General features: G+C 64.0%; 54 protein-coding genes and 3 pseudogenes (2 of these 57 running past the window's edge). 39 read left to right on the top strand and 18 right to left on the bottom strand.

What is annotated here, in order from left to right; translation table 11 throughout:
* From proB to E5E96_RS02570, 3 genes and pseudogenes are all read left to right on the top strand, one after another.
* Positions 1-450, top strand: the 3' portion of a protein-coding gene (proB, locus tag E5E96_RS02580; protein WP_011707186.1) for a glutamate 5-kinase. Its footprint begins 654 nt before the window's first position; the window shows 450 of its 1,104 coding nt (coding positions 655-1,104); the start codon falls outside the window, past its left edge; it ends in the stop codon at positions 448-450.
* Between the two features lie 90 nt (positions 451-540).
* Positions 541-1,797, top strand: a pseudogene (locus E5E96_RS02575) (glutamate-5-semialdehyde dehydrogenase); the annotation flags it as partial.
* A gap of 153 nt (positions 1,798-1,950) precedes the next feature.
* Positions 1,951-2,586 carry a murein L,D-transpeptidase catalytic domain family protein gene (locus E5E96_RS02570; RefSeq protein WP_168756006.1) on the top strand — a complete coding sequence of 212 codons (636 nt, stop codon included), beginning with the start codon at positions 1,951-1,953 and terminating at the stop codon, positions 2,584-2,586.
* Between the two features lie 70 nt (positions 2,587-2,656).
* Here the strand turns inward: E5E96_RS02570 and E5E96_RS02565 are convergent, their stop codons facing one another.
* A complete protein-coding gene (locus tag E5E96_RS02565) occupies positions 2,657-3,088 on the bottom strand; it encodes a universal stress protein (protein ID WP_011707183.1) in 432 nt (143 codons plus the stop codon).
* A gap of 186 nt (positions 3,089-3,274) precedes the next feature.
* Here E5E96_RS02565 and E5E96_RS02560 point away from each other — a divergent pair, with 186 nt between their 5' ends.
* On the top strand, positions 3,275-4,015 hold the full coding sequence (locus E5E96_RS02560; RefSeq protein ID WP_011707182.1) for a hypothetical protein: 741 nt from the start codon (positions 3,275-3,277) through the stop codon (positions 4,013-4,015).
* 45 nt (positions 4,016-4,060) lie between these two features.
* Here the strand turns inward: E5E96_RS02560 and E5E96_RS22810 are convergent.
* The 3 genes and pseudogenes from E5E96_RS22810 to E5E96_RS02550 all read right to left on the bottom strand — a co-directional run.
* Positions 4,061-4,147: pseudogene (locus E5E96_RS22810) on the bottom strand (RNA methyltransferase); the annotation flags it as partial.
* A 27-nt stretch (positions 4,148-4,174) separates the two neighbouring features.
* Positions 4,175-4,273 carry an RNA methyltransferase gene (locus tag E5E96_RS02555; protein WP_162902080.1) on the bottom strand — a complete coding sequence of 33 codons (99 nt, stop codon included), beginning with the start codon at positions 4,271-4,273 and terminating at the stop codon, positions 4,175-4,177.
* A 7-nt stretch (positions 4,274-4,280) separates the two neighbouring features.
* The gene (locus E5E96_RS02550) at positions 4,281-4,787 is read right to left on the bottom strand and encodes an RNA methyltransferase (RefSeq protein ID WP_171281496.1); all 507 of its coding nucleotides are present in this window, start codon (positions 4,785-4,787) and stop codon (positions 4,281-4,283) included.
* 197 nt (positions 4,788-4,984) lie between these two features.
* Here E5E96_RS02550 and E5E96_RS02545 point away from each other — a divergent pair, with 197 nt between their 5' ends.
* The gene (locus E5E96_RS02545) at positions 4,985-6,076 is read left to right on the top strand and encodes a PfkB family carbohydrate kinase (RefSeq protein WP_024943589.1); all 1,092 of its coding nucleotides are present in this window, start codon (positions 4,985-4,987) and stop codon (positions 6,074-6,076) included.
* Positions 6,070-6,978 (top strand): pseudouridine-5'-phosphate glycosidase, encoded by a 909-nt coding sequence (locus tag E5E96_RS02540; protein ID WP_171281495.1) that lies wholly within the window; start codon positions 6,070-6,072, stop codon positions 6,976-6,978. The genes E5E96_RS02545 and E5E96_RS02540 overlap by 7 nt, the downstream gene beginning before the upstream one ends.
* Before the next feature lie 75 nt (positions 6,979-7,053).
* Here the strand turns inward: E5E96_RS02540 and E5E96_RS02535 are convergent, their stop codons facing one another.
* A complete protein-coding gene (locus E5E96_RS02535; protein WP_171281494.1) occupies positions 7,054-7,779 on the bottom strand; it encodes a carbonic anhydrase in 726 nt (241 codons plus the stop codon).
* 449 nt (positions 7,780-8,228) lie between these two features.
* Between E5E96_RS02535 and E5E96_RS02530 the strand changes: the two genes are divergently transcribed.
* A complete protein-coding gene (locus E5E96_RS02530; RefSeq protein ID WP_011707168.1) occupies positions 8,229-9,206 on the top strand; it encodes a cytochrome-c peroxidase in 978 nt (325 codons plus the stop codon).
* A 242-nt stretch (positions 9,207-9,448) separates the two neighbouring features.
* Positions 9,449-10,204, top strand: coding sequence for a DNA/RNA non-specific endonuclease (locus tag E5E96_RS02525; protein ID WP_011707167.1), 756 nt, complete (start codon positions 9,449-9,451; stop codon positions 10,202-10,204).
* A gap of 45 nt (positions 10,205-10,249) precedes the next feature.
* Here E5E96_RS02525 and E5E96_RS02520 read toward each other — a convergent pair whose 3' ends face one another.
* The 3 genes from E5E96_RS02520 to E5E96_RS02510 are packed head-to-tail and all read right to left on the bottom strand — an operon-like array spanning position 10,250 to position 12,072.
* The gene (locus E5E96_RS02520; protein WP_017409353.1) at positions 10,250-10,465 is read right to left on the bottom strand and encodes a hypothetical protein; all 216 of its coding nucleotides are present in this window, start codon (positions 10,463-10,465) and stop codon (positions 10,250-10,252) included.
* 47 nt (positions 10,466-10,512) lie between these two features.
* On the bottom strand, positions 10,513-11,589 hold the full coding sequence (locus E5E96_RS02515; protein ID WP_171281493.1) for a methyltransferase: 1,077 nt from the start codon (positions 11,587-11,589) through the stop codon (positions 10,513-10,515).
* An 18-nt stretch (positions 11,590-11,607) separates the two neighbouring features.
* Positions 11,608-12,072: a hypothetical protein gene (locus E5E96_RS02510; protein WP_011707164.1), complete on the bottom strand. Its 465-nt coding sequence runs from the start codon at positions 12,070-12,072 to the stop codon at positions 11,608-11,610.
* 176 nt (positions 12,073-12,248) lie between these two features.
* Between E5E96_RS02510 and E5E96_RS02505 the strand changes: the two genes are divergently transcribed.
* From E5E96_RS02505 to E5E96_RS02420, 18 genes are all read left to right on the top strand, one after another.
* Positions 12,249-12,962 carry a beta-ketoacyl synthase chain length factor gene (locus E5E96_RS02505; RefSeq protein WP_171281492.1) on the top strand — a complete coding sequence of 238 codons (714 nt, stop codon included), beginning with the start codon at positions 12,249-12,251 and terminating at the stop codon, positions 12,960-12,962.
* The gene (locus E5E96_RS02500) at positions 12,947-13,705 is read left to right on the top strand and encodes a lysophospholipid acyltransferase family protein (RefSeq protein WP_171281491.1); all 759 of its coding nucleotides are present in this window, start codon (positions 12,947-12,949) and stop codon (positions 13,703-13,705) included. Before E5E96_RS02505 ends, E5E96_RS02500 begins: the two co-directional genes overlap by 16 nt.
* A gap of 17 nt (positions 13,706-13,722) precedes the next feature.
* Positions 13,723-13,989, top strand: a complete 267-nt coding sequence (locus E5E96_RS02495; protein ID WP_029299230.1) for a phosphopantetheine-binding protein — start codon at positions 13,723-13,725, stop codon at positions 13,987-13,989.
* Between the two features lie 3 nt (positions 13,990-13,992).
* Positions 13,993-14,241 carry an acyl carrier protein gene (locus E5E96_RS02490; protein ID WP_171281490.1) on the top strand — a complete coding sequence of 83 codons (249 nt, stop codon included), beginning with the start codon at positions 13,993-13,995 and terminating at the stop codon, positions 14,239-14,241.
* A gap of 19 nt (positions 14,242-14,260) precedes the next feature.
* Positions 14,261-14,848 (top strand): hypothetical protein, encoded by a 588-nt coding sequence (locus E5E96_RS02485; RefSeq protein WP_016351791.1) that lies wholly within the window; start codon positions 14,261-14,263, stop codon positions 14,846-14,848.
* Positions 14,845-16,215: an AMP-binding protein gene (locus tag E5E96_RS02480; RefSeq protein ID WP_171281489.1), complete on the top strand. Its 1,371-nt coding sequence runs from the start codon at positions 14,845-14,847 to the stop codon at positions 16,213-16,215. Before E5E96_RS02485 ends, E5E96_RS02480 begins: the two co-directional genes overlap by 4 nt.
* Positions 16,199-16,570 carry a hydroxymyristoyl-ACP dehydratase gene (locus E5E96_RS02475; protein WP_171281488.1) on the top strand — a complete coding sequence of 124 codons (372 nt, stop codon included), beginning with the start codon at positions 16,199-16,201 and terminating at the stop codon, positions 16,568-16,570. Before E5E96_RS02480 ends, E5E96_RS02475 begins: the two co-directional genes overlap by 17 nt.
* A complete protein-coding gene (locus tag E5E96_RS02470; protein WP_171281487.1) occupies positions 16,567-18,270 on the top strand; it encodes a glycosyltransferase in 1,704 nt (567 codons plus the stop codon). The genes E5E96_RS02475 and E5E96_RS02470 overlap by 4 nt, the downstream gene beginning before the upstream one ends.
* Entirely contained in the window at positions 18,257-19,819 is a 1,563-nt protein-coding gene (hutH, locus tag E5E96_RS02465; protein ID WP_171281486.1) for a histidine ammonia-lyase, read from the top strand. Before E5E96_RS02470 ends, hutH begins: the two co-directional genes overlap by 14 nt.
* 28 nt (positions 19,820-19,847) lie before the next feature.
* The gene (locus tag E5E96_RS02460; RefSeq protein ID WP_011707154.1) at positions 19,848-20,273 is read left to right on the top strand and encodes a thioesterase family protein; all 426 of its coding nucleotides are present in this window, start codon (positions 19,848-19,850) and stop codon (positions 20,271-20,273) included.
* Positions 20,270-20,884, top strand: a complete 615-nt coding sequence (locus E5E96_RS02455; protein ID WP_139393661.1) for an outer membrane lipoprotein carrier protein LolA — start codon at positions 20,270-20,272, stop codon at positions 20,882-20,884. Before E5E96_RS02460 ends, E5E96_RS02455 begins: the two co-directional genes overlap by 4 nt.
* A gap of 50 nt (positions 20,885-20,934) precedes the next feature.
* Complete coding sequence (locus E5E96_RS02450) at positions 20,935-23,295, top strand: MMPL family transporter (RefSeq protein WP_171281485.1); 2,361 nt, start codon at positions 20,935-20,937, stop codon at positions 23,293-23,295.
* A complete protein-coding gene (locus E5E96_RS02445; RefSeq protein ID WP_042065886.1) occupies positions 23,292-23,849 on the top strand; it encodes a DUF3261 domain-containing protein in 558 nt (185 codons plus the stop codon). Before E5E96_RS02450 ends, E5E96_RS02445 begins: the two co-directional genes overlap by 4 nt.
* Positions 23,846-25,030, top strand: a complete 1,185-nt coding sequence (locus tag E5E96_RS02440; RefSeq protein WP_171281484.1) for a beta-ketoacyl-ACP synthase — start codon at positions 23,846-23,848, stop codon at positions 25,028-25,030. Before E5E96_RS02445 ends, E5E96_RS02440 begins: the two co-directional genes overlap by 4 nt.
* Positions 25,023-25,484: a hotdog family protein gene (locus tag E5E96_RS02435; RefSeq protein WP_171281483.1), complete on the top strand. Its 462-nt coding sequence runs from the start codon at positions 25,023-25,025 to the stop codon at positions 25,482-25,484. Before E5E96_RS02440 ends, E5E96_RS02435 begins: the two co-directional genes overlap by 8 nt.
* 9 nt (positions 25,485-25,493) lie before the next feature.
* Positions 25,494-26,219 carry a 3-ketoacyl-ACP reductase FabG2 gene (locus tag E5E96_RS02430; protein WP_029299248.1) on the top strand — a complete coding sequence of 242 codons (726 nt, stop codon included), beginning with the start codon at positions 25,494-25,496 and terminating at the stop codon, positions 26,217-26,219.
* Positions 26,216-27,442 (top strand): beta-ketoacyl-ACP synthase, encoded by a 1,227-nt coding sequence (locus E5E96_RS02425; RefSeq protein WP_171281482.1) that lies wholly within the window; start codon positions 26,216-26,218, stop codon positions 27,440-27,442. The genes E5E96_RS02430 and E5E96_RS02425 overlap by 4 nt, the downstream gene beginning before the upstream one ends.
* Positions 27,443-27,606: 164 nt before the next feature.
* Entirely contained in the window at positions 27,607-27,945 is a 339-nt protein-coding gene (locus E5E96_RS02420; RefSeq protein ID WP_017409337.1) for a DUF2541 family protein, read from the top strand.
* A 31-nt stretch (positions 27,946-27,976) separates the two neighbouring features.
* On the opposite strand, the gene mog is transcribed toward E5E96_RS02420, so the two are convergent.
* On the bottom strand, positions 27,977-28,507 hold the full coding sequence (gene mog / locus E5E96_RS02415; RefSeq protein ID WP_016351777.1) for a molybdopterin adenylyltransferase: 531 nt from the start codon (positions 28,505-28,507) through the stop codon (positions 27,977-27,979).
* 398 nt (positions 28,508-28,905) lie between these two features.
* Here mog and E5E96_RS02410 point away from each other — a divergent pair, with 398 nt between their 5' ends.
* The 7 genes from E5E96_RS02410 to proX all read left to right on the top strand — a co-directional run bounded on the left by E5E96_RS02410 (position 28,906) and on the right by proX (position 35,102).
* Positions 28,906-29,247: a DUF3135 domain-containing protein gene (locus E5E96_RS02410; RefSeq protein WP_017409336.1), complete on the top strand. Its 342-nt coding sequence runs from the start codon at positions 28,906-28,908 to the stop codon at positions 29,245-29,247.
* A 235-nt stretch (positions 29,248-29,482) separates the two neighbouring features.
* Positions 29,483-30,280 (top strand): threonine/serine exporter family protein, encoded by a 798-nt coding sequence (locus tag E5E96_RS02405; protein ID WP_011707144.1) that lies wholly within the window; start codon positions 29,483-29,485, stop codon positions 30,278-30,280.
* Positions 30,277-30,744 (top strand): threonine/serine exporter family protein, encoded by a 468-nt coding sequence (locus tag E5E96_RS02400; RefSeq protein ID WP_011707143.1) that lies wholly within the window; start codon positions 30,277-30,279, stop codon positions 30,742-30,744. Before E5E96_RS02405 ends, E5E96_RS02400 begins: the two co-directional genes overlap by 4 nt.
* A gap of 24 nt (positions 30,745-30,768) precedes the next feature.
* A complete protein-coding gene (gene folA, locus E5E96_RS02395) occupies positions 30,769-31,260 on the top strand; it encodes a type 3 dihydrofolate reductase (RefSeq protein ID WP_171281481.1) in 492 nt (163 codons plus the stop codon).
* A gap of 499 nt (positions 31,261-31,759) precedes the next feature.
* On the top strand, positions 31,760-32,956 hold the full coding sequence (gene proV, locus E5E96_RS02390; RefSeq protein ID WP_171281480.1) for a glycine betaine/L-proline ABC transporter ATP-binding protein ProV: 1,197 nt from the start codon (positions 31,760-31,762) through the stop codon (positions 32,954-32,956).
* The gene (gene proW, locus E5E96_RS02385; RefSeq protein WP_171281140.1) at positions 32,953-34,104 is read left to right on the top strand and encodes a glycine betaine/L-proline ABC transporter permease ProW; all 1,152 of its coding nucleotides are present in this window, start codon (positions 32,953-32,955) and stop codon (positions 34,102-34,104) included. Before proV ends, proW begins: the two co-directional genes overlap by 4 nt.
* Entirely contained in the window at positions 34,101-35,102 is a 1,002-nt protein-coding gene (gene proX, locus E5E96_RS02380; RefSeq protein WP_171281479.1) for a glycine betaine/L-proline ABC transporter substrate-binding protein ProX, read from the top strand. The genes proW and proX overlap by 4 nt, the downstream gene beginning before the upstream one ends.
* A gap of 91 nt (positions 35,103-35,193) precedes the next feature.
* Here the strand turns inward: proX and E5E96_RS02375 are convergent, their stop codons facing one another.
* The 3 genes from E5E96_RS02375 to E5E96_RS02365 are packed head-to-tail and all read right to left on the bottom strand — an operon-like array spanning position 35,194 to position 39,492.
* Entirely contained in the window at positions 35,194-36,000 is an 807-nt protein-coding gene (locus E5E96_RS02375; protein WP_076360463.1) for a phosphoadenylyl-sulfate reductase, read from the bottom strand.
* Entirely contained in the window at positions 35,990-37,702 is a 1,713-nt protein-coding gene (cysI, locus tag E5E96_RS02370; protein ID WP_171281478.1) for an assimilatory sulfite reductase (NADPH) hemoprotein subunit, read from the bottom strand. Before cysI ends, E5E96_RS02375 begins: the two co-directional genes overlap by 11 nt.
* The gene (locus E5E96_RS02365; protein WP_171283196.1) at positions 37,702-39,492 is read right to left on the bottom strand and encodes an assimilatory sulfite reductase (NADPH) flavoprotein subunit; all 1,791 of its coding nucleotides are present in this window, start codon (positions 39,490-39,492) and stop codon (positions 37,702-37,704) included. The genes cysI and E5E96_RS02365 overlap by 1 nt, the downstream gene beginning before the upstream one ends.
* 198 nt (positions 39,493-39,690) lie before the next feature.
* Between E5E96_RS02365 and E5E96_RS02360 the strand changes: the two genes are divergently transcribed.
* A complete protein-coding gene (locus E5E96_RS02360) occupies positions 39,691-40,497 on the top strand; it encodes a PhzF family phenazine biosynthesis protein (protein WP_171281477.1) in 807 nt (268 codons plus the stop codon).
* A 130-nt stretch (positions 40,498-40,627) separates the two neighbouring features.
* Here E5E96_RS02360 and lysS read toward each other — a convergent pair whose 3' ends face one another.
* Complete coding sequence (lysS, locus tag E5E96_RS02355) at positions 40,628-42,163, bottom strand: lysine--tRNA ligase (protein ID WP_011707134.1); 1,536 nt, start codon at positions 42,161-42,163, stop codon at positions 40,628-40,630.
* A 24-nt stretch (positions 42,164-42,187) separates the two neighbouring features.
* Positions 42,188-43,286 (bottom strand): peptide chain release factor 2 gene (gene prfB, locus E5E96_RS02350; protein ID WP_011707133.1). Its coding sequence is split into 2 segments (ribosomal slippage): positions 42,188-43,210 and positions 43,212-43,286, totalling 1,098 coding nucleotides; the frame shifts between segments, so codons are not numbered across the junction.
* 253 nt (positions 43,287-43,539) lie between these two features.
* Between prfB and E5E96_RS02345 the strand changes: the two genes are divergently transcribed.
* Positions 43,540-45,411, top strand: coding sequence for a methyl-accepting chemotaxis protein (locus tag E5E96_RS02345; RefSeq protein WP_016351765.1), 1,872 nt, complete (start codon positions 43,540-43,542; stop codon positions 45,409-45,411).
* Positions 45,412-45,593: 182 nt separating this feature from the next.
* Here the strand turns inward: E5E96_RS02345 and gltS are convergent, their stop codons facing one another.
* Positions 45,594-46,793, bottom strand: a complete 1,200-nt coding sequence (gene gltS / locus E5E96_RS02340) for a sodium/glutamate symporter (protein ID WP_016351764.1) — start codon at positions 46,791-46,793, stop codon at positions 45,594-45,596.
* 514 nt (positions 46,794-47,307) lie between these two features.
* On the opposite strand from gltS, the gene ansA reads away from it, so the two are divergent.
* Complete coding sequence (gene ansA, locus E5E96_RS02335; protein WP_024944297.1) at positions 47,308-48,315, top strand: asparaginase; 1,008 nt, start codon at positions 47,308-47,310, stop codon at positions 48,313-48,315.
* 354 nt (positions 48,316-48,669) lie between these two features.
* On the opposite strand, the gene E5E96_RS02330 is transcribed toward ansA, so the two are convergent.
* Together E5E96_RS02330 and E5E96_RS02325 are read right to left on the bottom strand one after the other, a co-directional pair.
* Entirely contained in the window at positions 48,670-48,963 is a 294-nt protein-coding gene (locus E5E96_RS02330) for a YeaC family protein (RefSeq protein WP_011707127.1), read from the bottom strand.
* 40 nt (positions 48,964-49,003) lie between these two features.
* Complete coding sequence (locus tag E5E96_RS02325; protein ID WP_102988105.1) at positions 49,004-50,434, bottom strand: glyceraldehyde-3-phosphate dehydrogenase; 1,431 nt, start codon at positions 50,432-50,434, stop codon at positions 49,004-49,006.
* Between the two features lie 197 nt (positions 50,435-50,631).
* On the opposite strand from E5E96_RS02325, the gene E5E96_RS02320 reads away from it, so the two are divergent.
* Entirely contained in the window at positions 50,632-51,432 is an 801-nt protein-coding gene (locus E5E96_RS02320) for a DUF2989 domain-containing protein (RefSeq protein ID WP_171281476.1), read from the top strand.
* 6 nt (positions 51,433-51,438) lie between these two features.
* Entirely contained in the window at positions 51,439-51,996 is a 558-nt protein-coding gene (locus E5E96_RS02315; RefSeq protein WP_171281475.1) for an NUDIX domain-containing protein, read from the top strand.
* A 60-nt stretch (positions 51,997-52,056) separates the two neighbouring features.
* Here E5E96_RS02315 and sppA read toward each other — a convergent pair whose 3' ends face one another.
* Complete coding sequence (sppA, locus tag E5E96_RS02310) at positions 52,057-53,901, bottom strand: signal peptide peptidase SppA (protein ID WP_043162024.1); 1,845 nt, start codon at positions 53,899-53,901, stop codon at positions 52,057-52,059.
* A 310-nt stretch (positions 53,902-54,211) separates the two neighbouring features.
* Between sppA and E5E96_RS02305 the strand changes: the two are divergent.
* Positions 54,212-55,786, top strand: a pseudogene (locus tag E5E96_RS02305) (FAD-dependent oxidoreductase); it runs 440 nt beyond the window's last position.

Raw genomic sequence — 55,786 nt, 5'->3', positions numbered from 1 at the left:
GCCGCCGACGTGGCGCGCCGCGCCGGCGTCAACGTGGTGATCGCCACCGGCCAGATGCCGGAAGTGGTCGGTCGTCTCGCCAAGGGCGAGCGTATCGGCACCCTGTTCCCGGCGCTGGCGTCGCCGCTGGAAGGGCGCAAGAGCTGGATCCTGGCAGGGCCTCCTCCCCACGGCGAAGTGCAGGTGGATCAGGGCGCCGTGGCCGCCATGCAGGAGAAGGGCTCCAGCCTGCTGCCCAAGGGCATAGTGGCGGTGAAGGGCGATTTTGTGCGTGGCGACGTGGTGCGCATTCTTGACCCCAAGGGGGCCGAGCTGGCGCGCGGCATCTGCCGTTACAATCACCTAGAGCTGGACAAGCTGCGCGGCGTCCATTCGGACAACATCGAACAGGTGCTGGGTTACGGCTATGGGGCCGTGGCCATCCACCGCGACGACATGGTGCTGCTGTGAGTCGCCAGCCGCTGCAGCGTAGGGGCAGCGGCACATCAAGATAAGGGGGGACGCCACCATCGGGCGGCCCCGCAAGAACCAAAGGGAAGAGAGATGAGTCTGGAGAAAATGGGGCAAGCGGCCCGTGAAGCCGCCTATCAGCTGGCTACCGTCAGCACGGCGCAGAAGAACCGGGCGCTGGCCGCCATCGCCGACGAGCTGGAGGCGCGCAGCCACCAGATCCTGGCCGCCAACGAGAAAGACATCGCCGCCGGCCGTGCGGCGGGCTTGTCAGACGCCATGCTGGATCGGCTGCTGCTCAACCCGGCCCGGCTGGCCGGTATCGTGGCGGACGTGCGCAAGGTGATCTCTCTGGACGATCCGGTCGGGGCCGAAATCGACAGCCGGGTGCTGGAGAACGGCCTGCGCCTCTCCCGCCGCCGGGTGCCCATCGGGGTCATCGGGGTCATCTACGAGGCGCGTCCCAACGTCACCATCGACATCGCCAGCCTCTGCCTCAAGACCGGCAACGCCAGCATATTGCGTGGCGGGCGCGAAACCTTCCACTCCAACCTGGAGCTGGTGCGGGTGATCCAGAGTGCGCTGGCGGCCTCCGGCCTGCCGCGCGATGCGGTGCAATACATCGACAACCCGGATCGGGCGCTGGTGGGCGAGCTGCTGCGCCTCGACCGCTACGTGGACATGATCATCCCCCGCGGCGGCGCCGGGCTGCACAAGATGTGCAAGGAGAACAGCTCCATTCCGGTGATCATCGGCGGTTTTGGCATCAGCCACATCTTCGTGGACGAGAGCGCCGATCTGGCGCGCTCCCTGGCGGTTATCGACAACGCCAAGGTGCAGCGCCCCTCCGCCTGCAATGCCCTCGACAGCCTGCTGGTGCACGAGAAGGTTGCCGCGACCTTGCTGCCGCAGCTGGTGGGCCTGATGAACGAGCGCAAGGTGGCCCTGGTCGCTACCCCCGAGGCCCTGCCGCTGCTGGCGGGCGCCGACAGCTTGCGTGCCGCCGGCCCGGAAGACTTTGATACCGAGTGGCTCTCGCTGACCCTGGGGGTCAAGCTGGTGGCGGATGTGAACGAGGCGCTGGCCCATATGCGCGAGCACAACGCCGGCCACTCCGATGCCATCCTCACCAACGATCTGGCCAATGCCGAGCGTTTCGTCAATGGGGCCGGTTCGGCGGCGGTCTACGTCAACGCCTCCACCCGCTTCACCGACGGCGGCCAGTTCGGGCTGGGCGCCGAGGTGGCGGTCTCGACCCAGATGCTGCACGCCCGCGGCCCCATGGGGCTGACCGAACTCACCAGCTACAAGTGGGTGGGATTGGCGGACTACCTGAGTCGCGCCTGACGCCTTTGTGGTCCTGTGTGAAGATGCCGACTCAGGTCGGCATTTTTTTGCTTTTTTCTTGCCTGCTATCAGGGGCTTGCATATAACTATCCAGCGAGGTGTGGCGATATTTTGAGCGCTGCGCTAGCCACAAAAACGGGAGCAGATTCAAGGATGAAGCAAACAGATTGGATGAAGCGCTGGGGCGCGCTCTGGCTGGGGTTGCCGCTGCTGCTGGGGGCGATCTGCTTCAGCAGCAGCAGCCATGCCAGCTGGGATCAGGATCTCTACCGCCAGTTGGGGCTGGCCGGCAAGCTCGACAAACAGGTATTTCGCAAGGCCATCAACAGTTACCAGAGCGTGCGCCACAAGCGCAAACCCATTCTCACCATCATCGACTACAGCAAACCCTCGACCATGCGCCGGCTGTTCGTCATCGACGTGAAGCGCCACAAGCTGCTCTACCACACCTGGGTCAGCCATGGCCGCAACTCGGGCGAGCTGGCCGCCAACCAGTTTTCCAACCAGTTCAATTCCATGAAGAGCTCGCTCGGGGTCTATCGCACCGCCGAGACCTATCAGGGCAAGCACGGCTATTCGCTGCGCCTCGACGGTTTGAGCCCGGGCCAGAACAGCAATGCCCGCAAGCGGGCCATCGTGGTGCACGGCGCCGACTATGCCAGCCCGCGCCATCTGCGCAAATATGACAAGCTGGGCCGCAGCTGGGGCTGCCCCGCACTGCCCAAGGAGCAGTCCAGGGCCATCATCGACATCATCAAGGGGGGCAGCGTCATCTACGCCCACGGCTGAGGCCTGCCCGCGAGCCCCAATAGAAAAGGCCAGCAGATGCTGGCCTTTTGCAGTGAGTCTGGCGTTGCGGCTACTTGCGCACCACCAGCACGGGGCAGGGGGCATGGCGCACTACGGACTCGGCCACGCTGCCGACCAGCAGATGGCTGATGCCGGAGCGGCCGTGGCTGCCCATCACCACCAGATCGGCTTTCTCTTCCTTGGCCTGCACGACGATCTCGTCGGCGGCGCGACCGAAGCGCACCTCGAAGGTGGCCGGAATCGGCAGGCTGGCGATCAGCTCCTTCATCTGGCTCTTGGCCTGACGCTCCATCTCGTGGGTGATCTCGATGGCGGTCATGTGCAGGATCTTGTAGCTGTCGAAGCCGTGCAGTTGATCCACCACGTGGACCAGTTTGAGTTCAGCCTTGTGGCTCTGGGCCATGAATACGGCATAGTCGAGCACGGCCTGTGACATCTGGGAAAAATCGACCGGACAGAGCAGGGTTTTAATGGATGGCATATGAAGGCTCCCCTATGTTGGGTTACTAATGAATCTTATTGTCAATAATACCGATTCAGCGGGCAATAACCCTCGACTCGCTCGCAAAACCGGGAAAAAGAGGTGCGTTGCCGGCAGATCTTCATATCATGGGGAATGGCTTGGGCGCGGCTGCAAATGGCATCGCCTGCGGAGAAACGGTAAGACATGATTCGTTTGTTGCTTTCATTGACGTTGCTGATTTGCTGGCCGGGTCGGGCCGATCCCCTCTATGTCTATTGCGATGACTGGCCGGGCTTCTGCCAGCCGGATGGCAGGGGCGTCTATCTGGACATAGTGCGGGCCATCTATCAGCCCAACGGCTACCAGGTCATGCCGCGCATCGTGCCCTACAAGCGGGCCCTGGCGGTGATCGCCCAGAAAGGAGGTGATATGGCGATGGGGGTCTATCGGGATGAGGTGAGCGGCGTGCTGCAACCCCGCCATCCCGCCTCGGCCGATGATCTGACGGTGCTGATGCTCAAGAAGTGGCGGCCCCAGTGGCAAGGGGAGCACAGTCTGAGCGGGCAGGGGGTGGTGTGGCTGCGGGGCTGGGCCTTTGACAAGTACATACCTGTCTCCATGCGCTGGCACGAAATTGACAGCCACGACATGGCGCTGCAGTTGTTGGCCAAGGAGCGCTATCGCTACTACCTGACCGCCGGGGTGCTCTACTCGGCGGATTCCATTCCCGCCAACATGCAGCGTATCTTCCTGCGCTGGGTCCCGACCTATCCCATCTTTGCCGATACCGAGAAGGGACGCAGCCTGCAACAGCTCTGGGATCAAGGCATGGTCAATCTGGTGCGACACGGCACCCTGGCCGAGATCTACCGGCGCTACCAGCTCTACGACTATTACCGCGATTTCATCAAGCAGCAGGAGCAGAGGCTAACCCCTGGCAACTAAAGCGCCCTGCGTCGGGGGCTGGTTACCTGTTCAGGAACTTTTCTGTCAGCTTGCCGAGTTGCTGCGCAACTGCTTGGCCAGTCGGTCGTAGAGGATCACGTTGACCGAGGCCACCAGATTCATACAGCCCTTGGGTTGGCTATGTAGAGCCTCTGCTGCTTACTTGGCACGCAGCCGCTTGGCCAGCCGGTCGTAGAGGATCACGTTGACCGAGGCCGCCAGGTTCATGCAGCCCTTGGGTATGGTTACGTAGAACACCTGCTGCTTACTTGGCACGCAGCTGCTTGGCCAGCCGGTCATAGAGGATCACGTTGACCGAAGCGGCGAGATTCATGCAACCGTGAGTCGGGACATAGATCACCTCCTGCACCGCCTTGAAGCGGGCGGGATCCAGGGTACCGTCCTCCGGGCCGAAGATGTAGAAGGCGCGCGCCGGGTGCACATAGTCCGGCAGCGAGGTGGCCCCCTCGATCAGATCCACCAGCACCGGCGTGCAGCCGGCCGGCACCATCTCCATCAGATCGTCGACCCCGAGCAGGGGGATCTTCTCCACCATCTGCTTGGTATCGGTGGCGAAGCGGCGTGCCAGTTCGAAGCGGTTGCCGGTGTAGTAGACCTCGTCCGCCCCGTAGCAGCCGGCGGCCCGCATCACGGCCCCCACGTTCTCCGGTGACTTGGGGTTGACCAGCCCGATGCAGCAATAGCCTGCGTCGCCGTGCGCTTCCGGCTCGTCCCCCTGTGGTGGCAGGCATTCGTGGTCTGACTCTCTCATCTCGCTCTCCTCTGTGGCGGCGGCATTATAAGCCGTGCCCGCCGGCAAACGCAGAAAAAGTAGCAGATAGAGGTCGAGAGTCGCTTGCTTCCTATCGTCGAATTTTTGTGCGCAAGCCGACAATTTTTGCACGAGACGATGGCGGGTAAACGTTTTTCGGAAATAATGGACAAACGTTTGTAACTGGATGTTTGTCTATGACTGAACGTGAGCAAGAGATCCTCGCCCTGCTGCGCCAGGACCCCATGATTGCCCAGCAGGAGCTGGCGGACAGGCTCGGTATCAGCCGCTCGGCGCTGGCGAGCCACATCTCCAGCCTGATGCGCCAGGGCTATGTGCAGGGGCGCGGTTATGTGCTGCGCGAAGGACCCTACGCCGTGGTGATCGGCGGCGCCAACATGGATATCTGCGGCTGCAGCCACGACAACCTGCGCATCGGGGATTCCAATCCCGGCAAGGTGCGTACTTCGGCCGGCGGGGTGGGGCGCAACATCGCCGAGAACCTGGCGCGCCTCGGTACCGACACCCGGCTGCTGAGCGCGGTGGGCAATGATCAATACGGCCATCATCTGCTGGACGTGACCCAGCGCGCCGGCGTCGACGTGCGCCAGGTGCTGATGCTGGATGGCCAGGCGACCTCCTGTTACTTGAGCCTGCACGATGGCAGCGGCGAGATGAGCTGCGCCGTCAACGACATGGCGATCATCGAGCAGCTCACCCCGGCCCGGCTCACCCCCTTGAGCGGTTTTCTTGGCGCGGCCCGGCTCTGGGTGCTCGACACCAACCTGGCCACCCACACCCTCGACTGGCTGTTCGAGCGCCAGGGTGAGCACATCATCTTCGTCGACACCGTCTCGGTGGCCAAGGTGGAGAAGATCCGCCCCTGGCTGCACCGCATCCACACCCTCAAGCCCAACCGCAGCGAGGCGGAGCAGCTGTGCGGCTTCACCATCGCGGGGCCCGACACCTGGCCCATGGCGGCGGCCTGGTTCCACCGCGCCGGAGTGCAGCGGCTGTTCCTGAGCCTCGGCGATCAGGGGATTTTCTATAGCGACGGGGAGTGCCAGGGCCATCTGCCCGTGCTCGGCAGCCCGGTCGTCAACGTGACCGGCGGCGGCGATGCCTTCATGGCAGGGCTGGCCCACGCCTGGTTGCAGGAGCAGGGCATCATGGAGACAACCCGGTTCGCCCTCGGTTGCGCCGCCCTCACCGTCAATTGTTCCGATACCGTCTTTTCCGGCCTATCCAAGGCCGCCGTTGAACGCATGCTGGAGGAGTACCCATGTTGAACGCTTACCTCGATATCCAACCGGTCGTCGCTGAAGCCCTTGCTGCCGGCAAGCCGGTGGTGGCCCTGGAGTCCACCATCATCTCCCACGGCATGCCCTATCCGCAGAACGTAGAGACGGCGCGCCAGGTCGAGCAGGTGGTGCGCGACAACGGCGCCGTGCCGGCCACCATCGCCATCATCGATGGCCGCCTCAAGGTGGGTCTGGATGAGGGGGCGCTGGAAGCGCTGGGTCGGGCCGGTCATGCCGCCACCAAGTGCAGTCGCCGCGACATTCCCTTCATGCTGGCCAACAAGGGGCTGGGGGCGACCACGGTGGCCTCCACCATGATCATCGCTGCCATGGCCGGGATCCGAGTATTCGCCACCGGCGGTATCGGCGGCGTGCATCGCGGCGCCCAGGAGACCTTCGACATTTCGGCCGACCTGCAGGAATTTGCCCAGACCCCGGTGGCGGTGGTCTGCGCCGGCGCCAAGTCGATCCTCGACATCGGTCTGACCCTGGAGTACCTGGAGACCCAGGGTGTGCCGGTGATCGGCTACCAGACCGAGGAGCTGCCCGCCTTCTACACCCGCGAGAGCGGCTTCAAGGTGGATTACCGCCTCGAGAGCCCGGCGGCGATCGCCGAAGCGCTGCGCCTCAAGTGGGAGCTGGGACTGGCCGGCGGTGCCGTGGTGGCCAACCCGATCCCGACCCAGTTTGCCATGCCCAAGGCCGACATCGACGCCGCCATTGCCCAGGCACTGCGAGAGGCGGACGAGCAGGGGGTGAAGGGCAAGGAGTCCACCCCCTTCCTGCTGGCCCGGGTGTGCGAACTGACCGGCGGCAACTCGCTGGCAGCCAATATCCAGCTGGTACTGAACAACGCCGCCCTGGGGGCGCGCATCGCCGCCAGCCTGTAACGGCTCGTGGTGAATGAAAAATAGAGGGCCCACGGGCCCTCTTTTTTCATGTCGACTCGGTGAGCGACGGGGGCGTTATTGCAGCACCAGCCGACCGTGCAGCGGTTGCACGGGGCGGTTGTTGGGGTGGTGCATCACCGCCTTGAAGGCATCGATCTGGGCCTGGCTGACCTGCACCGGCTGCTTCATCACCAGCCAGCGCACCCCTTCCGAGCAGGGCGGGGTGGTCAGTGACCCGCTGAAGCGGTAGTAGTCGCGTTTGGCGGGCAGCAGTTGTTCGGCCGAGAGAGGTTCCTTGAAGGCGTGGCTCTCTCCCGCCTTGGCTGGCAGCACCTGCCAGGCCTGGCTCAGGGCAGCATTGGCCTGGCCCGGCTCGAACATCACCGCCACCACCGCCAGCTCACCCTTGGCGTTGGCATGCACCAGGTGCCCCTCCAGCGGATAGGAGTGGCCCTTGATGAGGTTTTCGCTGGGGGCGTGGAAGTGGAACTGCTTGAGCTCAAAGCGCATGCCGTCGAGCTCAAGGCTGCTGCCGGGGGCATAGTCGACCTGCACCGTGTGGCCGTTGTTGGTGACGCTGCGGCCCCCCGCCAGGTAGTGAAACTGCAGCGGGGCCAGCTCGGCCTCGACCAGACCGTCGAGGTTGACCGGCGACTGGTTGCTGCCTGCACACTGGCCAAATTCCGGAGTCAGTCTGGCCCACTGTGCCGGGCCGGCCTTACCGCTGTATTCCCAATGCGGGGTGGCGGCGAAGGCGGCGGGGCAGAGCAACAGGGCAACGGCCAACAGGGACTTTCTCATCATGCATCCTTATCTTGATTGAAAAGCACGGCGATCCGTTTCCTGCATTGACGAGGAAATAACGGAAGGCATCATCTGAATTGCGGGATACAGAAGGTCAGACGGTATTTTTATTATTGGCTGGGTGATCGCCGACGATATTTATGATGTATTCAAGATGAATCTAAATAATGGGCGGCCATGCCTGCATATTGAATAATCGCTTTATTCAATGACAGCAATCTAATTAATTGGCTGTCATCGCAGATGAATTTGCTCATAATTCATTCATCGGAATTCAGCTCTTTTTTGCCGCGCAAGTCCCCGCCACTAGTCCGTCTGCAATATATTAATTACTTGTTTTTAATGTGGTTTTTGTTGGTCTCATTTGATCTTGAACAAATAATGCACAGGCTTTCCCGGGCAGGCTGAGGCTGCTGTTATGCACAGCCACAAGGGAGAGAGAAAAAATGAATAAATATTGTCTGTTGCTGGCGCTGGGCCTGCCAGGGATGGGGTGGGCGAACGAGCCGATCCAGCCGGTGGAAGCGGCCAAGGTGAGCGCACCGGAAAAAGTCGAGCTGGGCAAGATGCTGTTCTTCGAACCACGACTCTCGAAATCCAACGCCATCTCCTGCAACTCCTGCCACAACCTGGCGACCGGCGGGGTAGACAACCAGGTCAGTTCCCTCGGCCACAAGTGGAAGGAGGGGCCGATCAACTCGCCCACCGTGCTCAACTCCAGCCTCAACTTCGTGCAGTTCTGGGATGGGCGCGCCAAGGATCTGCAGGCGCAGGCGGCGGGCCCCATCGAGAACCCGCTGGAGATGGCCTTCACCCACAAGCTGGCGGTGGAGACCCTGCACACCCTGCCCGAGTACCGGGCCCGGTTCAGCGCCGTGTACGGCAAGGCGGACTTCGGCATCGACGAGGTGACCGATGCCATCGCCGCCTTCGAGGAGACCCTGGTCACCCCCAACGCGCCGTTCGATCGCTGGCTGAAGGGGGATGCCAAGGCGCTGACCGCGCAGCAGCTGAAGGGCTATCAGCTGTTCAAGGATAAGGGCTGCACCGCCTGCCACAACGGGGTGGCCATCGGCGGCAACTCCTACCAGAAGATGGGGCTGGTCAAGCCGTTCAAGACCGACAACCCGGCCCAGGGACGCGGTGGGGTGACCGGCGAGAAGCAGTTCATCGGCTGGTTCAAGGTGCCGACCCTGCGCAACATCGAGCTGACCTACCCCTACTTCCACGACGGTTCGGTGTGGGATCTGAAGGAGGCGGTGCAGATCATGGCGGATATCCAGCTCGGCCAGACCCTGAGCGAGCAGGAGGCGGACGACATGACCGCCTACCTCAAGAGCCTGACCGGCGAGCAGCCGCAGATCGTGTTGCCTATTCTGCCGCCCTCCCAACCCGATACCCCCAGGCCTCAGGTCAAGAGCTGAGCGGGAGTGATGATTGCAGCGGAGCCACCGGCTCCGCTTTTTTGTTCCTATCTATCTGATAAGCCTCTCGAAGTTACTGCACTACACAATGACAAAAGGATGACAATCCCCCAGCTGGCGGCGCCGATTTTACCGATTTGCAGCCCTCTTCACATTTCCGACACGCTCACAATTTGTTCGATTGCCTTACTCATCCGACCCGGTGTCAAATCACTCCGCCTAATACAAGGAGTGGCATAATAATGAATAATATCAATAAATTAGTTCTGGCTATCGGATTCACTCTCACCACCTTCCCGAGCCTGGCGGCGGGCTTCCAATGCAAGGATCACGTCAAGCTCGGGGTGCCCAGCCAATCCAGTCAACTGCTGTGCCGGGACGGCTATGCCGCCGGTTACAACTACGACACCAAGGTCTCTGACTGGGTCTCTTATCGGATGACGGCCGCCAGCGCCCAGGGCCAGGTGCCGCGCAAGGATGCCTTTGCCGAGGACAAGGAGGTGCCGGTGCAGTTCCGCGCCACCCTGGCCGACTACAAGGGCTCCGGTTATGACCGCGGCCATCAGGCACCGGCGGCGGACATGCGCTCCACCGCCACCACCATGAAGCAAAGCTTTCTGCTGACCAACATGACCCCGCAGCTGCCGGCGCTCAACCAGGGGGCCTGGCGCATCCTGGAGGAGAAGACCCGGCAGTGGGCCATCGCCTATCAGGATGTCTATGTGATCACCGGCCCCATCTTCACCAACTCCGATGCCTCCATCGGCAACGGCGTGACCGTGCCCCACGCCTATTACCGGGTGGTGATGGATGTGGCCAACAAGGAGGCGATCGCCTTCATCCTGCCGCAGCAGAACGTGTCGGCCAGCAAGCTGGCAGACTACATAGTGACGGTGGATGCGGTGGAGGAGCAGACCGGACTGGACTTCTTCGCCGAGCTGCCGGATGAGCAGGAAGAGGCCATGGAGTCTCAGCTGATGGCCATGTGGGGCAACTGAGCCAGGCCATGAGCATCATGAAAACAGGGGCCGCGGCCCCTGTTTTCATTTGCTCAGTTCATCCCCGACCTTCTTGACGGTATCCCGGGTGCCGTGGCCGATCTCCCGGGTCACGTCGCGGGTGGTGTGGCCAATCTCGCGGGTCACGTTGCGGGTGGTGTGCCCCACGGTTCTGCCCGCCTCCTTGATGTCGGCGCAGCCGCCGAGCAGGCTGCCCAGGGTCAGGCCGAGGGCCATCAGGGTCATGCAGTCACGCCTCATGCCGTGCTCCTTCTCGTTTCATCATCATCTCCATGCCGATGGCGGCATTATGGCCTCGTGTGCAATGGGCGGGCAACCAGCAGGGTGTGGCCGGGCCCCGGGATCTCGTGCTCGGCCTCCACGTGAAAGTGGGCCTCGCGCAGGCACTGGTACAGCTGTTTGGAGTGGTAGAAGCGGCTGTTGCCGTTGGCCAGACAGGTGAAGTAGAGGGAGGTGGCGTTGAGACTGAAACTGGCGGCTTCAAAGGATTGTCTGTCCCAGAACAGCTCCAGGATGCAGACCCGGGCGTCCGGTTTCATGGCCAGCCGGACCCGGTTCAGGATGGCGACGATCTGCGCGTGGCTGAAGCAGTCGAGAAACTGGCTCATCCACCAGATATCCGCCTCGCCGGGCAGGGGGCCCGCTTGCAGCAGATCCACCGGGTGGCCATGCACCCGCGCCGCCAGCCCCGCCTCCTCGATGTTGCAGCGGGCCAGCGCCAGCTGCTCGGGCAAATCCAGGATGGTGACCTGCAGCGCCGGATCCCGCCTGGCGCAGGCGATGGCCCACTTGCCGGTGTTGCCGCCCAGATCGTAGAGGTGGCGCGGCTCGTAGCCGAACACCTTGTCCTGGGCCTGCTGGAAGGCCCAGTCGGAGTAGAAGTGATCGAAGGCGAACCAGCTGCGGCGAGCCGGTTCGGGCAGCTCGCTCAGGTGCGGGTAGAGGGTCTGCCAGGGGCCGAACTCCTGCAGACCGGCCGGGGTGCCGTCGCGGATGGCATCGAGCAGGTGGGCGAGGGGCTGATAGCAGACGTGCTGGGTGAAGTCGAGATTGACCCGGCTCATGGCGTCGTGCAACAGGTACTTGCCGACCCGGCCCAGCACATAGTGCTCCTCGCTCAGATAGCAGAGTCCGCCGCCGAGCCCCATGTCCAGCAGTACACCGGCGCCGTATTCGCTGAGCTGACACGCCTGGGCGATGTCGGCCAGCGCGGCCCCCCGCGAGCCGCGGGTCTCGAGATAGGCCAGCACCCCGGTTTCACGCAGGCACCAGCTGGCCTGAAACAGCATGGGCCCGAAGGCGATTTTCTGGGCCTCGCTGATGGCTTCCAGCGCGTTGTAGGGATCCGCCTGATAGTGATTCACGGGGTGGCTCCTGCCGGATCAGCGGCTCTGGGTGCGGGCGAGTTCCGCCTGAATGGCCTGGTTCAGACCCAGTACCCAGCGGTTATAACTGCGGTGAATGCTGCCCTTGCCTTTGTCGTCCAGATTGACGCTGCTCACATAATTAATGGAATAATCGCGAGCGCTATAAGGAATATTGATCACCGCCTGATGCTGGCGCACATTGACCTGGCCTCGAATTAGTCCTGGCTGCTCTTGGCGCATTACCCAGCTCTTGCTGATGCCGGCCGTAATAATGGCATTGGCCACCTGTTCTTCGGTCAGATTGAAGGGCACCGGATTGGCTGCCATATTGCGAATTGGCTGGCTGGTGGAGCAGGCGGCAAGCAGGGCACAAGCCAGCAGCAGGGATATTTTATTAATGAGTTTCATAATATTTTCCTTGGGAAGGATATTCATCAATTTGGGCGTGGCAATGAGACAACACAAATAGTTTATTTTCAATCACCAAGGCGGTTGATAATCTGCGCTGGCTATTATTTTTGATGAATAATGGTATTATCCGCCGGTATTAAGCCGATGACGCCATTCAATGTCGTGGAGCAGGCACTGCCCGCCGGGTGAGTGCCTTTTATCGTCTTCGCGTCCACCCATCGATGTAAGGACAGGTTGCCCGAAACATGCTCTCTTTCTCGCTGCTGGATAGCCAGGCCCTGTCACCCGGTCTGGCCGATGAGGCTGCCTGGCAGGCGTGGGCGCAGCAGGGCCGCTGGCCGGTCGACCCGCCGTTTCCCGCCACCCCCTTGCTGCCGATGATGATGGCGCGCCGCCTGAGTCAGGGGGCCCGGCTGGCGGTGCAGGTGGGGCTGAGCCTGCTGGCCCGCCACCAGATAGACAGTGCCGTCTTCGTCAGCCGCCACGGCGAGCTGGCCCGCTCCATGACCCTGCTGCAGGCGCTGGCGGACGGGCAGGCGTTGTCGCCCACCGATTTCTCCATGTCGGTACACAACACCGCCGCCGGGCTCTGCTCCATTCAGGGCAAGGCCGCCATCCCCATGACCTCGCTGGCCGCGGGGGAGGACAGCCTGATGGCGGGCCTGACCGAAGCGGTCTGCGCCCTGCAGGCCGGTGCCCGTCGGGTGTTGCTGGTGGCCTTCGAGGGGCCGGTGCCCGCGTTTCACCGCCCCTGGTTGGCGGAGGAGGCGCCACCCCACGCGCTGGGGCTGGTGCTGACGACGGGCGACCAGTGGCGCTGCGCGGGGGCGCATCGTACCGTCGAATCGGTCGCCCGCCCGCAGCCGCAGAGTCTGGCCTGCTGGCGTGCCCTGCTGCGAGGCGAGCCGACCCTGATCCTCGCTGACGACCGTCAGGAGTGGAGATGGCAGCGTTGCTGAACCGGGGCTGGCGACTGATCGGCACGGCTCTGGGCTTCACCCTGTTCGGGGTGGGGGGCTTGCTGCTCTCCCTGTTCTGGTTTCCGCTGCTGGCGCTCTGTCTGCGCGGCGAGCGGCGCCGTACCCTGGCCCAGCTCACCATTCGCCACAGCTTTCGGCTGTTTCTCGGCGTGCTGCGCGGCTGGGGAGTGCTCGATTACCGCGTGAGCGGCATGCCCGCCCACTTGCGCGGTGCCCTGGTGGTGGCCAATCACCCCAGCCTGCTCGATTACGTCATGCTGGCGGCCGAGATGCCGGTGTGCGACTGCATCGTCAAGCAGTCCCTCTGGCGCAACCCCTTCATCGGCGGTGTAGTACGGGCCGCCGACTACCTGCCCAACGTGGCCGGCGAGGATCTGCTGGCCCTGTGCCAGGCGCGGATCCGGGCCGGCGGCCTGCTGCTGGTGTTCCCGGAGGGAACCCGCACCACCCCGGGCGAACCCATCAAGCTGCAGCGCGGCGCGGCCCAGCTGGCGGTGCGCAGCCAGGTGCCGTTGCAACTGGTGCGGATCCACTGCAGCACCCGATTTCTCACCAAGCAGGACAAATGGTTCAAGATCCCGGAAAATAAGCCGATTTTCACCATAGAATTCCTGCAGCAAGTGGCGGCGGACGAGGTGGTCGCCACCGGCCAGAGCTGTGCGCTGGCCGCCCGCCAGTTGACCCGGTTTCTCACCCAGGCCCTGCAACCGGGGCCTCAATGACAGCATGTGGAACAGTTATGCAAGACCTGCATCTAGAGATAAAACAACTCATCATCGACAGCCTCAACCTCGAGGGGCTCACCCCTGACGACATCGACAGTCAGGCGCCGCTGTTCGGTGACGGCCTGGGGCTGGACTCCATCGATGCGCTGGAGCTGGGCCTTGCCATCAAGGGCCGCTACGGCATCGTGCTCTCCGCCGAGGATGAAAACACCCGTCGTCATTTCGCCTCCGTCACGGCGCTGGTCGCCCTGGTGCAGGCCCAGTCGAAAGGGGAGGCCTGAGCCATGACCCGTGACGACATCTTTGCCCAGATCAAGGCTGCCCTTGTCGAGCTGTTCGAGGTCGACGAAGAGGCCATCACCCCCGAGGCCCGTCTCTATCAGGATTTCGAGCTCGACAGCATCGACGCCATCGATCTGGTGGTGCACCTGCAGAAGCTGACCGGCAAGAAGATCAAGCCGGAAGAGTTCAAGTCGGTGCGCAGCGTCAACGACGTGGTGGATGCGGTCGAGCGTCTGCTGGCCGACGCCTGATGCCGGTGCACGCCCAGCTATGATGCGCTGGCTCTCCTGGCTGGCCGGTGGTGCCCTGCTGCTCTACCCGCTGGCGGTCTACTGGGGGCTGACCCACGCCGGTCAGACCCCGCTGCTGCTCGGTCTGCTGCTCATCTTCTCGCTGCGACTCTTGCCCGGCCTGCTCAAGGGGCGGGTCCGGCTCGGCCCCTTGCCGGAATGGCTCTGGCTGGGCCGCCTGCTGGCCTGCATCGGCTTGGGGCTGACCCTGCTGTCTGCCCTGTTCAGCGCCCGGCACTGGCTGCTCTACTACCCGCTGGCGGTGAGCCTGGCGCTGCTCTGCCTGTTCGGCTGGAGCCTGACTCGTCCCATGAGCCTGGTGGAGCGGCTGGCCCGCCTGCAGGATCCCGCTTTGCCGCCGGCAGCCATCGGCTACACCCGGCGGGTGACCCAGGTCTGGTGCGGCTTCTTTGTCATCAACGGCGCGCTGGCGGCCTTCACCATCTGGCACGGGGATCTGGCGCTCTGGAGCCTCTACAACGGCCTCATCAGCTACGCCCTGATGGGCGGTCTGATGGGCGCTGAGTATCTGGTGCGCCGCCGCCTGCTCAAGAGGCTGGCCCCATGACCCTGCTGCAAACTATCTGGCTGCGGGACGGCGAGCGCGTGGTGGCGTTCGGCCCGGATGGCGAAGTGACCCTGGCCGAGCTGCGTCGTGGCAGCCTGCAGCTGGCGCAGGCCATGGCCCGTCTGGCCGGCCCAGATCGGCCGGGCATGCGCTGGGCACTCTGTTTCGATGACAGCCTGCTGTTTGCCCAGGCGCTGCTCGCCTGCGCCCTCGGCGGGCACCGGGCCATCCTGCCGGGCCATCAGCGGCTGGCCGGTCTGCAGGCGCTGCAGAGCCAGTTCGACGGCCTGCTCACCGACGGCGAGCTGCCGGGGGCGGCGCTCACGGCGGCGCAGCTCAGGCTGCCGTTGCTGGTGGCGGATGACGAGCCGGAGGCAGACGGCGCTGCCCTGCCGCCTGAGCGCCTCGATCTTACCCTGTTCAGCTCCGGCTCCACCGGCGAGCCCAAGGCGATCCCCAAGGCCTGGCCCCAGCTGGAGGCGGAGTTGCGGGTGCAGATGGCGCTGTGGGGCGAGCGGCTGGCGGGCACCCGGGTGCTGGCCAGCGTCAGTCACCAGCACATCTATGGCCTGCTGTTTCGTATTCTGTTGCCGCTTGGTCTCGGCCGCCCCTTTGATCGCCGCAGCATCGACTACCCGGAGCAGCTGGCGCTGCAAACGGCCCCCTGGTGCCTGATCGCCTCGCCAGCATTTCTGAGCCGGCTCGATCCGACCATTGCTGCCGCCGGCTGCCGGCTGATCGTCTCCTCCGGCGGTCCCCTGCAACCGGGCGATGCCCAGCAGGCCAGACAGCTGTTCGGTCAGCTGCCGGTGGAGATCTTCGGCAGCAGCGAGACCGGCGGCATCGGCTGGCGTCAGCGCCACCAGGTACAGACCCCCTGGACGACGCTGCCCGGGGTCGAGGTGCGAGTCGGCCCGGAGCAGGGTCTGCTGCTGCGCTCCCCCTTCCTGCCAACGGCGGAGTGGCTCGCCTGCGCCGATCGCATCGCCTTGCACGAGGGCGGTTTCGAGCTGCTGGGCCGCCAGGATCGGGTGGTCAAGCTGGAGGAGAAGCGCATCTCCCTCGACGAGGTGGAGGCGCGCCTGCAGGCGCTGGCGGAGGTGGAGGCGGCCGCTGTGCTGCCCCTGCAACAGGGCCAGCGCCAGATCCTCGGCGCCGTGCTGGTGCTGAGTGAATTGGGCACCGCCCGCTGGGCCGAGCTTGGGCCCGGGCGTTTCCTGCTGGCCCTGCGCCAGCAGCTGCGTCCCTGGCTCGAGCCGGTCGCCCTGCCGCGCAGCGTGCGCCGGGTCGAGCAGATGCCTGTCAACGCTCAGGGCAAGCGGCCCTGGCCACAACTCAAGGAGCTGTTCGATGAGCCTCTCGGTTGATTCTCTGCCAGCGAACACCTTGCCCACCGTGCTGGCCTGCGAGACGCTGGCCGACGGGGTGTGCCTGCAACTGCGGCTCGATCCCGATTTGCCCTGGCTTGCAGGCCATTTTCCCGGTGTGCCCCTGCTGCCCGGGGTCACCCAGATCCACTGGGTGATGCACTACGCTGCCTGCCTGCTCAAGCTGGCGCAGCCGTTTCACGGGGTGGATCAGCTCAAGTTCCAGCGCCCCCTGCGCCCCGGGGCCGAGTGCAGCCTGCACCTGCAGTGGCAGGCGGACAAGGGCCAGCTCCTCTTTCAGTACCTGCTCGGCGATGAGCCGGCGAGCAGCGGCCGGGTGCGGCTGATCCCATGACGCCCTGCATTCTCATCCCCTGTTACAACCACGCCGGCCCGCTGGCCGCCGTGCTGGCACGGCTGGCCGAATACGGGCTGCCCTGCCTGCTGGTCGACGATGGCAGCGAGCCCGTCGCCGCCGCCGAGCTGGCTGCGCTGGCTGCGCGTTACCCCTGGGTTACCCTGCTGCGCCACCCCCACAACCAGGGCAAGGGTGGTGCCGTGATGACGGGGCTGCGCCGCGCCCATGAACTCGGCTTCAGCCACGCCCTGCAGGTGGATGCCGACGGCCAGCACGATCTGGCGGACATTCCGGCCCTGCTGGCCGAGGCGGACAAGCACCCGGCGGCGCTTGTCTCCGGCCGTCCGCTCTATGATGATTCCGTGCCCAAGGGGCGCCTCTACGGCCGCTACATCACCCATGTCTGGGTCTGGATCGAGACGCTGTCGTTCGCCATCAAGGACAGCATGTGCGGCTTTCGGGTCTATCCGCTGGCGGCCACCTGCGCGCTGCTCGAACGGGTGGCGCTCGGCCGGCGGATGGATTTTGACACCGAGGTGATGGTGCGCCTCTACTGGGCCGGGGTGGCGGTGCGCTTCGTGCCGACCCGGGTCATCTATCCCGCCGATGGCAGCTCCCACTTCCAACTCTGGCGCGACAACCGCGATATCTCCTGGATGCACACCCGGCTGGTGTGCCGCCTGCTGTGGGATCAGCTGCTGCGCCTCTGCCGCTGGCCCCGCCGCCTCGGCACCCGGGCGGCGCAGTTGTGGCGCGAGCGGCGCACCCACTGGTCGCGCACCCCGGAGCGGGGATCCCTGCTCGGCATGCAGATCATGCTGACCAGCTACCGTCTGCTGGGGCGGCGCGGGTTTTCCCTGCTGCTCTATCCGGTCATCGGCTACTTCTGGCTGACCGGCCGGGCCCAGCGCCAGGCATCCCAAGCCTATCTGGCCCGCCTCGAGTCCTTCGCCGATGCGAGCGGTGTGGCGCTGCCCCCTGAGCCAAGATCGAGCTTTCGCCACTTCCTGCGCTTTGGCGAGGCGGCGCTCGACAAGCTGGCGGGCTGGCGCGGTGATATCACCGAGCAAGAGGTGGAGCTGGTGGGGGCGGAGCACTACCAGGCGGCCATCAACAGCGGTCAGGGCGTGCTGCTGCTGGGCTCCCACCTCGGCGATCTGGAGCTGTGCCGCGCCCTGGGCAGCCGCAAGCAGGGGCTGCGCATCAACGCGCTGGTGTTTACCCGCCATGCGGCCCGCTTCAATGCCCTGCTCAAACAGATCAACCCGGATTCGCACCTCAATCTCATCCAGGTGCAGGAGCTGGGGGCCGATACCGCCATCCTGCTCAAGGAGAAGTTGGAGCGGGGGGAGTGGGTGGTGATCGTCGGCGATCGCACCTCGGTGACCCGGGAGAAGCGGGTGATCTGGGCCGACTTTCTCGGCGCGCCGGCGCCCTTTCCGCTCGGCCCCTTCGTGCTCAGCAGCGTGCTGGGCTGCCCGGTCTACCTGATGTTCGGCCTCAAGGAGCAGGGCCGCTTTCGGGTGCATTTCGAGCCCTTTGCCGACGGCCAACCCCTGCCACGGCAAGGGCGCCAACAGATTCTTGCGTCCCGGGTGCAGGCCTATGCCGATCGCCTGCAGCATCACTGCCTGCAGGCCCCGCTGGACTGGTTCAACTTTTTTGATTTCTGGCAGCTGACCGATGAACAAGAGTGAGATGAGAAGGGTCACCTTCGGCGCCGAGCCGCTGACCATAGAGGACGTGGTGGCACTGGCCGAAGGGCGCGCCACCCCCGCACTGAATCCGGATCCCGCCTTCATGGCCCGCATCCAGCGGGGCGCCGACTTTCTCGACCGGCTGCTGGCCGAAGAGGGGGTCATCTACGGGGTGACCACCGGCTACGGCGACTCGGTGACCCGGCCGGTACCGACCGAGCTGGTGGCCGAGCTGCCGCTGCACCTGACCCGCTTTCACGGCTGCGGGCTGGGGGCGGATCTCGAACTGGATGCCGGTCGCGCCGTGCTGGCGACCCGGCTCTGCTCGCTGGCGCAGGGGGTCTCCGGGGTCAGCCCGGCCTTGCTCGAGCGGCTCTGCTGGCTGCTGGAGCAGGATCTGGTGCCGCGCATTCCGGAAGAGGGGTCGGTGGGCGCCAGCGGCGATCTCACCCCGCTCTCCTACGTCGCCGCCGTGCTGGTGGGGGAGCGTGAGCTTCATCATGATGGTGTGCTGCGCCCCGCCGCCGAGGTCTATCGGGAGCTGGGGGTCACCCCCCTGACCCTGCGGCCGAAAGAGGGGTTGGCGCTGATGAACGGCACCTCGGTGATGACGGCACTGGCCTGCCTCGCCTACGCCCGCACCGACTACCTGATGCGGCTGGCGACCCGGATCACCGCCCTGGTGAGCGTCGCCATGGGGGGCAACGCCTTCCATTTCGACGAGCGGCTGTTTGCCGCCAAGCCACACCCCGGCATGCAGGGCATCGCGGCCTGGCTGAGGGAAGATCTGGTGGCCGGCGAGCTGCCGCGCCACAGCGACCGGCTGCAGGACAGATACTCGTTGCGCTGTGCCCCCCACGTCATCGGGGTGGTGGCCGACAGCCTGCCCTGGTGGCGCCAGCTCATCGAGAACGAGCTCAACAGCGCCAACGACAACCCGCTGATCGATGGCGAGGGGGAGCACGTGATGCACGGCGGCCACTTCTACGGTGGCCACATCGCCATGGCGATGGACAGCATGAAGGCGGCCGTCGCCAACCTGGCCGACCTGCTGGATCGCCAGCTGGCCCAGCTGGTGGACAGCAAGTTCAACGGCGGTCTGCCGAGCAACCTCTCCGGCGCGCCAGAGGGGCGGCAGATGATCAACCACGGCTTCAAGGCGGTGCAGATCGGCGTCTCGGCCTGGACCGCAGAGGCGCTCAAGCAGACCATGCCCGCCAGCGTCTTCTCCCGCTCCACCGAGTGCCACAACCAGGACAAGGTGAGCATGGGCACCATAGCGGCGCGCGATGCGCTGCGGGTGCTGACCCTGACCGAACAGGTGGCGGCCGCCTGCCTGCTGGCGGCGGTGCAGGGTGTGGAGCTGCGCCTGGCCCGGCCTACCCCCTTCACCCGTCCGCTTGGTACGGCGCTGGCCGCCATGGTCGCGCAGGTGCGGGCCGAGTTCGCCCTGCTGCTGGAAGATCGGGGGCTCGAGCCCGAGCTGAGGGCGCTGATCGCCCGCATTCGCCAGCGCCACTATCCCCTTTATGGGCCGAACCGGAACTGAGACAAGGTCACTATTGATGAGACAAGCCATGCAGAATGAACCCTGGCAGATCAGCGCCGAGATCGAAGTGACCATTCCGTTCCACGATGTGGACATGATGGCGGTTGCCTGGCACGGCCACTACTTTCGCTACATCGAGCTGGCCCGCTGCGCCCTGCTCGATCTCATCGACTACAACTACCCGCAGATGGAGGCCTCCGGCTACCTCTGGCCCATCATCGACACCCGGATGAAGTACCTGGCGCCGCTGCGCTTCGGCCAGCGGGTGCGGGTGCGCGCCACCCTGACCGAGTACCAGAACCGCCTGAAGATCGACTACCTGCTGAGCGACGCTGCGAGCGGCACCCGCACCAGCAAGGGTTACAGCATCCAGGTGGCGGTCAGCAAGGCGAGCGGCGAGATGTGCCTGGCCTCGCCCCAGGTGCTGCTGGACAAGCTGGGGGTGAGCCAATGAGCCGGCTGACAAGGCCGCTGCTGGCCGGTCTGTTCCTGCTGCTGACATGGCCGCTGCAGGCGGCGCCCCTGAGCCGGGCCGAGGTGCAGCAGTTGCTCGCCCTGAACGAGGCCAAGCAGGCCAGTTTCGAGCAGGAGAAGCAGGTGGCGGGGTTGAGCCAGCCGCTCAAAGCCTCCGGCGAGCTGCTGCTGGTGCGCGATCAGGGGCTCTGGTGGCAGCAGCAGAAACCCTTCCCGCTGACCCTGGTCCTGACGCCGACGCGCATGGTGCAACAGATGGCGGGCCAGCCCGCCACCGTCATCGACAATCCCCAGCTGCTGGAGTTCAGCCAGATGCTGCTGGCGCTGTTCGGCTCGGACGAGGCGACCCTGAGCCGCTACTTCAGCATCGATTTTCACAGCACGGAGGCGGGCTGGCAGCTGGTGCTGGTGCCGACCCTGGCACCGCTCGACAAGGTGTTTGCCAGCCTCACCCTGAGCGGACAGGGGCAGCTGGATCAGCTGCTCATCGCCGACAAGCAGGGTGACAGCACCCGCATCCGCTTCACCGCCTGGCGGGATCGCGCCCTGCCGCTGACCCCTGAGGAGCAGGCCCGCTTTGCTGCCCACTAGCACGATGACGCGCCAGCGCGGCGCCCCCGCCGGGACGAGGAGAGCCCCTCTTGCTGCAAGCTGAAACCACCTGGCGCTGGCTCTCCTGGCTCTGGCTGCTGCTCAGCGCGCTGGCGCTGGCGCTGCTCGGCTGGCAGCTCTCCCACAGCCGCATCAACACCAGCCTGATGGACCTGCTGCCCCACGAGGAGCGCTCCGCACTGGATCCCGCCCTGCGTGAGGGCTTGTTGCGCCAGGTCGACAGGCAGCTTGTCTGGATGCTGAGCCTGCCGGCAGGGCAGGATGGCCAGGCCGCGGCGCAGGCGTGGGCAAACAACCTGCAGGCCCTGCCCGAGCTCAGCGCGGTACGCGCCGCCCAGCCGGAGCTGGCCTCCGCCTGGCAAGGCTTCATCTATGACTATGGCTGGCAGCGCCTCGACGAGGGCAGCCGGGCGCGGCTGGCTGCGGGGCCAGAGGTCTGGAGCCAGTGGGTGCTCGGCCAGATCTACAGCCCCTTTGGCGGCGTCTCTCGCACCGAGTGGCAGGCGGATCCCCTGCTGCTGACCCGGGCCGCGGTGCAGGGACAGATGGCCAGTCCCCTGCGCCTCGACCACGGCTGGCTGATCAGCCGGGACGAGGCCGGGCGGCAGTGGTATCTGCTGCGCGCCGAGCTGGACTTGTCGGCCTTCGATCTTGCCCGCAACAGCGAGCTGCTGAGCCGGCTCAACGAGGCGGAGCAGCGCCTCAAGACCGAGTTTCCGGGCGTGGAGCTGCTGCGCCGTGGCACCCTCTTCTACAGCCAGCATGCCAGCGAGCTGGCCCAACAGGACATCTCCACCATAGGGTTTGGCTCCACGGTCGGGGTCTTGCTGCTGATGTGGCTGGCGTTTCGCTCGTTGCGGGCGCTCTGGATCTCCCTGCTGCCCATCGCCGTCGGCCTCGCCTGGGGGGTATTGGCGGTGCTGCTGTGGTTTGGCGAGGTGCACATGTTCACCCTGGTGATCAGCTCCAGCCTGGTCGGCATCATAGATTACGGGATCCACTTCCTGACCGAGCGGCGCCTGCATGGCCGGCAGGAGAGCCCGCACCAGACCCGTGCCCGCCTGCTGCCCAGCCTGTCGATGGCACTGTTCGCCACCCTGGTCGGCTATGGCCTGCTCTGGCTCGCTCCTTTCCCCGGCCTGCAGCAGATGGCTCTGTGCGCCCTGGTGGGGCTGACGGCGTCGTTCATTACCGTGCTCTGCCTGTACCCGCTCTGGCTTGGGGAGTTGCCCCAGCGGGAGGCGCGTGTGCTGGTGCCGATGGCGCTCTGGCTCAGATGGTGGCGCGAGTGGCGTCTCTTGCGCTGGGGCGTGCCCCTGCTCTGGCTGGCCCTGATCGGCGCGGGCGTGAGCCGGCTGGCCGTCGATGACGACATCGCCCGCCTGCAACCGCTGCCCGTCGAGCTGCAGGCCCAGGAGCGGCAGATCCAGCGCCTCACCGGCCAGCAGGGGGGCATGACCGGCTTCCTGGTGACGGCGGCCGACGGTGAAACGGCGTTGCAGCGGCTCGAGGCCATGAGCCGCAAACTGGCCGAGGCCAAGGCAGAGGGTCAGCTGACGGGCTTCGTGTCACTGGCCCAGTGGCTGCCCTCGCTGGCACGCCAGCAGACGGATCACGCCGCCCTCACGGGTCTGTTGCCAGAGGTGGTGACGCGACTCAACCAGGCCGGGGTGCCGGTCAAGGCCGAGCCTCGCCCCTGGCATCCTCTGACCCCGCAGCACTGGCTGGCCAACCCGGTCAGCGAGGGCAGCCGGCTGCTGTGGCATACCATGGCCGATGGCCGGGTGGCGCTCTGGCTGCCGGTCAACGGCGTGACGGATGTTGCCGCCGTGGCAGAACTGGCAGAGGGGCAGGAGGGGGTGTTCTGGCAGGATCCGCGCAATCAGTGGAGCCAGCTGTTCGCCCACTACCGGGTCAAGCTGACCGAACTGCTGCTGGTGGCGATCGCCCTGGTGGGAGGGCTGCTGTGGGCCCGCTTCGGCTGGCGCAAGGGGGGGCGAGTCCTGCTGATCAGCGGGTTTTCGCTGGGGGCCGGGCTGGCCCTGCTGGCTGCCTGCGGCCAGCCGCTCACCCTGTTCGGCGTGCTGGCCATGAGCCTCATCTTCGGCATCGGCATCGACTACAGCCTGTTTTTTGCCTACAGCGGCGGGGATCCTCTGCGCCAGCGCTCGACCATGTTCGCCATCCTGCTGGCCAACCTGACCACCCAGCTCTCGTTCGGTTTGTTGGCGCTGAGCCACACCTCTGCCATCGCGGGCTTTGGTCTGGTGCTGAGCGGCGGTATCTTTACCGCCTTCCTGTTGTCGCCTCTGGTGCTGGATAAACAGGGATTGGACAAGCCGGCATGTACCCCGCCGGTGCGCGACCACCGGGAGCAGGAGCAACCATGAGACCACTGTTCGCCTTTATCATTCTCTTGCTGGCAGGCTGTAGCAGCCAGCCGACCCCCACCGCTTATCTCGACAAGGGGACGGTCATGACGCTGCCGGCCCCCGTGCTGGCCGCCCCTTTCTATCGCCAGCAGCTGTTGACTGCCAGCGTGGGGGAGAGCACTCACCAGCTGATGACGGTGCTGGAGGCCGACGGCCGCCAGCTGACCCTGGTGGGGCTGACCCCGAGCGGGGTGCGGCTGTTTCTGGTGCGCTATGACCAGCAGGGGATCTCCACCCGCCAGCTCAGCCCGCTGCTCACCACCGGCATGCCGCCGGTGAGCCAGGTGCTGGCAGACGTGATGCTCTGCTACTGGCCGCTCGCCAGCTGGCAGTCGCAGCTGCCACCGGGCTGGACGCTGCGCGACGAAGGGCCGCTGCGCCGGCTGCGCGCCCCCGACGGCACTTTGGTGACCGAAATCCGCTACCGCGACGTCGACGGCGTGCGCGAGCCGGTCGGCTTGCAGCAGCACGTGTTCCACTACCGTCTGCAACTGGAGACCCTGAGCCAATGAGCTGTTATATCGCCGCCTATGGCCTCGTCTCGGCATTGGGGACGGGGCGCGATGCCAGCGCCGAGGCGCTGCTGGCCTGGCAGCAGTCGGGCGTGAGCCCGCTGGATCGCCACCGGGCGCCGCTGCTGGATGGCCGCCAGACCCCGGTGGGGCGAGTGGAGGGCGAGTTGTCGGCCATACCGGCGGCGCTGGCCCCCTACGCTTCGCGCAACAACCAGCTGCTGCTGGCGGTGCTGGCCCAGGTGCAGCCCGCCCTCGACGAGGCGCTGGCAATGCATGGCCCCGCGCGGGTGGGGCTGGTGCTTGGCACCAGCACTGCCGGGATCGGCGAGGCCGAGCTGGCGGTGGCCGCCGCCCGACGCGGGGAGGCCGTGCCGCCCGCCTTTGACTATCGTCAGCAGGAGCTGGGCTCGCCGTCCGAATTTCTGGCCCGTCATCTGGGCCTGACCGGGCCGGCCTGGACTATCTCCACCGCCTGCTCCTCCAGCGCGCGCGCCTTCATCAGCGGCCAGCGGCTGCTGGCGGCCGGGCTGGTGGACGCCGTGCTGGTGGGCGGCGCCGACAGCCTGTGCGGGCTCACAATCAACGGCTTTGACAGCCTGGAGTCCCTCAGCTGTGCGCGCTGCCAGCCGTTTGATGAGGCGCGCCAGGGGATCAATATCGGCGAGGGGGCGGCGCTGTTTCTGCTGAGTAACATGCCTGCACCGCTGGCGCTGCTGGGGGCGGGGGAATCGTCCGATGCCTGGCACATCTCGGCGCCCCATCCAGACGGTATCGGCGCCGAGGCGGCCATGCAGATGGCGCTGGCCCAGGCGGGCCTGACGCCGGCGCAAGTGGGCTACGTCAACCTGCACGGCACCGCCACCCGTCTCAACGACGCCATGGAGAGCCAGGCGGTGCATCGGCTGTTTGGTGCCGAGGTGCCCTGCAGCTCCACCAAGCCGCTCACCGGTCATGCCCTGGGGGCGGCGGGGGCCATCGAGGCCGCGCTCGCCTGCCTGCTGCTGGAGCGCGCTCTGCCGCTGCCGCCCCAGCGGGTGACGACGCCGGATCCGGCGCTGGCGCCCATCCAGCTGGTGAGCGGTGAAGTGCCGCTCGCGGCGCCCCGGGTGCTCTCCAACTCCTTTGCCTTCGGTGGCAACAATGTCAGCCTGCTGCTTGGGAGCGTCCACCATGAATGAGCCAAGTTCACTGCCCGCCATCGAGACCCTGCTGCCCCACCAGGCCCCCATGCTGCTGCTGGACAGGCTCTGCACGGCGGATGCCCAGCAGGCGCGCTGCGAGACCCGCATCGGTGCCCGCCATGCTCTGCTGCTGGATAGTGAGGGCAACCTGCCCGGCTGGGTCGGCATCGAGCTGATGGCGCAGACCATCGCCGCCTGGGCCGGCATGCAGGGGCGTCTGCGCGGCGAGCCGGTGCGCATCGGCATGCTGCTCGGCAGTCGCAAGTATCGCTGCCTGCGCCCCGCCTTTGCGGCCGGCAGCCTGCTGACCATCGAGGTTTGCTGCCTGTTGCAAGACGGCGGCATGGCCAGTTTTGATTGCCGGATCCTGCTGGCGGGAGAGGAGTGCGCCCAGGCGCGACTCTCCACCTACCAGCCGAGCCCCGGCGAATTGTCCGATTTGTTAGCCTGAGGAAGCTTCATGATCTCTAGCGTATTGGTCACGGGCGCCAGCAAGGGGATAGGCCGCGCCATCGCCCTCAAGCTGGCGGCCGACGGTTTTTCCATCGTGGTGCACTACCACAGCGATCGGGCCGGGGCTGAAGCCACCCTGGCCAGCCTGCAGGCAGCCGGTGGGCAGGGGCGCCTGCTTCAGTTCGACATCGCCGATCGGCAGGGCTGCCGCGCGCAGCTGGAGGCCGACATGGCCGAGCACGGCGCCTATTACGGCGTGGTCTGCAACGCCGGCATCATCCGTGACGGCGCCTTCCCCGCCCTCACCGACGAGGAGTGGGACGGGGTGCTGCACACCAACCTGGACGGCTTCTACAACCTGCTCAAGCCCTGCATCATGCCGATGATCGGCCTGCGCCGGGGTGGACGCATCGTGACCATCTCCTCGGTGTCCGGGCTGATGGGCAACCGGGGCCAGGTCAACTACAGCGCCGCCAAGGCGGGCATCATGGGCGCCACCAAGGCGCTGGCGCTCGAGCTCGCCAAGCGCAAGATCACGGTGAACTGCGTGGCCCCCGGCCTCATCGACACCGGCATGGTGGACGAAGAGGTGAAGGCGGAGGCGCTGAAGCTGATCCCGCTCAAGCGGATGGGGCAGGCCGACGAGGTGGCCGGGCTGGTCTCCTACCTGATGTCCGACATCGCCAGCTATGTCACGCGCCAGGTCATCTCCATCAACGGAGGCATGGTATGAAGCGGGTCGTGGTAACCGGCATGGCCGGGGTGACCGCCTTCGGGCAGGATTGGCCGAGTGTGCGGGCCCGCCTGCAGGCGGGGCGCAACGCCGTGGTGAACATGCCGGAGTGGGCCATCTACGACGGCCTCAACACCCGGCTGGCGGCCCCCATTCCGGACTTCACGCTGCCGGCTCACTATCCGCGCAAGAAGACCCGTGCCATGGGGCGGGTGTCCCAGCTGGCGACCGTCGCCAGCGAGCTGGCGCTGGCGCAGGCAGGGCTGCTGGACAACCCGGCGCTCACCGACGGGCGTACCGGCATCGCCTACGGCTCCTCCACCGGCAGCACGGATCCCATCCGCGCCTTCGGGGTCATGCTCAACGACAAGAGCACCGCCAGCATCACGGCCACCACCTATGTGCAGATGATGCCCCACACGGCGGCGGTCAACACCGGGCTGTTCTTCGGCCTGCGCGGGCGGGTCATTCCCACCTCCAGCGCTTGTACCTCTGGCAGCCAGGGCATCGGTTATGCCTATGAGGCGATCAAGCACGGCTATCAGACCCTGATGGTGGCCGGCGGGGCGGAGGAGCTCTGCCCGTCGGAGGCCGTGGTGTTCGATACCCTGTTTGCCACCAGCCAGATGAACGACAACCCCGAGCTGGCACCGCGTCCGTTTGACCGGCAGCGGGACGGGCTGGTGATAGGCGAGGGGGCCGGCACCCTGGTGCTGGAGGAGCTGGAGCATGCGCAGGCGCGCGGCGCCACCATCCTCGCCGAGCTGGTGGGCTTTGCCACCAACTGCGATGCGGCCCACGTGACCCAGCCCCAGCAGGAGACCATGCAGCTCTGCATGGAGATGGCGCTGGCCCAGGCCGGGCTCGCGGCCGCCGACATCGGCTACATCAGCGCCCACGGCACCGCCACCGAGCGCGGCGACATCGCCGAGAGCCACGCCACCGCCGCCATCTTCGGCGACCGCACCCCCATCTCGTCGCTCAAGAGCTACTTCGGCCACACCCTGGGGGCCTGTGGCGCCATCGAGGCCTGGCTGGCGCTGGAGATGATGCAGGAGGGGTGGTTTGCCCCCACCATCAACCTGAGCGAACCGGACCCGGCCTGCGCCCCGCTCGATCACGTGGTGGGCAGCGGCCGCACGCTGGCGGTGGAGTACCTGATGTCCAACAACTTCGCCTTCGGCGGCATCAACACCTCCCTCATCTTCAAACGCTGGCCCTGAGTGTCGGTGCCCTGCCTGGCAGGGCGCCGGTACAGGCTGGGTTTAGCCTTGATGAATTAATATGCCCCCCGTTTTTTTCGGGAGGCATCATGTCTTTGTTATCTGGTTTTTCTTGTGCCGCCGCGCGGCTGCGTGTCCTGCAGGGCGTTCTGTTATCCAGCTTGTTGTGGGCGCTGGCCGCCCCCGCCATGGCCGATGATGAATTTCGGCTGGGCAAGACCATTCTGCTCGGGGTCGGCGATCATCCCGCCATCATTCCCATGCTCGCCTGCCGGCCGACCAAATCCATCATGGTCAAGGCTGGGCGGGAATTGACCCTGGAGCGGGTCAAGGTGTTTTATGGCAACGATCGCAGCAAGACCCTCTATTTCGACAAGGATCTGAAAGAGGATCAGGAGTCGGGGTGGAAATCCCTCGGTAGCCGGCTCTGCATCAAGCGGATCGAGGTGTACGGCAATTCGGAAGGGAGCAAGGCCGGGGTCAAGGTATACGGTCGCAAATAAGCAAAGGGCGGGGCAAATCCCCGCCCAGCTTTTATTTCTTTGGACGGAACGGCTTGATGACGGTCTCGTCGCACTCGAGATAGGGGCCTTCCATCAGGTCGATGCAGTAGGGGATGGCAGGGAAGACTGCATCCAGGCACTCGCGGATCGACTTGGGTTTGCCCGGCAGGTTGACGATGAGCGAGCTGCCGCGCAAACCGGCGGTCTGGCGCGACAGGATGGCGGTCGGCACGAACTTGAGGGATTCGGCCCGCATAAGCTCGCCAAAGCCCGGCATCATGCGATCGCACACCGCCTCGGTGGCCTCCGGGGTGACGTCCCGCTTGGCCGGCCCGGTGCCGCCGGTGGTGACGATGAGACTGCACTGCTCCTGGTCCGCCAGCCGGATCAGGGTCGCTTCGATCTGCTCCTGTTCATCGGGGATCACCTGATAGACGGGCTCCCACGCCGAGGTCAAATATGCGTTCAGCGTGTCGATGATGGCCTTGCCGGACAGGTCTTCATAGATGCCTGCACTGGCGCGATCGCTGACGGTGACGATACCGATTCTTGCCTTGCTCATGGTCTGCTCTTGGTTGCCGCTATAAGTGGCAAATAAAATAACATAATCAGCAAGATATGTTAAACCAGCCGGATGGTGGCGCGAAGGCGAGCGTCAAATGGCAAGCCATATTGGCAGCCTCCTTTCAATAAGACATAACATCGGCATATTGCCGTGCCAAAAATGTATAAACGAACCCGCCATCGATATTCAGGAATAATCGGTTGATCCATAACGAATAACCCGCCTGAGGTCCGGCAGCGCCGTCATCTTTTGGCGCAAGAGGAGGAGAAAGCAGGCTCGGCGGATTGAACCGCGGCGGGGTTCGGCTTATATAACTCCATATGCGATTGGTGAAAATATGAACCGATTGTTGTTGTTTGAGTATCACCATGCAGCGGCTGGCCGCGGGAGGGCATATGGAGTTGCCTGATTTTGATACCTTGAAACGGTTGGCGGTGGCGGAGCCCGAGCGGCTCGACGAGTTGCTGCAGCAGCAGATTGAGGGGCTGATCGACCGGGTCAGCCCGCAGCAGCAAATGCGTCTGCGCGGCCTGCAATTTCGCATCGACTGTCAGCGTCAGCTGGCCAAAAACAACCTGGACAGCTGCATCCGGATTGCCGCCATGATGCACGACTCTTTTTATTCCATGCGCTGTGAAATGGTTCATCTCAATGATCCTGATTACGCTGAACCACTACCGGAATATAAGGAGAACAATGTCCTCTATTTCAGCGATTATTACCGCAAGAAAAAATAATATTATTCCCGAGTAATTATTGAAATATATCCCCGTTATTCTGCACCGTTGCCGGGTGAGGCCGGCTGGCCAACGTTGTATAGTTTGGCGTGATTTGTAATCCATTTGATGTATTTTTGTGTCGCCTTTTATTTTATTTGAGTTTGGTTATTGGCGTGATATGTGTAGATGTATGGCGCCGATTGTTAGGCTAATATGGCGAGACTTTTTTAATTTGCTACGACTCGAAGGGATTATGAGAAGTATCACACCAAGACGGGTGCTGTCGCGGGAGCAGCAGACGGAAATCACCCGCATTATCGTCAAGGTGGGCCAGATGCTGGCCCAGTTCGGCGCCGAGAGTCGCATCATCGAGCAGACCACGGTCCGGCTCGGCATGGCGCTCGGGCTGGAGAGCGTCGAGATGGCCATCTCCTCCAGCGCCATCGTGCTCACCAGCCTCTATCAGGGCAGTTGTGTCACCACCACCCGGCGGGTGCGCGAGCACGGCATCAACATGCAGGTAGTGTGCGAGATCCAGCGCATCTGCATCATGGCGGAGAAGGAGCTGATCGGCGCGCGGGAAGTGCGTCAGCGGCTCGATGCCATAGTGCCGTTTCACTATCATCCCTGGCTGGTGGTACCCATGGTGGGGCTCTCCTGCGGCGCCTTCAGCCTGCTGTTTGGCGGCGACTGGCCCATCTTCCTGGTGACCTGCTTCTCGGCCTCGGTCGCCATGCGGGTGCGCCAGCTGATTGCCCGCCACCACCACAGTCCCCTCATCAACTTTGCCGCCACCGGTTTCATCGCCACCCTGCTCGCCTCCAGCGCCACCTTCTTCAACTGGGGGGCGCAGCCCTATCTCGCCATGGCGGCCAGCGTACTGCTGCTGGTGCCGGGCTTTCCGCTGATCAACGCGGTCTCCGACATGGTGAAGGGTTACTTCAACATGGGGCTGGCCCGCTGGGGCACGGCGACCCTGCTGACCATCAGCGCGGCGATAGGGATTATTCTCGCCATGTCGGTGACCGGCATCTGGGGGTGGAAGGTATGATGGATTTCATCTGGCTGCTGGCCAAGGATGCCTTCTGGTCGGCCATTCCGGCGGTGGGGTTTGCCATGCTGTTCAACGTGCCGCCACGGATGTTGAAGTACTGCGCCATGGGCGGCGCGCTGGCTCACAGTCTGCGCACCCTGCTGATCCATCAGGGCATGCCCATCGAGTGGGCCACCCTGGCGGCGGCGACCACGGTCGGCTTTGTCTGCGTCTACTGGTCGCGCCGGCTGCTGGCACCGCGCCCGGTGTTCAGCGTTGCCTCCATCATCCCCATGATCCCGGGCAGCTATGCGTTCAAGGCGATGATCGCGGTGGTGGAGCTCAATATCTCCGGAGTGACCATGGAGCTTATCCAGAGTGCGGTAGAGAACGGCCTCAAGGCGCTGTTTATCGTGGGGGCCCTGAGTTTCGGTTTGGCGATCCCCTCCCTGGTCGTGTACCGTAACCGCCCCATTATCTGACCGACGGTTCGAGAGGTTGACCCCATGATGATTTCCATGATTGCCGCCATGGCCCACGATCGGGTGATAGGGCTGGACAACCAGATGCCCTGGCACTTGCCGGCGGATCTGGCCCACTTCAAGCGGGTGACCCTGGGCAAGCCGGTGCTGATGGGGCGCAAGACCTTTGAATCCATCGGACGGCCGCTGCCTGGCCGCCGCAATCTGGTGATCAGCCGCAACCCCGACTACCGGGCCGACGGCGTGGAGGTCATCGATTCGGTGGGCGCGGCGCTGGCGCTGCTGGCTGGCAGCGACGTGGCCGAGCTGATGGTGATCGGGGGCGGTCATCTCTACGGTCAGCTGCTGCCACGGGCCGACAGGCTCTATCTGACCCGCATCGATCTGGCGGTGGAAGGGGATACCCGCTTCCCGGCCTTCGACGATGGCGACTGGTCCTGCATCGAGCGCGAGTCACATCAGCCCGACGAGAAGAATCCCCACTCCTACTGTTTTGAGACCTGGCAGCGGCGCTGACGGGCGACGTTAACTCGCTGGCAGATAAAAGGCCCCTTGTGCTGCACAAGGGGCCTTTTTGTTGCCCGTAGCTGCCGCGCGAGGGATAAATGGCGCCGCTGACGAGCGAGTGGTTGGCCTGCGCCCTCTCTGTTTTTTCCTAAAACAGAACTAAAAATTCGTTAGCTGTCTAATCATTTTATTGCCGTTGGCAGATACGCGCGATTCCTTCCTTGTCTGGCGCATCATCTTGACCTTTTCCCGGCTTCCCCCCTCAATCAATCCGGCATTGTGATTGAATTCGTTTGCATTTCATGGCCTGATATAGAGTCTTTCACCATCTTCTGATGAATTTTTATGGTGTTAAATAATCCTTAAAAATCAAATTGTTGTGATTTGGCCTTTTTGTTTGGACTCTTTTGGTTCTTTTGTTTTGACTGAAAATTACTTAGTGTTAAAAGTAATTGGCTCACGTTCGACGGTTTGCCAAGCAAGTCGTCGGCCAAGAAAAAAGGACAATATGACAGTCAAACTCGAGGTTAAATCACTCTACAAAATCTTCGGCGATCAACCGGAAAAAGCGTTCAAATTGCTGGCGAAAGGGTATGACCGCGCCAGCATCCTGCAAAAAACCGGGCAGACCCTGGGGGTCCAGGATGTCAATCTGGCCATCGACGAAGGGGAGATCTTCGTGGTGATGGGCCTCTCCGGCTCGGGCAAGTCCACCCTAGTGCGTCTCTTCAACCGGCTGATCGAGCCGACCCGCGGCCAGGTGCTGATCGATGGCGAGGACATCGCTGCCATCTCCGACAGCGAGCTGCGTCAGGTGCGGCGCAAGAAGATCAGCATGGTATTCCAGTCCTTCGCCCTGATGCCGCACCTGAGCGTGCTGGAAAACACCGCCTTCGGGCTGGAGCTGGCCGGTGTGCCGCTGGCGGAGCGTCAGCAGAGCGCCCGCCAGGCGCTCCATCAGGTGGGCTTGGGTCAGTGGATCGATGCCTTCCCCGATGCCCTCTCCGGCGGCATGAAGCAGCGGGTCGGCCTGGCCCGCGCGCTGGCCAACGACCCCGATATCCTGCTGATGGACGAGGCTTTCTCCGCGCTGGATCCGCTGATCCGCACCGAGATGCAGGATGAGCTGCTCAAGCTGCAGGCCAGCCAGCAGCGCACCATCATCTTCATCTCCCACGATCTGGACGAGGCGATGCGCATCGGCGATCGCATTGCCATCATGCAGGACGGCCAGCTGGTGCAGGTCGGCACCCCGGACGAGATCCTCAACCAGCCCGCCAACGACTATGTGCGCGCCTTCTTTCGCGGGGTGGATCTCGCCAACGTGTTCAGCGCCCGCGACGTGGCCAGCCGCAAGCAGATGCCGCTCATCAAGAAGCACACCACCGACGGGCCGGGCAACGCCCTGCGCCAGCTCAAGGAGCAGGAGCGGGAGTTCGGTTATGTGGTGGATCGCCGGCGTCGCTTCATCGGGGTCGTCTCAGTGGAGTCGCTCGGTCAGGCGGTCAGGGCCAAAGGCAGCCTGGAGCAGGCGCTGCTGGCGGACATCCAGCCCATTCTGGCGGACACCGCCCTCAACGAACTGATCAGCCAGGTGGCGGCCGCCCCCTGTCAGGTGCCCGTGGTCGAGGAGGATGGCACTTACCTGGGCCTCATCTCCAAGGCCAACCTGCTGAACACCCTGGACAGGAGTACCCCGGCATGAAGCGGATGAATCCCCATTTTTTACTGAGCGGGCTGCTGGCCCTGGTGCTGCTGGCGAGCCCCTCCCTGCGTGCCGATGAGGCTGCTGTCGACCCCTGGGGGGCCAGTGCGGCTGCCACCGAGGTGGCCGATCCCTGGGGCAGTACCGACACTGAGGCGACCGACTGGCAGAACCAGATCGAGGCGGTTGACACCACAGCCGCCGTCGACTGGCTGGATCCCTTCCAGCAGGCGCTGGTGCCGCTGGATAGCTGGGTCGAGGGCGGCATCGGCTGGCTGGTGGATAACCTGCGGCCGCTGTTCCAGCTGATCCGAGCGCCGGTGGAGCTGGCGCTGGGCGGCATGACCCATCTGCTGCAGACGGTGCCCTCCACCCTGATGATCGGCCTGCTGACCCTGATCGCCTGGCAACTGGTGAACGGTCGCATGGCGCTGGGAACCCTGTTCTCACTGGTGGTGGTGGGGCTTATCGGCGCCTGGTCTGATGCCATGGTGACCCTGTCGCTGGTGCTGACCTCGCTGTTCTTCTGCGTGCTGATCGGGCTGCCGGTCGGCATCCTGCTGGCGAGGAGCGAGCGACTGTCGCGCTGGACCCGGCCGCTGCTGGATGCGATGCAGACCACCCCGGCCTTCGTCTACCTCATCCCCATCGTCATGCTGTTTGGCATCGGCAACGTGCCCGGGGTGGTGGTGACTGTCATCTTCGCGCTGCCGCCGATGATCCGGCTCACCATGCTGGGCATTCGCCAGGTGCCAGCCGATCTGGTGGAGGCGGCCCACTCGTTCGGCGCCAGCCCCTCCCAGCTGCTGTTCAAGGTACAGCTGCCGCTCGCCATGCCCACCATCATGGCCGGGGTCAACCAGACCCTGATGCTGGCGCTCTCCATGGTGGTGATCGCCTCCATGATCGCGGTGGGGGGCCTAGGCCAGATGGTGCTGCGCGGCATCGGCCGACTCGACATGGGTCTCGCCTCCATCGGTGGCCTCGGTATCGTGCTGCTGGCCATCGTGCTCGACCGCCTGACCCAGGCGATGGGACAGCCGGATCGCAGCCGTAGCGGCCGCTGGTATCAGCGTGGCCCCGCCGCCCTGCTGCTGCGCCTGCTCGGCCGCGACAAGTCTATCGATTACAAAGGAGTAAATGCATGAGACTCATCACCAAGACGCTGACCCTGGGTTCCCTGCTGTTAAGCTCCCAACTGCTCGGCCCGCTCGCCATGGCCAGCACCGAGCTGCCGGGGGAGGGCGTGCGCGTCCAGCCCCTGCAGAGCTCGTTGCCGGAGGAGAGCTTTCAGACCCTGCTGGTGAGCAAGCTGATGGCACGCCTCGGCTACGACGTCCAGCCGGCCCAGGAGGTGGATTACAACGTGGCCTACGCCTCGGTGGCGCAGGGGGATGGCACTTTCCTCGCCTTCAACTGGATACCGCTGCAGAACAACAAGTATGAGCAGGCGGGGGGCGACAAGGTGTTCTTCCGTGAGGGCACCTATGTGGCCGGGGCCGCCCAGGGCTATCTCATCGACAAGCAGACCGCGACCCGCTACGGCATCACCAACCTGGGTCAGCTCAAGGATCCCAAGCTGGCGGCGCTGTTTGACGGCGATGGTGACGGCAAGGCCGACCTGGTGGGCTGCAACCCGGGCTGGGGCTGTGAAGAGGCGATCAACCGTCATCTGGCCGGGTTTGGCCTGACCCCGACCGTCACCCACAAGCAGGGCAACTACGCGGCGCTGATCGCCGACACCCGCGCCCGTTACCAGGCCGGCAAGCCGGTGCTCTACTACACCTGGACCCCCTACTGGCTCAGCAGCGAGCTGGTGCCGGGCAAGGACATGGTGTGGCTGGAGGTGCCCGCCGATGGCCCTGATGCAGCCAAGACCCGGCTGCCGAACGGCAAGAACTACGGCTTCCCTGTCAACACCATGCACATCGTCGCCAACAAGCAGTTCGCCGAGGCCAACCCGGCAGCCGCCAGGCTGTTCTCCATCGTCAAGCTGCCGCTTAATGACATCAACGTCCAGAACGGCCTGATGAACAAGGGGCAGAACAAGCCGGCGGACGTGGAGCGTCACGCCGACGCCTGGCTCAAGGGCCACGAGGCGCTGGTGAACGACTGGCTGACCCAGGCGCGCGCCGCCGCCAAGTAATGAGAGGCGGTAGCTCGCTCTTTGCGCAAAGAAAAACGCCCGGCAGTTGCCGGGCGTTTTTTATGGGCGCCGTGCGGGCGGGCCCTCTGGCTCAGATGCCGGAGCCGTCGTTCTCGCCGTTCTCCTCGTGCAGGCCGCATTCGCGCTTGAGGCCGAAGAAGCGGGTCTGCTCCTCGCTCATGCCGGGCTCCCACTTGGTGGTGGTGTGCACGTCGCCTACCGACAGGTAGCCCTGCTCCCACAGCGGGTGGTAGGGCAGGTCGAACTCCTTGAAGTAGTAGAAGACGTCCTTGTTGCTCCAGTCGATCACCGGCAGGAACTTGAAGCGGCCGCGCTGGATGGCCAGCACCGGCAGCTTGCCCCGGCTGCCTGACTGCTCCCGGCGCAGGCCCGAGAACCAGGTGCGGGCGCCCAGCTCGTTCAGGGCGCGGTCCATCGGCTCCACCTTGTTGAGCTGGTTGTAGCGGGTGATCCCCTCCACCCCCTGCTCCCACAGGAGGCCGAAGCGGGCCTCCTGCCAGGCCGGACTGAGCTCGGCCCGGTAGATTTTGAGGTTGAGGGCGAGCCGCTCGGTCAGCTCGTCGATGAAGCGGTAGGTCTCGGGGAAGAGATAACCGGTATCGGTCAGCACTACCGGCACGTCGGCCCGCTCGCGGCTCACCAGGTGCAGCATCAGCGCCGCCTGGATGCCGAAGCTCGATGACAGCACGTGCTCCCCCGGCAGGTTGGCCAGCGCCCAGCGCACCCGCTCGGGGGCGCTGATGGCATCGAGAGCCCGATTGATAGGGGCCAGTGCCTCGACCTGCTCCTCGCGACTCAAGGCCAGCAGGGCGTCGAGGTCGAGCCGGCCGTCGGCGGTACGCGCCAGCCGCTCTGTATCGGTCTGATCAGGCTGCATAGAAGTCCCTCGCGGAGTCGATGACCGGGGCTATGATGCCGGCGCGGATGACAAAATCGCCGAAGCACTCGCCCGTGTTGCGATCCTTGGCCCAGCGGCCGATAAGCGTATCCAGCTCGGCCAGGATCTGCGGCTCGGTGATGTTCTCCAGGTGCAGGCGCGGGATGCGGGTCCCCTCGAGGTTGCCACCCAGGTGCAGGTTGTAGCGTCCCGGCGCCTTGCCCACCAGACCCACCTCCGCCAGCATGGCGCGGCCGCAGCCGTTGGGGCAGCCGGTGACCCGGAAGATGATGGCATCATCGGCCAGACCGTGCTTGGCCAGCAGCCCCTCGATGTCGGTGACGAAGGCCGGCAGCATGCGCTCGGCCTCGGCCATCGCCAGCGGGCAGGTGGGCAGGGCGACGCAGGCCATGGACTGCTTGCGCTGTTCGCTCACGCCGTCATCCAGCAGGCCGTACTGGCGTGCCAGCGCTTCGATGCGGGCCTTCTCGCCGGCAGGTACGCCTGCGATGATCAGGTTCTGGTTGGCGGTGAGACGGAAATCCCCCTGATGTACCTTGGCAATTTCCAGCATGCCGCTCTTGAGCGGCTTGCCCGGGAAGTCCAGCAGGCGGCCGTTCTCGATAAACAGGGTCAGGTGGTGCTTGCCGTCGATCCCCTCAACCCAGCCGAAGCGATCGCCACGGCTGGTGAACTCATAGGGGCGCACCGGTCCGAACGGGATGCCGGCGCGGCTCTCCACCTCGGCCTTGAAGGCCTCGACGCCGACGCGCTCGAGGGTGTACTTGGTCTTGGCGTTCTTGCGGTTGACCCGGTTGCCCCAGTCGCGCTGGGTGCTGACTACGGCGGCCGCCACTTCCAGCACGTGGGAGAGCGGCACGAAGCCGAAATCGCTCGCCTTGCGCGGGTAGGTGCTGGTGTCGCCGTGGGTCATGGCCAGACCCCCGCCCACCAGCACGTTGAAGCCCACCAGCTTGCCGTGATCACTGATGGCCACGAAGTTGAGATCGTTGGCGTGGATGTCCACGTCGTTGTGGGGCGGGATCACCACAGTGGTCTTGAACTTGCGCGGCAGGTAGTTGGAACCCAGGATCGGCTCTTCATCACCCCCCAGCTTCTCGCCGTCCAGCCAGATCTCCACGTAGGCGCGGGTCTTGGGCAGCAGGTGCTCGGAGATCTTCTTGGCCCACTCGTAGGCCTCCTGATGCAGCTCGGACTCCACCGGGTTGCTGGTGCAGAGCACGTTGCGGTTCACGTCGCCGGCGGTGGCTATGCTGTCGATGCCGGTGCTGTTGAGGGTCTGGTGCATCATCTTGATGTCGCGCTTGAGCACCCCGTGGAACTGGAAGGTCTGGCGGGTGGTCAGGCGGATGCTGCCGTACAGGCTGTGATCCTCGGCGAACTTGTCGATCACCTGCCACTGGGCCGGGCTGATGATGCCGCCGGGCAGGCGGGCGCGCAGCATGACGTTGTGCAGGGGCTCCAGCTTCTGGGCGGTGCGCTCCGGGCGGATGTCGCGGTCATCCTGCTGGTACATGCCGTGAAAGCGGATCAGCTGGAAGTTGTCGCCGTTGAAGCCACCGGTGAGCGGGTCTGTGAGATCCTGCGCTATGGTGCCGCGCAGGTGATCGCTCTCGCGTTTCAGACGTTCGTTGTCGGCCAGCGGTCCTTCCACCGGCCCTGGAATAAGTTGCTTGCTCATCAATAGACATCCCTTTGATAACGTTTGGCACGACGCAATTCGCTCAAATACTCTTCTGCTTCCTCACGGCTCTTGTGGCCATGTTCCGCAATCACATCCAGCAGGGCTTCCTGCACATCCTTCGCCATCTGGTTGGCATCGCCGCACACATAGAAGTGGGCGCCTGCTTCCAGCCACTGGTAGAGCTCCTGGCCCGCTTCCCGCAGGCGGTGCTGTACGTAGACTTTCTCGGCCTGATCCCGGCTGAAGGCCAGCGAGATCTTGCTGAGCAGCCCGCTCTTCACATAACGCTGCCACTCCACCTGATAGAGGAAATCCTGGGTGAAGTGCGGGTTGCCGAAGAACAGCCAGTTGTTGCCTTCGGCCCCCTGGGCCTCGCGCTCCTGCAGGAAGGCGCGAAACGGTGCAATGCCGGTACCCGGCCCCACCATGATGACGGGGGTGTCGGGGTTTGACGGCAGGCGGAAGTTGTCGTTGTGCTCGACGAATACCCGTACCTCAGCGTCTTCGGCCAGCCTGTCCGCCAGGTAGGAGGAGGCGGCGCCGCTGCGTACCGTGCCGTCTTCCTGCGGATAGCGCACCACGCCGACGGTCAGGTGCACCTCCTCTTCCACCTCGCTCTGGCTGGAGGCGATGGAGTAGAGGCGCGGGGTGAGCGGGCGCAGCAGGCCCAGCAGCTGCTCGGCAGTGAGCGCGGTCGGGAAGCGTTTCAGCACATCCACGACCTGGGCAGAGGCCACCAGAGCATTGACCTGGGCCTTGTCGCCAGCCAGATCTTTCAGCGCCGCGTTGCCCGATATGTCAGCGAGTCCTGTGATGAAGCCGCCGTGCAAGCGGGTCAGCTCCAGCTCGCGGCTGAGCACTTCGCGCAGGCTGCCGCGGGCGGTGGCCTCGTCGCCGGAGAGACTGGCCAGCGTCAGCACCTCGTTCACCAGTGCGGGGTCGTTGTCAAACCAGATGCCGAGGGCATCGCCCGGCTGGTAGCGGATGCCGGACTCTTCAAGGCTGATCTCGATGTGGCGGATATCCTTGGTCGAGTCGCGGCCGGTGATCTTCTGGTTGACCGAGAGCCTGGCCGGGAAGGGGTTCTCCTTGCTGTACTGGCTGTGGCCGACCGCCTGCTGTACCGCGCTGGCCACGTTGCTGTTGGCGGGACCGGCGGAGAGGGTGGCGGCGATGGCATTGAGCGCCTGTTCACCCCACGCCTTGGCGGCATCCTGATAATCCACGTCCAGGCTGGCGAGTTCATGCACCCGATCGGCGCCGGCCTTGGTCAGCAGGCTGTCAAAGTCCTTGCCGGTCTGGCAGAAGAATTCATAGGAGCTGTCACCCAGCCCCAGCACGGCGAACTTGAGCCCTTCCAGCTTGCCGACCTTGCCCTTCTTGAGCTGCTCGAACAGATCGACCGCACTCTCCGGCGGTTCACCCTCCCCGTAAGTGCTCACTACCACCAGCAGGTGGGTCTCTTTCTTGAGCTGCTTGGGTTTGTAGTCCGCCATGGAGATGAGGGTCACCGGCAGACCGCGCGCCTCGGCCTGCGCCTTGATGGCGCTGGCCACGCCCTTGGCGTTGCCGGTCTGGGAGCCGTAGAGAATGGTCAGATTGCCGCTGGGGGCAGTGGCGGCTGCGCCGGTCACGGCCGGCTGGCTGCCCGCCTGGGAGAGACCGTAGAGATAACCGCTGACCCAGGCCAGTTGCTGGGTATTGAGGGTCGATAGTGCCTGGCTCAGCTGTCGCTGCTGCTCGTCGGAGAGGGGAGTCAGGTTGGTCAGGGAGTCCTTCAATTGCATCACACACGTCTTCCATGGTCTGATTTTTGGTCAGGTTAAGGGGTGTGATGGATAACAACAAAGAATAAAAATGTCTTTTTTATTCTATTACTGCATTAAAACGGTGATGGATAGGGGCGCAAAGCGACTCAGGTCGACAGGGCTCTCATGGTATAAAGGGCAATGAATGAACCCGTATTACCCACACAGGAAGCGTGAATGTCGACCATCAGCTTGTTTCATGTCAATGCCTTCAGCCGGCACCCCTTTGGCGGCAACCCGGCGGTGGTGGTGCTGGGGCCGAGCCAGCCAGATGCCACCCTGCTGGCCATGGCGGCCGAGTTCAACCTGTCGGAGACCGCCTTTCTGGTGCCCCTTGGCCATGCCCGCTACCAGCTGCGCTGGTTTACCTCCGCGCTGGAAGTGGATCTCTGCGGTCACGGCACCCTGGCAGCGGCCCACGTGCTGTGGCAGACGGGGGCGGTGGCAGAGGATGAGGTCATACGCTTCGAGACTCGCAGCGGCGAGCTGCTGGCCCGGCGTGAAGGGGAGTGGATCTGGCTCGATTTCCCGCGCATTGCCACGGCGCCGCTCGTTCTGGATCCGGCCTATGCGGCTGCGGTCGGTTGCCGGCCGCTGCAAACCCTGGCGGCTGGCGCCAAGTTCTTGCTTGCGCTGGCCAGCGAGGAGGAGGTTCGTGCGCTCACTCCCGATTTTCAGGCCCTGCGCGCGCTGCCTGGCCGCGGCCTGATGGTGACGGCACCCTCGAGCGACCCGGACCATGACTTTGTCTCTCGCTATTTTGCCCCCTGGGTCGGGGTGGATGAGGATCCGGTGACCGGCTCCAACCACTGCACCCTGGTGCCCTTCTGGGCCGAACGGCTCGGCAAACGGCAGTTGCGGGCCCGCCAGATCTCGGCAAGGGGCGGGGAGCTGCGGCTAGTACTGCAGGAGAATCGGGTGCTGATGGCCGGTCAGGCCGTCACCTTGTGGCAGGGGGAGTGGCTGCTGCCAGTGGCCTCATAAGCGGCAAGCTGGCGGCGTCTTGAAGGTTCGTCACCGGTTTGTGCCTGCCATAAAAAACGCCCCGCAGTGGCGGGGCGTTTTGATTGTCATGGACGGCAGCTGTGCTGCTGCAGCCCTGTTTCTTCGGCTCTTACTTTTGTGGACGCAGAGCCGGGAACAGGATGACGTCGCGGATGGTGTGGCTGTTGGTGAACAGCATGACCAGACGGTCGATACCGATACCCTGACCGGCAGTCGGCGGCAGACCGTGTTCCAGCGCGGTCACGAAGTCGGCGTCGTAGAACATGGCTTCGTCATCGCCAGCGGCTTTCTGGTCAACCTGAGCCTGGAAGCGCTCGGCCTGATCTTCCGCATCGTTCAGCTCGGAGAAGCCGTTTGCCAGCTCGCGGCCGCCGATGAAGAATTCGAAGCGGTCGGTGACGTCCGGGTTCTGGTCGTTGCGACGGGCCAGCGGGGAAACGGCAGCCGGGTACTCGGTGATGAAGGTCGGTTGCAGCAGCATGTGCTCCACGGTCTCTTCGAAGATCGCGGTGATCACGTGGCCCAGTTCCCAGCTCTTCATCAGCTCGATGTGCAGGCGCTTGGCGACGGCGGTGGCCTTCTCCAGGGTCGCCAGATCGTCACGGGTCACATCCGGGTTGTACTTCAGGATGGAGTCAACCATGGAGAGACGCTGGAACGGCTGACCGAAATCGATGGTGAGACCCTCTTCGCCCTCTTTGGCGTAACGGATCTTGGTGTCGCCCAGGATGTCTTGCGCCAGGGTGCGCAGCATCTCTTCGGTGAGATCCATCAGATCGATGTAGTCGGCGTAAGCCATATAGAACTCGAGCATGGTGAACTCGGGGTTATGGCGAACGGAGATACCTTCGTTACGGAAGTTGCGGTTGATCTCGTAGACACGCTCGAAACCACCGACCACCAGGCGCTTCAGATAGAGTTCCGGAGCGATACGCAGGTACATGTCGATGTCCAGCGCATTGTGGTGGGTGATGAACGGACGAGCAGAGGCGCCACCCGGGATGACCTGCATCATGGGGGTTTCCACTTCCATGAAGCGCTTGTCGTTCAGGAACTTGCGGATACCGGCCACGACCTTGGTACGGGTCACGAAAGTCTTGCGGGACTCTTCGTTGGCGATCAGATCCAGATAACGCTGACGGCAGCGGGCTTCCTGGTCGGTCAGACCTTTGTGCTTCTCGGGCAGCGGGCGCAGGGCCTTGGTCAGCAGGCGAATGTCGGAGACGTGAACGGAGAGTTCGCCTGTGTTGGTGCGGAACAGGGTACCTTCGACACCCACGATGTCGCCCAGATCCCACTTCTTGAACTGCTCGTTGTAGAAGCCTTCCGGCAGGTCGTCACGGGTGACGTAGACCTGGATCTTGCCAGCCATGTCCTGCAGGGTGGCGAAAGATGCCTTGCCCATGATCCGGCGGGTCATGATGCGACCGGCAATCTTCACCCGTTTACCCAGTGCGGCCAGTTCGTCGGCGCTCTTGTCACCAAACTCGGCGTGCAGATCGCCGGAGAGGCTGTCACGACGGAAGTCGTTGGGGAAGGGGTTGCCCTGGGCGCGCAAGGCGGCCAGCTTGGAACGACGCTCCTGCATCTCGTTGTTCAGATCGAGAGTTTGGTCGACTTCCGGAGTAGTGGTTTGTTCAGACATGGTGATTCCTGCTGTTCTGTTTTTTTACAGGCCTGATTTCAGGCTAGCTTCGATAAACTTGTCCAAGTCGCCGTCGAGTACCGCCTGGGTGTTGCGGGTTTCGACGCCGGTACGTAGATCCTTGATGCGCGCATCATCCAGCACATAGGAACGGATCTGGCTGCCCCAGCCGATATCGGACTTGGTCTCTTCGAGGGCTTGCTTCTCGGCATTCTGCTTCTGAATTTCCAGCTCGTAGAGCTTGGCCTTCAGCTGCTTCATACACTGATCTTTGTTTTTGTGCTGGGAACGATCGTTCTGGCACTGTACCACGACCCCAGTAGGAATGTGGGTAATACGTACCGCGGATTCGGTCCGGTTGACGTGCTGACCACCGGCGCCGGAGGCACGGTAGACGTCGATACGCAGGTCGGCCGGGTTGATCTCGATGTCGATGTCATCGTCGATCTCGGGGTAGACGAACACCGAGCAGAACGAGGTGTGGCGACGGCCACCGGAATCGAACGGGGATTTGCGCACCAGGCGGTGCACGCCGGTCTCGGTACGCAGCCAGCCGAACGCATACTCACCGGTGAACTTGATGGTGGCGGACTTGATGCCGGCCACGTCGCCTTCGGAGCATTCGATGAGCTCGGGCTTGTAGCCGTGGGCATCGCCCCAGCGCAGGTACATGCGCAGGACCATGTTGGCCCAATCCTGCGCTTCGGTACCACCGGAGCCGGACTGGATGTCGATGTAGCAGTCGGAGGGATCGTGCTGACCGGAGAACATGCGGCGGAACTCGAGATCCACCAGCTTGGTTTCCAGTACGTCGGCTTCGGCCACGGCTTCGTTGAAGGTGTCTTCGTCTTCACCTTCCACGGCCAGCTCGACCAGCATGGCCACGTCGTCGGCGCCCTGGGTCAGGGTGTCGATGGTGCCGACCACGTTTTCCAGCGCCACGCGCTCCTTGCCCAGCGCCTGTGCGCGCTCGGGTTCATTCCAGACGTCCGGCTGTTCCAGCTCGGCGTTGACCTCTTCTAGACGCTCTTTCTTGGCGTCATAGTCAAAGGTACCCCCTAAGCAGCTCGGTCCTCTCAGACAGCTCCTTAAGCTTGTTTAATACAGGATTGACTTCAAACATCGTGAAAACTCTCGGGGTCGATGTGATTTAAAAACGGGATATTCTAGCCAATTGTGGAAGGAATAAACAGGGTCGGCTGTTCTTGTGCATGCCTCGTAGTCAATTTCTGGTGCAGTTTTCCCCAACTCGGTGGAAAATATCGCCCGCCGGCCCATTTTCCGGTTTAGTTTTGCGCCGACGGGTCGTTAATAACTACGCAGTGCTGTGCACTTTTTGGGAAATCCTGTTCCTGACCTCATAAGAAGAACGCATGATGAAAAACCTATCACTCAAGCAGAAGATACTGTTGTCGGTGGTGATCGCCCTGTCGCTGGTGATCCTGCTGCTCTCCTGGCAGAGCTATACCAGCCAGAAGTCCCTGTTGCTGCAAGGCAGTCAGGAACAGGTACAACGCCTCGGCAGCCAGCAGGCCGCCAGTGTCAGTGACTGGCTCGCGGCCCGTCGCGACGTCATTCAGGCGCTCGGCAACAAGGCCGGTGCCGAACCCCTCAACGCCCTGCAACAGGCGCAAGTCTCCGGTCGCTTCCAGCTCACCTATTTTGGCGAGAGCAGCGGCAAGATGAACGACTCCGATCCCTCCATCAACCGTGACGGTTACGATCCCCGCTCCCGCGGCTGGTATCAGGAAGCGATGAGCAAGGGCGGCCTGATCGTGACCAAACCCTATCTGGATGTGGCCTACAACATCATGGTGGTGACCCTGGCCCAGCCGGCTCAGGGCGGCGTGGTCGGTGGCGACCTCTCCATCGCCTCGCTGGTGGAAGACGTCACCAAGATGAAGCTGCCGGCCGACGGTTTCGCCATCATGATGCACAAAGACGGCACCGTCATCGCCTACAAGGACGCCGCCAAGGCGATGAAACCGGCCACCGAGATCGACAACGATCTGACCAATGCCCTGATCGAGCAGAGCAAGACCAGCAACAGCCTGGTACCGGCCTACTTCGACAACGAAGGGCGTGACAAGCTGCTGTGGGCAGTGGACATCCCCGATACCGACTGGGAACTGGTGCTGGTGCTGGACAAGGAGACCCTGGAGGCGCCGCTCTCTTCCCTGCTGATGACCCAGCTCGGCCTGGCCCTGCTGGTGCTGGTGGGCAGCATCCTCGCCATCTCCTGGCTGGTCAGCATGCTGCTCGGCCCGCTTAGCAAGGTCTCCCAGGCCCTGGCGCGCATCGCCGACGGTAACGGCGATCTGACCCAGCGCATCAAGATCGACACCAACGACGAAGTGGGTCAGCTGGCCAACAGCTTCAACCGCTTCGTCGGTAGCCAGCATCAGCTGATCGGCAATATCCGCAAGCTGGCCAACGAGCTGAACGCCGATGCCGAGCGCAGTCTGGTGACCAACCAGGCCGCCGTGGACGAGCTGCAGCGCCAGCAGCAGGAGGTGACCATGGTCGCTACCGCCGTCACCGAGATGGCGAGCGCCACCATGGAGATCGCTGGCAACGCCGAGAACACCGCCGCTGCGGCCCAGCAGTCCGCCCAGAGCAGTGAGCAGGGCAAGATGCTGGTGAACCAGACCCGTCAGTCCATCAACGGTCTGGCCGAGGAAGTGGGGCAGGCGACCGAGGTGATCGGCGAGCTGAGCCGCCACGCCCAGGCTATCTCCGGCATCCTTTCCACCATTCAGGGCATCGCCGAGCAGACCAACCTGCTGGCGCTGAACGCGGCCATCGAAGCGGCCCGCGCCGGTGAACAGGGTCGCGGTTTCGCGGTGGTGGCGGACGAGGTGCGGGTGCTGTCGCGCCGTACCCAGGACTCCACCCAGGAGATCCAGTCCACCATCGAGACCCTGCAGCAGACTACGGCCCGTGCGGTGAGCCTGATGCAGACCAGCCAGGGGCTGGCGGACAACAGCGTGAAAGACGCCGATGCCGCTGCCGCCGCGCTCGAAGAGATCACCCAGGCGGTGTCGCTCATCTCCGACATGGCGGGTCAGATCGCCACCGCCGCCGAGGAGCAGACCCAGGTGACCGGTGAGATCACCCAGAACACCACCGCCATCAAGGATGTGAGTGACGAGATCACCGCCGCCGCCATGCGCGATCTGGATCAGGCCGAGAGCCTCAAAGGCCGGGCCACCGACCTGAACCAGCAGGTCTCGACCTTTATCCTGTAAGTGTTTGAACGCGGCGAGCACGGCCGCAGTGACAAAGCCCCGCCCTCTGCCGAGTGCGGGGTTTTTTGTTTATATGACTCGCCGCGGGCAGCCATGAAGGGTGAGGGGGATCGCTGGCGAGCAGAAAAGGCAGAGCCCACCAAGGGGTGGGCTCTGTTCATAGACGTCTGACGGGAAAGGAGTTACAGGAAGGGCAGTGCCAGGAACAGCTTGATCACCATGGCGTTGATGATGTCGATGAAGAAGGCGCCCACCATGGGCACCACCAGAAACGCCAGGTGGGAAGGGCCGAAGCGCTGGGTGATGGCCTGCATGTTGGCAATGGCGGTGGGGGTGGCCCCCAGACCAAAACCGCAGTGGCCTGCCGCCAGCACGGCCGCATCGTAGTTGCTGCCCATCACCCGGAAGGTGACGAAGATGGCGTAGAGCGCCATGGCCACGGTCTGGGCCGCCAGCAGGACGAAGATGGGCAGCGCCAGGTTGGCCAGATCCCACAGTCGCAGGCTCATCAGCGCCATCGCCAGGAACAGCGACAGGCTGACGTTGCCAAGCAGGGAGACTTCGCGGTCGCTCACTTCGTGCCAGTTCAGCAGGGTCAGCACGTTGCGCAGCAGCACGCCGACGAACAGCACGCAGACGAACACCGGCAGCTCGAAGGCACCGCCCTTGAGGTAGGCGGAGAGCATCTCGCCCCCCTTCAGGCTGATGGCGATCAGCGCCAGGGTCTCGATCAGGCTGAAGGTGGTGAGCGGGCGCTCCATGTCCGGCATCTCGAAGCCTTGCGGCGCGTCATCCCGGTTGTGCTCCTCGCCGGGTACTTTCACCTTTTTCACCAGATAGCGGGCGACCGGGCCGCCGATGAGACCGCCCAGCACCAGGCCGAAGGTGGCACAGGCGATGGCCAGTTCGGCGGCGGATTGCACGCCGTACTTCTCGGTGAAGGTGGCGCCCCAGGCCGCCCCGGTGCCGTGCCCGCCGGAGAGGGTGATGGAGCCGGCCAGCAGCCCCATGTGGGGATCCAGACCGAGCAGGGTCGCCAGACCCACGCCCAGGCTGTTCTGCACCAGCAGCAGGCCGGTGACCACCAGCAGGAAGGTGAGCACCGCCTTGCCGCCGCGCTTGAGGCTGGCGAGATCGGCGGAGAGACCGATGGAGGCGAAGAACGCCAGCATCAGCGGGGTTTGCAGGCTGGTATCGAACTGCAGCTCCATCTGCAGGGTGGAGCGCAGCAGCAGCAGCACCAGGGCGACCACCAGGCCGCCGGCAACCGGTTTGGGGATGTTGAAGGTTCGCAGCAGCCCGACTCGGGTCACCAGCAAACGACCGAGCAGCAACACCAGGGTGGCTGCGACCAGGGTGGCGTAGGAATCAAGTTGTAGCATTCAGTACTCCCATGTTGATTGGCTGTGTCTTTCGTTGATGCAGACTCACAGATTCAGCCGGGATAAAAACAGTGTGGCTCAGGTGCCAACAAAGAAGGGGCGACATGCCCCCGCCCCACGTAAAAATGGGACCAGTGCGGGCCTGAACGGATCAGGCTTCCAGATGAGATTTATGAAAAATCGAGCGGATAGTAGCAAAAAGCACCACTTATATCCACATTTGTCAGATAAATGGTCACTCTTGCTGTATCTTGTGACATTTAACACTATTGGGTTAGTCGCCGTTTAATACCGGCCGCAGGCCATTTCCCGGCTGTCATCTGGGGCGCCAGTCCCTATAATTCGGCGGTTTTTGGCCCGCCGGACGGCACTGGTGGGATGTGAGCCGGCGGCCCGGCGCGCTATCATGGGCGGGCTTTTGGCCCATGGCGAACGCGGCAGGCTGTCGATGCCGCCGTTTCGCCCCGTGTGAGCCACGATTCGCGGGTGTTGTGCCCATCAAAGAGGAGAGGGTGTGAAGAAGTCCATCTACATCGCCTACACAGGCGGCACCATAGGGATGCAGCGTTCCGACCACGGTTATGTGCCGATGGCGGGCTTCATGGAAGACTGTCTGGCGCGGATGCCCGAGTTCCATCGTCCCGAGATGCCGGATTACCATATTCACGAATATGCGCCCCTCATCGACTCTTCCGACATGACGCCGGCGGACTGGCAGCGCATCGCCGAGGATATTCGTGACAACTACGACAAGTACGATGGTTTCGTCATTCTGCACGGCACCGACACCATGTCGTTCACCGCCTCGGCGCTCTCCTTCATGCTCGAGGATCTGCACAAGCCGGTCATCATCACCGGCTCCCAGATCCCGCTCGCCGAGCTGCGCTCCGACGGTCAGCAGAACCTGCTCAACGCCCTCTACATCGCGGCCAACTACCCGATCCACGAGGTGACGCTGTTCTTCAACAACCAGCTCTATCGCGGCAACCGCAGCAAGAAGGTGCACGCCGACGGCTTCCACGCCTTCGATTCGCCCAACTACCCACCGCTGCTCAATGCCGGCATCGCCATCTCGCTGGAAGCGGGCGAGCTGGGCGTGCCGTCCGAGCGGCCGCTGGTGCTGCACGACATCACCCCCCAGCCCATCGGTGTGGTGACCCTTTACCCCGGTATCTCGGCCGAGGTGATCGCCAACATCCTGCAGCAGCCGGTGCGGGCGCTGATCCTGCTCTCGTTCGGAGTGGGCAATGCGCCGCAGAATCCGGCCATGCTGGCGCTGCTCTCCGAGGCCTCGGCCCGCGGCGTCATCATCGTCAACCTGAGCCAGTGCCTGCACGGCAAGGTCAACATGGGCGGCTATGCCACCGGCAATGCGCTGTCGCGGGCCGGGGTCATCTCGGGCTTCGACATGACCGCCGAGGCGGCGCTGACCAAGCTGCACTTCCTGCTGAGCCAGGATCTGCCGGCGCCGCGTATCCGCGAGCTGATGCAGCAATCTCTGCGTGGTGAGCTGACCCCCTGAGAAACTGTCCACGACCTTACTGCGAAGCCGTGATCAAGGCTCATGTGCTGCTCGGAATCCTCATGTATGCGTATACACTCCGGTTCCTGCGCTGCTCTTCACCTTGCTGACGTCTTCTCGCGACAGGTCGTGAACAGCTTCTGACCTCCCTACCATGGGGGGAGAGGGGATAGATCGAGGTGGCGAGGTTTGCCATGAAGATCGCCGGCAGGTGGCCCGCTTACTGTTCGCAGGTGTGAGCTTGCTCCCTTCTCCCCTGGCGGGAGAAGGGCCGGGGATGAGGGGGATATGTCAGGAAAAAAGAGAGGGGAGCCATATTGGCTCCCCTCTTTCGTTGTGGCGGGCGGGTCTGACTCAGTGGTTGAGGTCGACCCGCACTATCTCTTCCTCGTCGCGATACTGACGCTTGAGCTCGCTCTTGCTCTTCATCACGATCTCGCCGTCACGACCGATGTTCATGTGCTCGGGGTTGTCGAGGTGCATCGCCTGCCAAGCCATCACCGCCTGCAGGGAAGTGGCCTTCTGCTCGTCGGTGAGCGGCTTGCCATCGGGCCATTTGCCGAGCTCGACCGCCGTCTTGAGGCGCTCGTACACCTCTGCGGGCATCTGCCTGATTGCTTGTAGAAACTCACCTTGTTGAAACGACATCCGGCCTTCTCCTTGCACATTGAGCCATGACGAATCGGGATCAGACCGGCAGATCCTGGCGAACCGCGCCAGCCATCTGCTCCATCACCCGCACTACCTGACAACTGTACCCGAACTCGTTGTCATACCATACGTAGAGCACACAGTGATCCCCCTCGGCGATGGTAGCCTGGGAGTCGACGATGCCCGCAAAACGGGAGCCCACCATGTCGGAGGAGACCAGCTCGGTGCTGGCGCTGAAGTCGATCTGGCGATGCAGGGCGGAGCTCAGCGCCATCTGCTGCAGATAGGCATTGAGGCTCTCCCGATCGGTGGTCTGTTCCAGCGACAGATTGATGATGGCCAGCGACACGTTGGGGGTGGGCACCCGGATGGCGTTGCCGGTCAGCTTGCCCTTGAGCTCGGGCAGCGCCTTGGCCACCGCCTTGGCGGCGCCGGTGCTGGTCATCACCATGTTGAGGGCCGCGCTGCGACCGCGGCGCTCGCCCTTGTGATAGTTGTCGATGAGGTTCTGGTCGTTGGTGTAGGAGTGCACCGTCTCCACGTGGCCGTGGCGGATGCCGTACTTGTCCTGCATCACCTTGAGCACCGGGGTGATGGCGTTGGTGGTGCAGGAGGCGGCGGAGATGATCTTGTCATCGGGCCCTATCACCTCGTGGTTGACCCCGAACACCACGTTCTTCATCTCCCCCTTGCCGGGAGCGGTCAGCAGCACCCGGGCGGCGCCGCGCGCCTTGAGGTGTTCAGACAGCCCTGCCTCGTCTCGCCAGACCCCGGTGTTGTCGACGATCAGCGCATCGTGAATGCCGTAGGCGGTGTAGTCGATGTCGGCCGGGCTGTTTGCATAGATCACCTGGATGAAGGTGCCATTGGCGATGATGGCGCTGCGTTCCACATCCACTTCGATGGAGCCGTTGAAGGGGCCGTGCACCGAGTCGCGGCGCAGCAGGCTGGCACGCTTCTCCAGATCCCCGTCACGACCGCCGCGTACCACGATGGCGCGCAGCCGCAGGGAGTTGGCGGCGCCGGTGCGCTCGATCAGCAGCCGGGCTAGCAGGCGGCCGATGCGGCCAAAGCCGTACAACACCACGTCGGTGGGGGCCGGTACGCCGCGACCCAGGGCCGGTGCCAGCTTGGCACGCAGGTAGTCGTCGATGCCGGCTTCATCCTGGTGATCCTGCCAGTAACCCACGGCCAGCTTGCCCAGATCGATCTCGGCAGCGGTCGGGTTCAGGGCCAGGATGGCTTGCAGCAGGGGAAAGCTCTGTTGGATCGGGAGGGGGGCTCCCTGGTGGCGGCGAACGACCCGGTGGGCCTTGAGGATATCGATGGTGGAGGCGTTTTGCAGCGGGCGGCCGAAGATGGTGATCTCGATCCCCTGCTGGCGGTAGAGGCGACCGATCAAGGGTTGCATGGCTTCGGCGAGCTCCTGGCTCTCCTGCCACGCCTGCAGATAGTGCTCGTGGGTCATTAACCAGATCCTTTATTTCACGTTGTTGGGGCAAATAGAAATTCGTCGAATGCAGATCAGTGTAGGGGTGTATATTTCGTTATATTATTCTGCAGTCGCGGCCTTATACGGCGCGCGCATTGTAATGGATATGTAATCTGTTTGCTAGCCAAGGGTGGCCATGGCAGGCTGCAATTGTTACCAACAAGATATGAACCATGACCCCTTTTCCAGCTTGTTCCCTGTTGTTTGGCCTCTGTTGCGGCCTGCTGCTCACCGCCTGTGACGATGACAGGATCCACAACATCTGCGCCAATTACCCGGCCCTCTGTCAGGATCTGGTGGACGACGGCTGGTGTCGTTACGAGCGCAGCGACATCATCCGGGCCCGCTACTACCTGCAGGCGGAGGGGACAGAGCGGCGCCAGTACGAGTTGATGCGCAGCCTGGAGCGTTATCTCAAATGCGCCGAACGTTCCACCAACATCGAGTACAAGCGGGCCCGCGAGCAGAAGAGCCCGCGGGTGGAGGGGATGCTGGCGGCCGGCGAACAGCTGGCCCAGCTCGATGCCGCCACCCGCAACGCCACAGATCCCTACTTGCTGCTCTGGCACTGGACCAACAACACCAACGAGCTGGCTCGCCAGCAGTTTCTGGCGCTGGAGGGGCAACCCGTGCTGGAGGAGCCCGAGCTGCAACTGGCGCTCGGCGGCATCTATGCCAAGAGCGAGCCGCAAAAGGCCATCGCGCTGATGCAGCACGCCCTCTCCCTCTACCGGGAAGGGGAGCAGGTCAACGGCCGGATCCTCACCTCCCTCAGCACTCTCTACATGGGCCAGAAGCAGTACGGGCAGGCATATCTGTGGGGCAAGGTGAGCGAGTCGTTCCAGAATGCCGCCGAGGTGTCGGCCACCCGTTTCAGCCTCTATCACTCTCTGAGCAAGCAAGAGCAGGAGAGCCTGGACAGCCAGGCCGCCACCCTGGTCGAACAACTTAAAAGCGGGACCTATCGTCCCTGAACCCTGATGAACCACATTGAACCTCTGGCCAGCGACTGGCCACACCCCTTCGACATCCGGCTCACCCACGGCCGGGTCAACGCAGATGGCCGCCAGCTGGAGCGGGTCACCGTCAGGGCCGTGGTGCTGCGCGGTGATCAACTGCTGCTGGTGCATTCCCGGGTCAACGGCGATCTGATGTTTCCCGGTGGCGGCATCGAGCACGGGGAGTGTCACCGCACGGCCCTCGCGCGCGAGCTGCGCGAAGAGTGCGGCGCCGAGCTGGTGGCAGTCGGTGCCCTGCTCGGCGAGACGCGGGAGTACCGCCCGGCCCGCGAGGCCGACTACGATGCCTACTGCATCCGCTCTTTCTACTACCTCTGTCAGGTGGGGGAGGCGTGGTGCGAACCCCAGCCCCAGCCCTACGAGATAAGGCTCGGTTTCACCCCCGGCTGGTTCGAGCTGGCCGAGGCGCTGCAGACCAACAAGACCCAGCTGGCGGGCCCTTGCCCCCAGTGGACGGTGCGGGAGACCAGGGTGCTGGCCGAACTGCACCACTGGCACGGCGCAGGCCTGCTGGGCTGAACGCCACCCGATTCCATAAAAAAAACCGCCCCAAGGCGGTTTTTTTGCGTTTGCTGCTGCTCAGGGCGTACAGACCGGGCAGAGGGCGTAAGTGCCTTGCGGATCGTTGAAGCGAGTCAGCGGGTCCAGGCTGCGGTTCACCTCCACCAGCGCCTTGCCAAGCCCGGCCGGCAACCAGCTCTGCAGGTGCGAAGCCAGCACTTGGGCGCTGCTGTCGAACAGCTGGCGCAGGAACTTGTCTTTGGCCGACTCTTCCTGCTCGATGGGGGTGACCTGCCACTCCTTGAGGTTGGCCAGCTCGGCCGCCGCCTTGATGGCCGCCTCCTGATCGCCAAACTCGTCCACCAGTCCCAGCGCCTTGGCATCCTGACCGGTCCAGACCCGGCCTTCGGCCGCTTTCTCGGTCTCTTCTGGACTCAGGCCACGGCCCTTGCTCACCAGGCCGACGAAACGCTGATAGGTATCTTCCACGCTCAGCTGGATCGCCTGGCCGACGTGTTCCGGCAGGGCACGGGTCAGGCCGACGCCGACATAGTCGGTGGTGCCAACACCGTCGGTGTGCACCCCGTACTGGGAGAGCGCCTTGTCGATGGTGGCAAACATGCCGAACACCCCGATGGAGCCGGTGAGGGTGGTGGGGGAGGCGAAGATCTTGTCTGCATCGGCGGAGATCCAGTAACCGCCGGAGGCGGCATAGCTGCCCATGGAGATCACCACCGGCTTGCCGGCCTGCTTGAGGGCCAGCAGCTCGGCGCGGATCTGCTCGGCGGCGAAGGCGCTGCCGCCCGGGCTGTCGACCCGCAGCACCAGGGCTTTCACCTTATCGTCGCGGCGGGCATCGGCCAGCAGGTCGGCGAGGCTGTCGCCGCCGATGGTGCCGGCAGGCTGGACGCCATCCATGATGGCGCCGCTGGCGACGATGAGACCCACCTCATCCTTGCCGCTCTGGGGATATTGGCTCGGAATGGCGGCCAGGTACTCCTTGAGGCCCACCCCCTTCCAGCCGTGGTCATCGCTCTCGCCCACTTCCTTGATCACCGCCTGGGTCATCTCGTCGCGGGTCGCCAGCTGGTCCACCAGACCGTTGTCGAGGGCATAGTTGGCGGCATTGCCGCCGGCCTTGCGCAGCAGCTCGAGGAAGCGATCCTTGCCCGGCGCCACGGCGTCCGGTTCGATCTCCCGCTGCTCGGCCACGTCGGCCACATAGGATTGCCACAGCTGATCCAGCCAGCGCTGGTTCGCCTCCTTGCTCTCGGGGGACATCTCGTCACGGGTATAGGGCTCGACGAAGGATTTGTAGGTGCCGACCTTGAACACGTGCGGGGTGATGTTGAGCTTCTCCAGCGCCGACTTGTAGTAGGTCTGGTAGACGCCGAGTCCCTCGATCACCACGGCGCCGCTCTGGTTGAGCAGCACGTGATCGGCGTGGGCGGCCAGCAGATATTGGCCCTGGGTGTAGAAGTCGGCCATGGCGATGACCGGCTTGCCGCTCTCCTTGAAGGCATCGATGGCGCTCGCCACCTCCTGCAGTTTGGAGAAGCTGGTGCCCTGCAGCCCCTGGGGCTTGATCACCAGCGCCTTGATGCGATCGTCATCCTTGGCGCTTTTGATGGCCCACAGCAGATCGGAGAGGACGATCTCGCTGGGCAGCTCGTCGCTGTTGTCCACCTGGCGCAGCAGCTGTACGGTGGGATCGGTCTGCGAGCGCTGTTCCACCAGCACGCCGGAGAGATTGAGGGTGAGGGCCCCTTCGATGGGGGCGCTGGGCGCCTCTTTCTGGCTGACGCTGAAGACGATGATCAAGACCACGACGAGAAACAGCAGATTGACCAGCATCAGCCGGGTGAAATTGAGCAGGCGCCACAGGCTGCGAAACAGCCAACCCAGACCTTTGAAAATAGACATAGTCGCGTTATCGCCCTGTTAATGGGGAGGGAAGCGCCATTATTAACCAGTTGGCCGGTGAAATGCCATTTCCGCTTGGACAGGATCGGAGCCCGGTTGTTCGGAACACGTCTGTTCGCCGAAAAATTGTCCAAACATTTGTTTGAAAAAGCATTTTCGATTCTTTACTCTAGCCTCGGTTTGATAACAAAAAATTAACTGGAGGCCCTGTGAGCCGCCCACCCATCCTGCCGTCGTGTCTTGGGCTTGAGTCCGGACGGTGGAGAATGGGCGTGGTGCCATCCAGCCCGGCCCCGACAAGGAGTTCATGATGAGCCGTTACCCGACCCTGCTGACCCCCCTCGATCTCGGCTTTACCCAGCTGCGCAACCGCGTGTTGATGGGATCCATGCACACCGGCCTCGAAGAGGAGAAGGGAGGCTTTGACAAGCTGGCCGCCTTCTATGGCGAGCGTGCCCGGGGCGGGGTCGGCCTCATCGTGACCGGCGGCATCGCCCCCAATCTGCGCGGCCGGTTGGTGCCCCACGGCTCCCAGCTGAGCTTTCCCTGGCAGGTGGCCAAGCACAAGAAGGTGACCAGTGCGGTGCATCAGGAGGGGGCAAGATAGCGCTGCAGATCCTCCATGCCGGCCGCTACGCCTATCATCCGTTCAGCCTGGCGCCGAGTGCCCTCAAGGCCCCCATCTCTCCGTTCAAGCCGCGCGCCATGAGCGAGCGGCAGATCCGCGGTACCATCCGCGACTTCGCCGCCACCGCGCAACTGGCCAGAAGTGCGGGCTACGACGGGGTCGAGGTGATGGGGTCGGAAGGCTATCTTATCAACCAGTTCATCTGCGAGCGCACCAACAAGCGCACCGATGGCTGGGGCGGCAGCAGCGAAAAGCGCATGCGCTTCCCGGTGGAGATTGTCCGCGCCATCCGCGAGCGGGTCGGGCCGGATTTCATCATCATCTTCCGCCTCTCCATGCTGGATCTGGTGGAGCAGGGCTCCTCCCTTGAGGAAGTGATCGCCCTTGGCAAGGCGCTGGAACAGGTGGGGGTCACCCTCATCAATACCGGCATCGGCTGGCACGAGGCGCGCATTCCCACCATCGCCACCAGCGTGCCGCGCGGCGCCTTCAGCTGGGTGACGGCGGAGCTCAAGAAACATCTGAGTGTGCCGCTTATCACCACCAACCGCATCAACACCCCCGAGGTGGCCGAGCGCATTCTGGCGGGCGGCGAGGCGGATATGGTCTCCATGGCGCGCCCCTTCCTGGCCGACCCCGAATTTGTCATCAAGGCCGCCGAGAACCGGGCGGACGAGATCAACACCTGCATCGCCTGCAACCAGGCCTGCCTGGATCACGTGTTCAAACAGAAGCGGGCCTCCTGCCTGGTCAACCCGCGCGCCTGCTTCGAGACCGAGCTCATCTTCGGCCGGGTGCCCCAGCCCAAGAAGCTCGCGGTGGTGGGCGCAGGTCCCGCCGGGCTGGCGTTTGCCTGTTATGCTGCCGAGCGCGGCCATCAGGTGAGCCTGTTCGATCAGGCCAGCGAGATCGGCGGCCAGTTCAACTTCGCCAAGCAGATCCCGGGCAAGGAGGAGTTTCACGAAACCCTGCGCTACTTTGCCAAGCGGCTGGAGAAGTGCGGTGTCGAACTCTACCTGGGCCAGCGCCAGAGTGCCGAGAGTCTCTTGGGCGGCGGTTTTGACGAGGTGATCCTCGCCACCGGCATCCGCCCGCGCACCCCCAACATTCCGGGTATCGAGCATGCCAAGGTGATGAGCTATCTCGATGTCTTGCGGGATCACAAGCCGGTGGGCGAGAAGGTGGCGGTGATCGGTGCCGGCGGCATCGGTTTTGACGTGGCGGAATATCTGGTAGAGGGCAAGGGGGATCGCAGTC

Source organism: Aeromonas sp. 1805, from assembly GCF_013085525.1.
In the GTDB taxonomy this organism is placed as follows: Bacteria; Pseudomonadota; Gammaproteobacteria; order Enterobacterales; family Aeromonadaceae; genus Aeromonas; species Aeromonas hydrophila.
This window is presented reverse-complemented; position numbering and strand designations above follow the sequence as displayed.

Bases quoted from the DNA above. Each gene is read 5' to 3' on its own strand.
- E5E96_RS02570 (WP_168756006.1), top strand. From the start codon at position 1,951: ATGAAGCAAACAGATTGGATGAAGCGCTGGGGCGCGCTCTGGCTGGGG.
- E5E96_RS02565 (WP_011707183.1), bottom strand. From the start codon at position 3,088: ATGCCATCCATTAAAACCCTGCTCTGTCCGGTCGATTTTTCCCAGATG.
- E5E96_RS02560 (WP_011707182.1), top strand. From the start codon at position 3,275: ATGATTCGTTTGTTGCTTTCATTGACGTTGCTGATTTGCTGGCCGGGT.
- E5E96_RS02550 (WP_171281496.1), bottom strand. From the start codon at position 4,787: ATGAGAGAGTCAGACCACGAATGCCTGCCACCACAGGGGGACGAGCCG.
- E5E96_RS02545 (WP_024943589.1), top strand. From the start codon at position 4,985: ATGACTGAACGTGAGCAAGAGATCCTCGCCCTGCTGCGCCAGGACCCC.
- E5E96_RS02540 (WP_171281495.1), top strand. From the start codon at position 6,070: ATGTTGAACGCTTACCTCGATATCCAACCGGTCGTCGCTGAAGCCCTT.
- E5E96_RS02535 (WP_171281494.1), bottom strand. From the start codon at position 7,779: ATGAGAAAGTCCCTGTTGGCCGTTGCCCTGTTGCTCTGCCCCGCCGCC.
- E5E96_RS02530 (WP_011707168.1), top strand. From the start codon at position 8,229: ATGAATAAATATTGTCTGTTGCTGGCGCTGGGCCTGCCAGGGATGGGG.
- E5E96_RS02525 (WP_011707167.1), top strand. From the start codon at position 9,449: ATGAATAATATCAATAAATTAGTTCTGGCTATCGGATTCACTCTCACC.
- E5E96_RS02520 (WP_017409353.1), bottom strand. From the start codon at position 10,465: ATGAGGCGTGACTGCATGACCCTGATGGCCCTCGGCCTGACCCTGGGC.
- E5E96_RS02505 (WP_171281492.1), top strand. From the start codon at position 12,249: ATGCTCTCTTTCTCGCTGCTGGATAGCCAGGCCCTGTCACCCGGTCTG.
- E5E96_RS02500 (WP_171281491.1), top strand. From the start codon at position 12,947: ATGGCAGCGTTGCTGAACCGGGGCTGGCGACTGATCGGCACGGCTCTG.
- E5E96_RS02495 (WP_029299230.1), top strand. From the start codon at position 13,723: ATGCAAGACCTGCATCTAGAGATAAAACAACTCATCATCGACAGCCTC.
- E5E96_RS02490 (WP_171281490.1), top strand. From the start codon at position 13,993: ATGACCCGTGACGACATCTTTGCCCAGATCAAGGCTGCCCTTGTCGAG.
- E5E96_RS02485 (WP_016351791.1), top strand. From the start codon at position 14,261: ATGATGCGCTGGCTCTCCTGGCTGGCCGGTGGTGCCCTGCTGCTCTAC.
- E5E96_RS02480 (WP_171281489.1), top strand. From the start codon at position 14,845: ATGACCCTGCTGCAAACTATCTGGCTGCGGGACGGCGAGCGCGTGGTG.
- E5E96_RS02475 (WP_171281488.1), top strand. From the start codon at position 16,199: ATGAGCCTCTCGGTTGATTCTCTGCCAGCGAACACCTTGCCCACCGTG.
- E5E96_RS02470 (WP_171281487.1), top strand. From the start codon at position 16,567: ATGACGCCCTGCATTCTCATCCCCTGTTACAACCACGCCGGCCCGCTG.
- hutH (WP_171281486.1), top strand. From the start codon at position 18,257: ATGAACAAGAGTGAGATGAGAAGGGTCACCTTCGGCGCCGAGCCGCTG.
- E5E96_RS02460 (WP_011707154.1), top strand. From the start codon at position 19,848: ATGCAGAATGAACCCTGGCAGATCAGCGCCGAGATCGAAGTGACCATT.
- E5E96_RS02455 (WP_139393661.1), top strand. From the start codon at position 20,270: ATGAGCCGGCTGACAAGGCCGCTGCTGGCCGGTCTGTTCCTGCTGCTG.
- E5E96_RS02445 (WP_042065886.1), top strand. From the start codon at position 23,292: ATGAGACCACTGTTCGCCTTTATCATTCTCTTGCTGGCAGGCTGTAGC.
- E5E96_RS02440 (WP_171281484.1), top strand. From the start codon at position 23,846: ATGAGCTGTTATATCGCCGCCTATGGCCTCGTCTCGGCATTGGGGACG.
- E5E96_RS02435 (WP_171281483.1), top strand. From the start codon at position 25,023: ATGAATGAGCCAAGTTCACTGCCCGCCATCGAGACCCTGCTGCCCCAC.
- E5E96_RS02430 (WP_029299248.1), top strand. From the start codon at position 25,494: ATGATCTCTAGCGTATTGGTCACGGGCGCCAGCAAGGGGATAGGCCGC.
- E5E96_RS02425 (WP_171281482.1), top strand. From the start codon at position 26,216: ATGAAGCGGGTCGTGGTAACCGGCATGGCCGGGGTGACCGCCTTCGGG.
- mog (WP_016351777.1), bottom strand. From the start codon at position 28,507: ATGAGCAAGGCAAGAATCGGTATCGTCACCGTCAGCGATCGCGCCAGT.
- E5E96_RS02410 (WP_017409336.1), top strand. From the start codon at position 28,906: ATGGAGTTGCCTGATTTTGATACCTTGAAACGGTTGGCGGTGGCGGAG.
- E5E96_RS02405 (WP_011707144.1), top strand. From the start codon at position 29,483: ATGAGAAGTATCACACCAAGACGGGTGCTGTCGCGGGAGCAGCAGACG.
- E5E96_RS02400 (WP_011707143.1), top strand. From the start codon at position 30,277: ATGATGGATTTCATCTGGCTGCTGGCCAAGGATGCCTTCTGGTCGGCC.
- folA (WP_171281481.1), top strand. From the start codon at position 30,769: ATGATGATTTCCATGATTGCCGCCATGGCCCACGATCGGGTGATAGGG.
- proV (WP_171281480.1), top strand. From the start codon at position 31,760: ATGACAGTCAAACTCGAGGTTAAATCACTCTACAAAATCTTCGGCGAT.
- proW (WP_171281140.1), top strand. From the start codon at position 32,953: ATGAAGCGGATGAATCCCCATTTTTTACTGAGCGGGCTGCTGGCCCTG.
- proX (WP_171281479.1), top strand. From the start codon at position 34,101: ATGAGACTCATCACCAAGACGCTGACCCTGGGTTCCCTGCTGTTAAGC.
- E5E96_RS02375 (WP_076360463.1), bottom strand. From the start codon at position 36,000: ATGCAGCCTGATCAGACCGATACAGAGCGGCTGGCGCGTACCGCCGAC.
- cysI (WP_171281478.1), bottom strand. From the start codon at position 37,702: ATGAGCAAGCAACTTATTCCAGGGCCGGTGGAAGGACCGCTGGCCGAC.
- E5E96_RS02365 (WP_171283196.1), bottom strand. From the start codon at position 39,492: ATGCAATTGAAGGACTCCCTGACCAACCTGACTCCCCTCTCCGACGAG.
- E5E96_RS02360 (WP_171281477.1), top strand. From the start codon at position 39,691: ATGTCGACCATCAGCTTGTTTCATGTCAATGCCTTCAGCCGGCACCCC.
- lysS (WP_011707134.1), bottom strand. From the start codon at position 42,163: ATGTCTGAACAAACCACTACTCCGGAAGTCGACCAAACTCTCGATCTG.
- E5E96_RS02345 (WP_016351765.1), top strand. From the start codon at position 43,540: ATGAAAAACCTATCACTCAAGCAGAAGATACTGTTGTCGGTGGTGATC.
- gltS (WP_016351764.1), bottom strand. From the start codon at position 46,793: ATGCTACAACTTGATTCCTACGCCACCCTGGTCGCAGCCACCCTGGTG.
- E5E96_RS02330 (WP_011707127.1), bottom strand. From the start codon at position 48,963: ATGTCGTTTCAACAAGGTGAGTTTCTACAAGCAATCAGGCAGATGCCC.
- E5E96_RS02325 (WP_102988105.1), bottom strand. From the start codon at position 50,434: ATGACCCACGAGCACTATCTGCAGGCGTGGCAGGAGAGCCAGGAGCTC.
- E5E96_RS02320 (WP_171281476.1), top strand. From the start codon at position 50,632: ATGACCCCTTTTCCAGCTTGTTCCCTGTTGTTTGGCCTCTGTTGCGGC.
- E5E96_RS02315 (WP_171281475.1), top strand. From the start codon at position 51,439: ATGAACCACATTGAACCTCTGGCCAGCGACTGGCCACACCCCTTCGAC.
- sppA (WP_043162024.1), bottom strand. From the start codon at position 53,901: ATGTCTATTTTCAAAGGTCTGGGTTGGCTGTTTCGCAGCCTGTGGCGC.